The organism is Paraburkholderia sp. UCT70 (assembly GCF_050434085.1).
Classification (GTDB): domain Bacteria; phylum Pseudomonadota; class Gammaproteobacteria; order Burkholderiales; family Burkholderiaceae; genus Paraburkholderia; species Paraburkholderia tuberum.
This window is the reverse complement of the sequence record NZ_JBNPVZ010000003.1, coordinates 1205706-1263376: the sequence shown is the minus strand read 5'-3', so window position 1 is coordinate 1263376 and position 57671 is coordinate 1205706. Positions and strand designations below refer to the sequence as shown.

Genomic DNA, 57671 nt, shown 5'->3' with positions numbered 1-57671 from the left:
CGGAGGGTTCGAGCCGCGTGGGATCGCGCCCATCATCCCGGGCGGCTGGCCGACGTTCTCAATCTGGCAGAACGCGGTCCAGCCGGGAGTGGCGGGCATCCAGACGCTCGTCGATAGGGACGTGGTCCTGCTTCCCAGCGGAGTGGATCTCGCCACCTTCCTCACGCGTCCGCGGGATGATCCAGCGTCTCCGTGATTTTGATGCCGCTTTAGCCGCATTGCCCAAGCCGTGAGTGATTGCAGCAAGCAGTTGATCACTTCAGCAGTGCGTTGGGCTAGCCTTGTGTTCCAGTGCCCACGGTTGCCTGTTCCTCCAGCCACCCACGCCACACTGCCATCAGGACCGCCAGGATGACGGGACCTACAAACAGTCCTACCAGGCCGAAGGCCGCAAGCCCGCCCAGCACACCGAACACGACCAGAAGAAACGGTGTCCGGGTAGCGCTGCTGATCACGAGCGGACGAATCAGGTTGTCCACCCAGCTAACGACCAGTGCGCCCCAGAGTAAAAGACCCACCCCGGCTATCGTTTTTCCTGTGACGAGGAGCCATACACCGATCGATCCCCATACGAACGGCGTGCCAAAGGGTATCAACGCGATCAGCACCGTAAGCGCAGCCAGCAACACCGGCGCCTGCATCCCGGCCACCCAGTAACCCAAGCCGGCAAGCGCGCCCTGCGCCAGTGCCGTCAGCACGAGCCCGTAGACGACCGCCTTGGTCGTTCCGCCGATAGAAGCGAGATAGGCGTCCAGGCGATCGCCCAGAAAACGCCGTAGTATGCGGCGCACTTGATCCAACGCGCTTTCGCCGTCCCGGTACATAAAAAACAGCGTCAGCAAGGCAAAGCCCAATTTCGTCGCATTGCGACCGACGCCGCCGACTAACTGGCCGACCTCCCCGGTCCACTGCCGGCCCCACTCAGCGATTTGCGCGCGCAAGGCCATCGGATCGGCCGATACTTGATTCAGTAGATCCTGCAGCCACAGCCCGAGCCACGGGACGCGCGCAATCAATTCCGGCAGTTTGTCCGGCCCATTGGCGAGGTAGCTGGCGACGGTCTGGTAGGCCGCGGTCAGTTCGTCACGCAGCAGCACGATCAGCCAGATTGACGGCAGAATGAACGCCACCGAGAGAATGATCGTCATCAGCATCGCGCTGCCGGTGGCGTTCCCGCGCATAAGCGAGCGCAAGCGGCGATAAGCGGGCCAGGTCACGTAGGCAAAGATGGTGCCCCAGGCCACTGGCACCAGGAACAGGTGCAGCACTACGTAGCTCAGCACTACGAGCCCGCCAAGAAGAAATGCAAGGATGATGCGCTTGACCAGGGACATCTGATAGCTCTCGTCCATGAACGCCTTCCCTTTAGATACGCTGAGAATTTGCGGGCGCGCCGGTGCTTTCGCGCGCCGTGGCACGTGGTCGTTACAGGAAGCCCCATACCGGCCCGCGCCTGAGCACTCCTTGTCTAAACGTCGACGTCGCATGTTGGAATGCCGCGCGCAGCCCTGCTTTACTGACTACCCGCTGCTTTGCAGCACAGCAATACGCCTGCCGATCGGTGGGTGCGTGGAGAAGAGCCCGAGCCACCCCGGCTTGTCGGTGATGCCGGATGCCTTGAAGGATTGCGGAAGTTCGCCGGGTGCAAGTCCACCCAGGCGGGCCAGCGCATTGATCATCGGTCGCGGAGAAGCCAGCAGTTGCGCAGAGCCCGCATCAGCGCGGAACTCGCGCCGGCGCGAGAAGTACGCGACGATCACCGAAGCGAGAATGCCGAAAATAATCTCGCAAACAATAACGGTAATGTAGAACCCGGGACCGACACCGCATTCGGGACGAAACAAGGTCTTGTCCACGATGTAGCCGACCACACGGGCCAAGAAAATCACGAAGGTATTCACCACGCCCTGAATGAGCGTCAAGGTGACCATGTCGCCGTTGCTCACGTGCGAAATCTCATGGGCAAGGACAGCCTCCACTTCCTCCGTGTTCATCGATTGCAGCAATCCGGTGGAGACACCCACTAGGGCTGAATTCTTGAAAGCCCCTGTGGCGAACGCGTTCGGCGCGCCTTCAAAAATTGCGACTTCCGGCATACGAATGCGAGCACGCTGCGCGAGCTCCCGTACAGTGTCGATCAGCCATTGCTCAGTCGAATCGCGCGGCGAATCGATGACACGCGCCCCGGTTGCCCTTTTCGCCATCGGTTTGGAGATAAGCAGCGAAATGATGGAACCGGCGAAGCCGATCACCAGCGAGGACACGAACAGCGCATTGAAGTCGAGCCCGCTCCCGGTCAAGAAGCGGCCGACGCCCAACACATTCATTACTATCGAAAGCACCAACACCACCGCGAGGTTGGTGGCGAGGAACAGCAAAATTCTTTTCATTCACAAGTCTCCTATGGAAACTGGCTGAATGACTGCGGTGACATAGGACCCTCCCTCTCCTTTGACACCGAATAGCCGAAAGGTTTATGTAATATTACTATTTCAGCACAAGACGTTTGCTATCTGTCTTCATAGGAATTCGCGCGTACCTTGTTCATCGCCCGTAAACGGCATCAAAATCACGGGGACCCCGAGTCGCAATGCGCGCCTGCTGCCTGCGGATGATCGAACGCGCCGCGCGGGCCAGCGCGAGATCGAGTGCGCCGCGCCAGTCTCTGGCGATCGACGTCACGACGACAGGCGTCGCATCGGGCGTCTGCACCTGCACCTGGCAGCGTTTGTCGAGTCCGCCGCGCGGGCCGTTGATGTCCGACATGCTGACAGTCGCCTTCGAAATCAGCCAGTCCATGCGGCGAAACACGAACCGGATGCGTTGGCGCGCGAAGCCGCGCAGACGGACGGCTTCACGGTCGCGGGACTTGAACAGGACTTGCATGAGACACCTCCTTCGTGGGTACGGCTCAAGAGTACGGTGAGGCGGCGTCGAGGAAAAAGCAGAAATAACGGAAATCCAGCTTCGGAAAAACCGAACCTTCTTTTTCGTGATCACGAACGCGGTCACGCATGCGCCGCACTCAGCACCTTTTGCGTCAAAGGATGATGCCGCCCGCGCCGCGACACGATTGCGTGTATTTCCTCCTTCACTTCCGGCGAGCGGCCGAGCCAGCGCAAGCCGCGATGCATGGGATCGTTGCGCTCGGCGCCGAACGCCGCGAGCGGAAACACGCCCATGCCGCGCGACGCGAACAGCGCCATCAACGCGCTGTCCTCGAACTCGCCCGCGACGCGTGGCCGGATGCCTTCCGCTTCGAACCAGCGGTCGAGGCGCGAACGCAGCGACGAGTGCCCCGTCGGCAGCAGCACCGGCAGCGACGCGAGGCATTGCGGAAAATGATTGACATGCGTTTTTCGCACCACGGCGGCCGGCCCATACCAGTCGATCGGCGAAGCGATCAGGCGCTCGCTGGATAGACGCAGATTCGAGTTGTGCGGCGCGGGCTGGCTGGACAGCACGAGATCCAGATGGTGATGCGCCAGTTCCGCCAGCAGGTCTTCCGCTTCGCCTTCGTGGCAGAGCAGCCTTAGCGAAGGCGTGTCCAGCACGCCCGCAAGAATGGCATGGACGGCCAGCTTCGAAATGCCATCCGTCAAGCCGACCGCGAAGCGCGCGACGGTCCCGCTGGCCGCTTCGCGCACTTCGTCGCGCAACGCGCGCCCGATCTGGAAGATTTCCTCCGCTCGCGAATACGCCGCCTGTCCCGCGTCCGTCATCGCGACGTCGCGTCCGGCGGGCTTCAGCAGTTGATGTCCGAGCGATTTTTCCAGTTCGCGCACCTGCGCGCTGATGGTTTGCACCGCCATGTCGAGCCGTTCGGCGGCGCGCGCAAACCCGCCTTCCTTCACGACGACCCAGAAATAGTGCAAGTGCCGGTAGTTGAGCATGTGTGGCCTCACTTCGAAAAAACCGAACCAACCGTCAGCTTATCACTGGTTTTTTCGAATACGGCGCCAGGCGATCATGCTTTCCACACGCTGTGACCCAGTAATCAGCCGTTTTCTTCTCAACCGGAGAACGACGCTCGCAAATGGAATCCTTACTGACCCTGGCCGCCGATCCCGCTGCATGGGCTGCACTCGCGACGCTCGTCGTGATGGAGATTGTGCTTGGCATCGACAACCTGATCTTCATTTCGATTCTGAGCAACAAGCTCCCCGAAGCGCAACGCGCGCGCACGCAGCGTATCGGCATCATGCTGGCGCTGCTGATGCGGCTCGGCCTGCTGGGCACCGTCGCGTGGATCGCGCGTCTCACCGAGCCTGTGTTTTCCGTGTTCGATCACGCGTTTTCGTGGCGCGACCTGATCCTGCTCGCGGGCGGTCTGTTCCTTGTGTGGAAGGCCACGCGTGAAATGCACCATCACGTGAGCCGTGACGCCGAGGCGCACACGAATCCTGCGATGGGCGTCGGCGGCCTGACGGTGACGGCTGCCATCGGCCAGATCCTGCTGCTCGACCTCGTGTTTTCCGTCGACAGCATCATCACCGCGGTCGGCATGACGGATCACCTGCCCATCATGTTCATTGCAGTGATCGCTGCTGTCACGGCGATGTTGTTCGCGGCTCGCCCGCTGTCGAAGTTCATCGAGCGCAATCCGACCATCGTCACGCTTGCGCTGAGCTTCCTGCTGGTGATCGCGATGACGCTGATTGCCGAAGGTTTTGGTTCGCACGTGCCGAAGGGCTACATCTACACGGCCATGGCGTTCGCAGGCTTCGTCGAAGGCATGAACATGATGGCGCGGCGCAGAAAGGACAAGCGCGAGCACAAGGCGGCAGTTTTGGAAGCGGAGCGTGAAGCCGGCTCCGAAGCAAGGTCTGAAAAGACGCAGACCAGCGGTTCGGCTTTCTCGAACTGAACGAAGCGGACTGAAGCGGACTGACAGAAGTATCGGGGCGGTTGAACGCCGCCCCAACCGGCAGCACAAAGGTTGAACGTTACGAAAGGAGCAACGCAATGAAGTGCCCCGTTTGCAAGACCCCCGATCTGCTGATGACCGAGCGTCAGAACATCGAGATCGACTATTGCCCGACATGCCGTGGCGTATGGCTCGATCGCGGCGAGCTGGACAAGCTGCTGACCCAGATGCAGGACACGCCCGAACCGGACAACAGAAGCAATCAGGTCGAGCGCGACGCGCGCTACGGCGACCGCGACGGCCACCATGACCAGCAGTGGGGACGGCGCAACGATTCTTACCACGGCGATCAGCGCAAGCACTACGATCCGCGCCGCAAGAAGAAGTCACTGTTCGATATGTTCGACTTTGACTGACCTGCATGCATCCTACGCTCGAACTGTTCTGGCGGGCATTCCACAACCGGCGTGAAGTCGGTGCGTGCGTTGGCCTCGTACCACAGCCATACGACAGTGGCGGGAGCCGCACAGATCAGGGCATCAGCAAGCAGGGCAATCGACGGGTGCGTGCCCTGCTCATCGAGATGGTGTGGTCCTGGCTGCGGTACCAGCCCGACAGTGTGCTGACACGGTGGTTCTTCCAGCGAACGCAGGGCGTCCCACTGAATCGCCGCGCCCGACGTATCGCCATCGTCGCGGTGGCGCGGCGTCTCGCAATTGCGTTGTGGCGCTATCTGAAGGACGGGGCGATACCCGAGGGGGCGCAGCTGAAGTCAGTGATCCGCAAAGGCGTTCCGACAACATCACCACGGAAAGCGCGGGACCCGATGTATGGGCGGTTTGAAGTGAACATGCCCGTGGGGTGCCCGGGTTACTCACGTAACCTATTCTTGAGATGGGGCGTGCTCCCGAAAAGAAATTCCGGCGCAACGCGCAACAGATGAGGCTGGCTAGCCGCCAGCGGATAGAAGGTGGTGACTGCGACACGAAGTTGCTTGCGGGAGCGGTTCCCGCTTCAACATGAGGGAACCGCCCGTGTCACCGGGCGCGTCTAGGAATCTGAATAAAGAGCGACCCTGACAACGTAACGAAGCATCGCAAGATGCAGGGTATCAATCGCGAGATGGCGTACCCTTCACATCGGAACGGCCATAGCCTTCATCTGCCCGGCCGTTTGATCAGGCGAGCCGTCGGCCGCAAACTTTGGATAGATCGCGTATAGACGTCGACTCGATATAAAACGCATGCGTGCTTCTCGCGGACATTAGCAATCTGTTCATCGCTCTAATGGGATAGCGATAGTAGCTATTTTCATCATCGAATTGAACACGCGTGCGTTCGCATCGAGACCTTCGAGGTGATCGCCGCGTTCCTGCTACGTAAGGGGCCGCAAGCGCGCTCAAAACAGGGGGTTGCCGGCATCGCGAGGTCATCCTACACAGAAATGGCCCCGCCTAAACGCTGAACAGTTCGCTACGCGCCGCGTCCATGATCATCGCGACAGCCGGGTGGCTGATGTGGCGCTCGATAGAGATTGCAAAAAATTCCTCGACGATCGAATTGATCTGCCCGACTATCGTCAGGTTGTGCTCTGTCTGCAACTGGCTTTCGAGCACGGTTGGCGCGAACAGCAGGCCGCGGCCTTCGCGGCCGAATGCCATGGTCATCGCTCCGTCGTCGAACTCGCCGACGATGCGCGGCGAAATGGCGTGCGAGGCGAGCCAGTGATCCAGCTTGCGCCGCACGGCGGATTCCGTGCCGGGCAGTAGCACAGGCAGCTTGTCGAGCGACATCGGGAAGCGTTTTTTGCTGCTTTGAATCAGCGCCTGGGTTCCGAAGCAGCTTAGCGTCGAACGTCCGAGGCGGTGATTGAACGCCTTGATGTTGACGTCGACGGGAATGGGGGCGTCCGCGATGATCAGATCAAGGCGGTGCACGGCCAGCTGCGCGAGCAGCGCGTGCAGTTTGCCTTCGTGACAGATCATGCGCAGCGACGCCGACGCGCTCAGCGCGGGTTCCAGCAGCCGGTACGCAATCGTCTTGGGGACCGAATCCGCGATCCCGACGCGAAACCGCGTTTGCGCACCGGATTCGCTTTCGCGCCGCACAGTGCTTTCGAGTTCCGAACCTAACGAAAATATCTCGTCGGCGTAATCGAGCGCGAGGCGCCCCGCATCGGTCAGTTCGAGCGTGCGGCCGGTTTTCCTGAACAGCTTCTTATGCAGCGCCTCTTCGAGAAGCTTGATCTGGCCACTGAGCGTTTGCGGCGTGATGTGCAACAGCTCGCCCGCGCGCACGATGCCGCCCGCGCGAGCCGCGACCCAAAAGTAATAGAGATGCTTGAAATTCACGAACCCTCCACCGATTACGGAAAGATACGTTTTTCTCGAAGTATCAACAATAAAAATACGAATTTTATGTCGGCATGGGTTCAGTTAGATTGAAACCTCGCCCCGAAGCGTCGGCGGGCGTTTCATGACAGCTGACAGAGGTGACATATGGCATCGGTTGCAGAATTGCTGCGTGCGAAAGCTTTCCGGACAGTGTGGTCGATCGAGGCATCCGCTTCGGTTTGCAACGCGATATCGATCATGGCTCACAGGGAGGTTGGAGCGCTCATCGCCACGCACGACCGGCGCATAGCCGGCATCGTGACGGAGCGCGATTACGCCCGGAAGATCGTTCTGATGGAACGCTCGTCAACGAATACGCCTGTGCGCGACATCATGTCGACGGCGGTGCGTTATGTCAGTCCGGAGCAGACGACGGACGAGTGCATGGCGATCATGACAGAACATCGGATTCGCCATCTGCCTGTGATCAGCGCAGGGCAGGTGACAGGAATGGTGTCGATCGGCGACCTGATCAAGAACCTGATTTCCGAGCAGGAACACACCATCCGGCAACTGGAGCACTACATCCACGGCAACGGTTTTCACGCCGCTTTTGATGGATCGAAGGCACGACCGGCGGCGAGCTTGCGTAGCTAAAAATATTACTGTTCGTAATGTATTTGCGCGCGCAAATGGAGCGCGTTGCGGGCAGTTTTGCGACTCATCGAAAGAGGTTTTTATGTACACGCAAATCATCAACAAATTACGACGTGCTGCCGGTGCAGTCACGCGCGGGACGGCCGCGCTCGGTCTGGCGGGACTGCTGGCGCTGGGCGCCGTGGCGTCGAACGACGCCGAGGCGAAGCGCGTAGGCGGGAGTCAAAGCATCGGGCGGCAGTCGCAGACGGCGTCGCCGTCTGGACAAGCGCAGCGAAGCCAACAGGCACAGCCGGCACAACAGGCCGCGCAGGCGCCTGCTGCGGCAGCGGGTAACCGCTGGATGGGCCCGCTGGCTGGTCTCGCTGCGGGCCTTGGGATTGCAGCATTACTGTCGTCGTTTGGCCTGGACGAAGGGCTGGCGCAGATGCTGTCGAATGCGTTGCTGATCGGGGCGGTGATTTTCGCCGGCGTGATGCTATTCCGCTTTATCGCCAACCGGCGTCGTCCGGATCTTGCCTATGGACACGGTCCCGTGAACCGCCAGCAAACGAACGGCTCACGGTTTCTGAATCAGACCCCGCAAGCGCGGCCTGAAGCGAACTTGCGGGGCTGGCCCGAACGCGGCGATGGGTTCGACGGGAGCAGCGGACACGGAGAGGACAACAGGACTACCACTCGAGCAAGATCAGGCGGCGTTTCTTGTATCGGCAAAGACCTTGTTCATGCGCCTTCAAGGCGCATGGGACCGGAACGAGCAGGGTGACCTGTTCGAATTGACGACGCCGGAGATGTTCGCGCAAATCAAGCGGGATCTCGAAGCTCGGGGTCGCCAGGTGAGTCATACGGAAGTCACGCAACTTGACGCGGAAGTGCTTGGCACAGAACGCAATGCGGATGAAACGCTGGTTAGCGTTCGCTTTTACGGTCAAATGCGGGAAGACGATGCGCCGACTGCCCAGCCGTTCCAGGAAGTCTGGAACATGGTCAGCGACGCACGTGGCAACCAGGCGTGGCGACTGGCCGGCATTCAGCAAATTGACGGATGAGAGCGCCGGTTACTCGTGAGGGTGGCGCGCGCCGCTGAACTACCTGAGACCAACCTTTCGCCAGCGACCGTGCGTGAGAAAGTCGAGCGCCACCTGCGGAGTGGCAAACGCTGGGCGCATCAGGCGATAGTCGGCTACTCCATCACGACTTGCGTGATGGGCGTCCGCCCGCGTGCCGAACAAACTCGAGATCCGTTGCGCTGCCTGTGCGCAGGTCTTTAGCCGCGCGACCGAACAGCGGCGGAATCGGATCGTCTTCGAAGGATCGAGAAGCCATGAGAACGCAAACAAAACGTCTGAATGAGACGCCGACGGTCAGGCAGGAACGCTCCGTCACAATCAGTGGCCAGAATTTGGCCTCGCAGTGGAACGTTTCGCAAAGCAGGCGCATCGGCTCTGTGAGCTATCAGGCTGAACATCAGGGCTACCGTTTGACGGCCCGAGCAGAACCCGTGGAGAGCGCGTTGCACGCGGCCCATCTTGTGATCGAAGGGCCGGGCTGCCCGACACAGCGCTGCTTCCACGCGCTGGATTATTTCTACGACCCAGCGCAGGCCTTGCAGTACGCGATCCGATGGGGACGGATATGGGTCGACCACCGGCTTACGAAAGTCGCCCCACAGCGCGGCGTATCGGCAAGCCCGGCAAGCAGCGCCGAACTGCTTTTGAAAGAGGAACGTACTAACCGGGCAGGTGATCATGAATGAATCGTCAGGCGAAAAGACACTCCGTTTTATTGCTCGGAAGGCAGGAAGTCCAACGGCGGCGCTTGTCTACTGGCTTGACGTGACGGAACCGTCTAGTGAGGCGAGCTTCACCGAGATAACCCGGCGCTTCGCTCCCCTGATGCAGGTCGTCTTTCCTGACGATCGACCCGGTGCGTTCGTCAACCGGAGCGCGTTGCTCGATATACAACATTTGGGAACCATCGATCGGCTCATTTTCTTGGACGGTTTGTGGCTCGACGTATGGAATGACCGCGATTGCGCGGATATCTGTAACCTGTATTTCAGCCGGAGGCACACATGTTGTCCGCCAAAAACATTTCTATCACGGTCATAACCGGCCGCATGAAAGGCCAGCCGGTCGTGTCCGAATCCGACATGGAACGACTCCGGGAATGTGCGCCCACCTCTCACCGACGCAGCGCGCCCTCCTGGACGCCATAGAAGCGACAGCCTTGTTTGTCGATTCCGCCGAGATACCACCGGACGTCGTCACGATGAATACAACGGTCGAATGTACGACCACCGACGGCACTGATACGCATGAATGGACGCTGGTTTACCCGCGCGAGGCCGACTATCAGCGTGGGCGACTGTCCGTTCTCTCGCCGACGGGCATCGCACTGTTGGGTGCGCGTTGCGGACAAGTCATCATGTGCCTTCCGCCGAGCGGCGTGCCGGTTCATTACGTCATCAGGAAGATCCTCCTGCAACCGGAGAGTCGTCGCTTATCAGGCTGATGATATCGGGAGGAGGCACCGAAGAAACTGCATAGCGTCGCTAGCGAGCGCCCCTCAGTTGGCCCCGTGTCGCCCGTTCAATTCCGTTTGATTCGGTTGGTCAAGGGTCAAGGGGGCGCTAGCATGACTGTCCTCAAGCTGCTGTCATTTTTCTCGCTGACGTTAGCGGTGATGTGGATGCTGGGTGGTGGCATCACCGTCTTTACGGCGGTCAATCAAAAGATTGTCTACTCAAAACGCCGAGATGCACCGAAGAATGAGTGTCCGGCATCACTCCTGTTGCCATCACGGCCCTGTGGCCGAAAGGATTCACTTATCCGCAGTTCCGCGTCGCTTTCATACGCCAAGGCGAACCGCCGCAGGAGGCCACGGGGAAGGCCGAGATGCTCGCGTTGAGCATCGGGCGGGTTTCGGCCATCAACGGTCGGTCGCACAAACTTTCACAAGGACATTCGAGCGGCGGCTTCGCCCCAGACAACGGACCGTCGCGCTGCCGCGGCGGTTGTCGCCTCGTCGGCAAATCAGGTTGCTCACCGGTAGCGGAAGGACACGCCGACCACGCAGTATTTTAGTAGACGGCTGGAACGCCGGGTGGGCGGTGTTTGAAGCGTCGATGCACCCAGTAATACTGTTCCGGAAATCGCAAAATCTGAGCCTCAAGAAACGCGTTCATTCTCCGCGCATCGTTGGTGTCGCTTCCGGATGGGAAATCGTTGAGCGGCTCGAAGATGGTCAACTTATACCCTCTGAAATCCGGCAGCACCTCCGTCACGAACGGCACCACTCGCGCATGGCCCAGTCTTGCAAGTCGCGAGACGGATGTCAGCGTGCAGGCGGGAACGCCGAAGAATGGGACAAAAACAGAGTTGTTGATACCGTGATCCATGTCCGCCGCGAGCATGACTGGTTTGCCAGAACGAAGTATTCCCAAGATCTTTCTCGCGCTCGTCGAACGTTCGATCATATCCGCGCCAAACCTGCCGCGCTGTCGCCTTGCAAGGTCGCAGAGGCGCGTGTTCGACATGCGTGTGTACAGTGCTGCGACAGGCAGCTGCATCGAGTACAGCATGCATCCGATCTCGATGCCCACGAAGTGGAACCCCAGAAAGATGGTAGGTGGCGCATCCTTGTCTTCGAGATCAATCCTGCTTTCGATCTGGACAATATTCTTTATCGTCTTTGCGCTACCGAACCATTGAATGCCTCGTTCGAGATAGCTGCGGATAACCTGCCGGAAATGTTCTTTGGCAAGATCGTGGTGCTCGCGTTCGGTCTTTTCTGGAAAGCAAAGGCGCAGATTGACAAGTACAACATGTTTGCGGCGACCTGGAAGCGCATACGCCGCTGCCCCGAGCGCGCTGCCAAGCCTCGCGACCAAAGGGTACGGAAGCACTGAGAATGCTCGCAACAGCATTGCGACGAGGAGGTAACCGAGTTGTGCCACGATCTTTCCTGCGTGTAGTGAATGGTTGCGCCAGGTGGGAATGTTGTCATGCACTCACAACGGACACTTGAGAGCGGCCTTTGCCACAATCTCGCGCCGAGCGGCGGAAGTCGGTCGGTCACGGAAGCTCAAGCCTAACGCGTTGGAGCTGACCGGTCGAACGATTTCGAATTTCCGGGCTCGGCCTGAGCCATTCGCTTCTCCATTCAATATGGACGGTGCGCATGGCACAATCGGCTTGGGCTGCTGCTCCTCGCCAGACTTCAGGTTCCGACGTGATGCGTACCAACCAACTATCAGGCTGTGTCGCTACCTTGGCTGTCGTCTTGTCGCCGGCTGTAATGCTGTCGATCAGAGGGGGCACCGGCTACTGCTTTTTCGTTATATTCGCGCTCGCGCTGGCCTACCTTGGCAAAGCCGAGCATCGGCGTCGTGCGGCGGCGCTGTTTCGCGACCACCGGCTCTTCGTGCTGGGTCTGATCGGCCTGCCGGCCGTCGTGCTGTTCCAGATAGCGGTTCTTCGAAGCAGCACGTTCCCAGCGCTCGATCCATTCCTGCGGCTGGCTCTCGTCGTCCCGAGCTTTTTCTATCTGGGGTCGCTGGCGTACCGGCAACTCCGCCTCGTGCAGTGGGGATTTGTGGCGGGCGCACTGGGCGTCGGTACGTGGGCCATCTACGCACACTTTCATCCAGCCGTCTGGCTCGCCCCCGGTCGCCTCGGCAATTCATTTACCAACCCGATCCCATTCGGCGACACGGCATTGCTGCTCGGTTTCCTGTCGATTGTGTCGATTGCGCGAGGCAGGCGCGCGCGCGTAGCCGAGGTGGCGATCAAGATCGCGGCGTTTCTGCTCGGCGGATATGCGTCGTATCTGTCGGGCTCGCGCGGGGGCTGGATTGCGGTGGCGTTGCTCGTATGGACAACCGTCGGCGGCCGGCACTGGCTCGCCAGCAGGCGGGCACGCATGACATTGGGCTGTGCGATCGTGGCGTTTGTCGTGGCAGTCGGATCCACCAGCATTGTTCGCCAGCGGGTCGACGCGACCGTGTCCGACTTCAAGGAACTGCAGCAAGGCAACATCGATACGTCGCTTGGCCTGCGGCTTCACTTGTGGCGCGCGTCCGCGCTCCTGTACTCGCGCCATCCGGCGTTTGGCGTGGGGCGCGGCCGTCTGGAGGAGGCGCTGAACGAGCTTGCCCAACGCGCCGAGGCGCCGCGGGCGATCGTCAACGCGGGCGCACATAGCGAGTTCTTTTCGACGCTATCCCAAATGGGAACGGTGGGCGTGGCCGCACTGCTGCTTCTGTACGTCGGGACCTTCACACCGTTCTGGCGGAACCGGCTCAGCGCGGACGGCGAAATCGCTACCGCATCGTATCTGGGACTCGCCGTGGTTGGCAGTACGATCATCTTCGGGTTGACGATCGACGCGTTGACGCTCGTGATGAGCGCAGCCTTTTTCGCGCTGAATGTAGCAACACTGCTTGCGTGGATCCAGGCGCGAAGGCGGGAAATCGGCGAAGTGGGCAACTCACGTGCGCTGAAGCGGGAACGATCTGCGCGAACGAAAGTGGACAACTCGCGTGCGCTGAAGCTGGCGCGGCCTCCGCGAACGATTCTCGTGGCCTGCCCGCGTCGCATAGGCGATGTGTTGCTGGTGACACCGCTGGTCCGGTCAATGAAGACGCAATGGCCCGAGTCAATGATCGACATGATCGTGTTGCGGGGCACAGAGGGGGTACTGGAGCACAACCCGGACCTGCGCCGCGTCATTGCTGACGCTCAGCGCGCCCCGCTGCGTGAGCGAATTGCCGGCGCGGCGCGGATCTGGCGGCGTTACGATCTTGCCTGCGCAGCCACCGACTCCGATCGCGCACTGATTTATACATGGCTTGCCGGCCGCAAGCGGATCGGGCTCGTCAATGCCGATCGTGTGAAGTGGTTCGCCCGCGTCATGCTTCACCGTATCGCGCTCGACCGGCAAGCGCAGGCACACGTGGTGCCGAACACCCTCGAACTGGCGCGGCTGGTGGGCGTGACGCCGCGCGGGGAGGTGGTCGCACCGGGCATCGGTCCCGATCCCGAGCGCAGGGCCCGGTTCGAGGCGCGGTTCAACGCGCCGCCCGGCGCGATGCCGGGGCAGCCCATGGTCGTGCTGCACCCGTGCGCCATGTACGGGTATAAGCAATGGACCGTCGAGGGCTGGGCCGCGACAATCCGCTGGCTGCGCGCGCAGGGCTTTGCTGTCGCGCTGGGCGGAGGACCAGCGCAGGCCGAGCGCGCGTATGCCGCGCAGGTGGTCGCGGCGGCTGGCGAGCCAGTCCTGAATCTGGTGGGTGAGCTGACGCTCGGCGAAACGGCGGAAATGATCCGGCGTGCGAAGATCTTCATTGGTCCCGATACGGGTACCACGCACGTTGCGGCCGCATGCGGCACGTTGACGATCGCGCTGTTCGGCCCAGGCGACCCGGTTCGCTGGGGGCCGTGGCCATGCAACTGGCCGGTGGGTGAGGCGCCATGGGCTCGACGCGGCTCAGGCCTGCGCGGCAACGTGTACCTGTTGCAGGGGGAGAGCAAGTGCGTTCCGTGCCGGCAGGAAGGGTGTGGCCGGCATAAGGAAAGCACAAGCGATTGTCTGACCGGCCTGCGGGCAAGCCGCGTGATTGCTGTCGCTGCGCTACTGCTTGGTATTCAGGCGCCGACACAGGCTAAGATCGTCGACATCAGCCGATAGAGGCGCCCTGTGGGCGTTGCCTGAATCGCCGGACCTACGATGAGATGCCAGACAAGATAAATGCGCTTCGACGGCATAGCAGTTCAAGCGAAGACCATTCAACGGCATGCTTGTAGCCAGCGCGCTTTGCGACAACGCTATGCGCCTGTGTACTAATAGTACGGGCTTTGAATAATCCGTAGAAGCAACGGAAGTTGCGACAGCGGACGTTGCTGCTCCGGTTCTGCGACGATTCGCGAGTGTCCGCCCAGGCCGTGAAGTTGCCGGCCGACATGACCGCACCAATGACCGTTGCACCTTGATACTGTTGAAAAAGTCGCGGCGTGGTTTTCTCAGTTCTCCTGCGCGAAAATCGACCTCTCAGATCGGCCTACAAACCGCTCGCGCGTGCCCGCTAAGGGTAAGAAGACCCCTGAAAACCTCGCGACAGAGACGGTCAGCGACTTTTTCAACAGTATCCCTTGGGAACAGCCATTGATGGAGAGCCGACCCGAAGGGCCGCAGTGGATCGATTTTCGCCGCTCGACAGGACGTATGAGATCAGGTGTTATGTAAATCGTACGGCAGCTTTCAGGTGCAACGGCCATTCACGGACGGCGTCCGCAGTAAGTCGCAAGGCTGGGTGGGCGATACGCAGCGCATAAACGCATACCTTCATCCCCTGATCGCGTCAGAACGTTAAAGGTTGGCGAGCAACGCAAGTTGATGTCTGGTTTCGCTGCCTTCCACCAACGAGTAAGAGCACAAACACTTCCGTTCGTCGGACGAGAACCCGTGCTCCCGGGAAAAGCTGTCCCAGCGCGCGTCTTCGATCGCCATCGGTTTGCCGTGCGCGCGCGCGAACGCGGTCATCATGTGACTTGCCTGGCCGCGAATCAGCACGCGTTCCCGGTCCAGAACGTACGATTCGTGTTCGGCGCGAAGAATAAAGTAGTGAGGAATTTCGTGCATTTTGCCACTCTGTGGGCCGTCAACTTACCCTTGATGGCCGTACCCGGTCCGCTCACACAGCGTACGGAGTGGAGGAAACGGGGGTGGGGTCAGTCAACTGGGCCAAGCAACACGTCGATTGCCGCTTGTCCGGCAATTTCGGCAACCAGGTAGGCCCATCGTTCAGTGAAAGGGCCGTTGCGCAACGGTATGCGGCCTCCCCGGGCGCCGAGCACCTCGAGGTTGGTGCCGCCTTTTATCTGAAAAGTCACGTCAAACATGTCCTTGGCAGCCGGAGTCAATTCGACATGAATCTCGAAACTGCGATACGCGATCATCCGGTGCATGAAAGACTCCGATCGGTCATTGGAGGCTAGCATGAAAGACAGCCTTGAACGGGTTGGGCCAACTGCCGGCTATGAGTTCAGCATGCGCCTGCCTCACGGCCCTCAAAAGGCTGTTCTCCGCAGGCGCCCTTAGGAACCAATAACGGATTTGGTCAAGCGCGCCCCGATTGTTGATGAACCAACGGAGGTGCCGAACGTCCAGAACTGCTGCCTGTTGTCCGTTCGTACCGCTGGAGCCACGTGACGAGCGACGCTTTCGAAGATGACAGTCCCGCGTTGCGAATGTCAAAGTTTCGAAGACTTTGAGCCTCTGAACGTAAATCGATCTTGCCCTGATGCCGTCGCAGAGTAGAACTCCGTTTGTGAGTGGCGGCAAAACGAAGTATTTGACGTCTGCGCCGGCCCAAGCGAAGGCTACTCGTTGGAGAAACAGCTGTGGAATTTCATGAAATCGAATATCGATTCTGGGGGCCACGGACATACTGCCTTTTCGCTATTTCAAGTAACTTCCCGCGAAATTCGTCAAATGCCACAAGAACGGACCGTTCGTCTGATCCGAGCGCCGGTTGCAGGCCTTTTAGCGTTGCACTGTCGACCTGAAACGTGATTTCCCGGGAATCGTCATATCCCCAGAAAAGTACGCAATGCCGCGTGGCATCGTAGCTACGGCTCGGATTCGGAAAACGGAGCGCCACGATCAGTTTTTTGCAATCTCCGCTGGATATCGCCACTTGCCCACGGTGGAATCGATGAGTGAATAGCTGATGCGTCTCTGTTCTGCCCGGTTAGCGTCCGTCGCTTCAAGCAGATGAGCCTGCGCCCGGCGATCCCGGTTGTAAGCGGTCTCGGTTGCCGCAAAAGGAACGGGTTTCTTGATATCTAATCGCATGGACTATCTCCGAAAGGCCGGTCTAGAAGTGCCACCAGTCTGCTCACTGTATACCCTTCCCGCCGTCGGAACTCCTTTTATTACGTTGGCCTTAGGTCCAGTGCTGTTGCGGCAACGAATCTACTGTCAATTCAACCGCACCCCAAGCTCAATTTTTTGCGTCTGCGAAAAAGTTCGTGACGGATTTACCTCGACTTAAGCAGCGTTAGACCCAACTGTGAGCCGTCGCCGCGCTGCTGAAACACGCCCTCCGGGTGTCCAGCACCGAAACCGCGAATCTCTTCATACCGCTTTCTCCGACGGTGATGTGCTCGAGTCGAGCGCCAGTTGCCTGGTTTCTTCGATAGCAGCCTGCAAACGCTCTTTCCGCGCGCGCAACTCGGTTGTTCCCGGGCTGCGTGCGGCTTCGCCTAGCGACAGTTGTTCCTCGATAAGCCGCAGGCTCTCCTCCAGCCGCCGGACAGCCGACCAGAGCGCGTTTTCAGCTCAGCTCCGCTGCGCTGCTCCGACTCAAGCGACAGCGCCGAAAATGGTTTCGTCGCAATAGCAGCGGCTGGTATGCTGGGGGACCTTACAGAATGATGTGAACGACAATGAAAGCGCTCAGTCCGGCGGTAGCCAAGGTGCTGAAGCGGTTGCACTATCCGCTTGAGATCATGTTGGTGTGCGTGCGTTGGAAATGTACGTGGCCTACCCGCTGAGCTTGGGCAATCTCGAAGAAATGATGGCCGAACGCGGGATCGCGGTCGATCATTCGACCGTTCACCGGTGGGCCATCAAGCTTCTGCCGGTGCTTGAAAAGGCGTTCCGCCGCTGCAAGCGCCCGGTCGGCAAGAGCTGGCGTGTCGACGAGACCTACATCAAAGTCAAGGGGAATGGACCTATCTGTACCGCGCCGTCGACAAGGCCGGCAACACGGTTGACTTTCTGCTGCGAGCCAGGCGGGACAAGGGAGCGGCCCGACGGTACTTCGAGAAGGCCATCGATCAGAATGGCGTGCCCGAAACCGTAACCATCGATAAAAGCGGTGCCAATCTGGCCGGGCTGCACGCCGTGAACGCCGAGCGTGAGACGCCCATCACGATCCGCCAGGTCAAGTATCTCAACAACATCGTGGAACAAGACCATCGGGCGATAAAGCGCCGTACCCGACCCATGTTGGGATTCAAGATATTTCGTTGTGCGCGCATCTTGTTAAGCGGCATTGAACTTATGCATATGATCGCCAAAGGGCAGATGAAAGACTGCGGCATCGGACAGACTCCCGCGGAGCAGTTCTACTCGTTAGCGGTATAAGTGATCCTAATCATGCGGGCCATTGTTCAACGCACTTTTTCTTATTGCGACAGAACCCCCGAAGTTCATGCCGGTCCACGCACATCATTCGCCGGACTAGGAGGACGGGTCGGAACCGGCGCTTCTCCAGGCCTGCTCTGCGCCTTCAAACAATTCCAGCGAGATTTGCCAGCACGATAAGTCTTCGCCATCCTTTGGCATTGACGCAGGTGAAGCGACGGGATGCATGAAGCAGTTTTGACCGCTTTCCACAGACGCGGTCCCTTGTACACGCGTGACCGACCGGAATCGCCGAGACGAGTGAAAGGCTGGGTCGACCTTCATGTCCGTCTCCTCCAGGGCGTCAATCGGCCAGCCACTAGCCTTCCGCGAACGGCGGTTCATGGCCGACTAGCGTCTGAAGACTACGCACAAAAATCATCCGGGGCGCATCGAATTCAAAAGGCATAAGCCGACGCGACGTGATCTCTTGTGGAACTGGAAACGCGCGGCTATCTCTTACTGCCTAGCCTTCCACCCAAATGGGTTCATCAGGATGATGCTCTCGAACGACATCGATTGCGTGTGCCAACGTTTCAGTATTCTCGGGCCGAACCTTCTGTGTGAATTCTGTCACGTGCACCCCGGTTGAGCGAAGCGTTGTGAGTTGCTCGTGGGTGGGTTAGGATGCCTCCACTCACCCACCGTCGGCAATCGGGATTATCGCGGCTCAGTTTTTCAAATGCAGCGACTCCAGCTGTGGACCGCGCGAAGAAAATCATATTTCCTCTCAAGGCGCAAAAGCAGTGAATCACGGCGCGAAACGCCGATAGTTCCTGTTAGTTACGTGCGCAGTTTATGTCTATGCTGCTCTGGCCACGCCTTCAAACAAATTTCCGGGCCTAGTGGCATGCCGATCCTGCATAGGAGAGGAAAGTATGTCGCTCAATACGCTCTCACTGCGCCCGCCTCATGGTGCGCGCAGGCTACCTGCTGTCTCCATCATCGTTTCGCTCCTAAGTCTTTCGTGCGCCGCACCGGTGCTCGCGGCGGGCGTCCTGCCTCAAGGCGGCGCGTATGTGAGCGGTAGCGGCTCCATTGCTACTTGCGGCGATACGCTGACCGTCACGCAGCCGGGCTCCACACACGGCGTGATCGACTGGAACCGCTTCTCGATCGGCCGGAACAACACGGTCAACATCAACAACGGCGACGGCGCGACGCTCAATCGCGTGACAGGCGGCGCGCCGTCGATAATACTCGGCAAGCTCAACGCTACGGGCAGCGTCTACCTGATCAATCCGCAGGGCGTGGTAGTCGGTCCACAAGGCGTAGTGACGACGGGCGGGCGCTTCGTTGCATCCACCCTCGATACCGACAACGCGTCGTTCATGGCCGGCGGTCCGCTCACGTTTTCCGGCCAGTCGACGGAGCGTGTGGTCAATCTCGGCAACATCGGCTCGACCAACGGCGACGTGCTGCTGATCGCCGCGAGCGAAGTCGACAACTACGGCAACATCAGCGCGCCGAACGGCACGGCCGAGATCGCGGTCGGCAACAAGGTGCTGTTGCAGGACTCGTCGGGCTCGCCGCAGATGTTCGTGCAGACGGCGAGCGGCGGCGCGATCGTCAATACGGGTGCCGTCGAAGCGGCGCAGGTGAACCTGCAGGCCGTCGACGGCAACATCTATGCGCTCGCCGGCAACGCGGATGTTTTGCGCGCGACTGGTACGGCGGTGCGCGACGGTCACGTGTGGCTCGTCGCAGGTCCGAAAGGACAGGTGATTCTCGCGGGCAATATCGCCGCGAAAAACGCGGACGGCAAAGGCGGCACGGTCGATATGGATACGGGACTCTTCACATTCTGGGGCGACTTCGCGAAAGTCGTCGCGGGTCAGTGGAACGTCACGCTGCCCGCCTACACGTTTGACAACGGCGCGTCGCGTTCCTTCACGCGCAGCCTCAACGACGGCACATCGATTTCGATGACGACCACCGGCGCGAACGGACAAAGCGGCGACATCAACGCCGACCAGAGCATTCAATGGACGGGCGGCGCATCGCTCGTGCTGAACGCGGCACATAGCCTGACGGTCAGCCCGGGCTTCACGTTGAGCAACCAGGGCAGCGGCGCGCTGACGCTGCGCGCGGACGCGGCGGCGGTCAACAACGGCGGCAGCATCACGAACAACGGCACGATCGACTGGTCGCAAAGCACCGGCACGGTCAGCGCGCTGTATGACATGACCGGCAGCTATACGCCGGGCACCATGCTCGCGAACAGTGCGTGGGTCGCGCCGGAATACAGCGGCCTGCTCACGCAGATCACCGGCTACAAACTCGTCAACTCGGTCGATGACCTGCAAAACATCGCGAACGATATGAGCGGCAACTACGCGCTGGGCCGTGATATCGACGCGACGGGTTACGCGTTCAAGACGCTGGGCTTCGCCAGCAAAGTGCCGTTCAGCGGGCAGTTCGACGGCATGTGGCACAGCGTGTCGCACATTAGACCCGACACTGACGCGGTCTTCAGCGACATCGCCGCAAACGGCGTGGTGCGGGACATGAATGTCCTCGATGCGGTGTCCGGCACTTACGCGCCGTCGTACAAACCAGACGGCATTCTGGCCATGAGCAACTACGGCCTGATCGTCAATACTTTCACATCGGGCTACGTGTCGGGGTACAGCAACGCGTCGGGCGCGAGCATCGGCGGACTTGTCGGCACGAATTACGGAACAATCGCGCGTTCCGGCAGCAACGCCACCGTCTCCGCCGACTCCGGCGGTGGCGGCCTGGTCTACGATAACGAGGGGACGATCACCCAGTCATACGCTACCGGCATCGTCGCGGCGAATGAATCGCGCGGCTCGTCGGGCGGCCTCATCCACCAGGGTAACGGCACGGTCACGGAGTCGTTCGCGACCGGCCAGGTCTCTGCGTTCAATCGCGTAACGGTCGGCGGGATCTGCGACTACTGCACCGGGCTCGGCAGCGACGTCTACTGGAATACCGAAACGACGGGCCAAGCGAAGAGCGGCGGCAATCTTCCCGCGTCGAACGGTCTGACCACCGCGCAGATGAGTGACCCGACGAGCTTTGTCGGCTGGAACTTCGGCAGCGATGGCGCCTGGGTGATGCCGGCGCGCGCGACGCATCCGGTGCTGCGCTGGCAGGTCGAGCATTGAGCGAAAGATGCCTCGGCTGCTGCGTTCGCACAGTGCGCGAGATTGTCGCCAATCTAGGGGCGTTGGTTCAATGACCGCATCTGGCCGATCACTGCCTCATGCGGTCGGCCCCCTGCGCAGATTTTGCAGCCCGGCCAATGAGGGTTTTTCCTCCTCCTGCCTTGATTTTCATTGCCTAACATTCAGCGCGGGGTTTCCGACCGCCCCAAGGGGCCCAAGCGCTCGTCTGTGGGACTGGCAGCAGGAATCGTTCCAACGGCCGCAGAACAGCGGCACCCTAGCTCAGGTTCGGCACTGGAATCTAGGAGATGATATGACATCGAAATCGTTGAAGCGGTTGTCTGGCGCGGCCTTGGCGCTGCTGGCGTTCACTGGGTCGGCTTACGCCGAGGGAGAGTGTTCGGTCGCCAAGTTGAAGGGGACGTTCGCGTTCAGTGCGCACGGAAATCTTCTCGGCATCCTCGAGCCGGTTACCGGCACACTCCATCCTCTTGCTACGCCTGCCATCATCGACGGTGTGGCTATCCAGACTTTCGATGGAGCCGGAAGCATTTCGAGAAGAACTGATTTCCTCAATACGAACGGTGCGCCGAGAGGTGGACAGACCGACTTCAATCCCAACCAGTCAGGCACCTACACGGTCAAGTCGGACTGCACGGGTACGATGCACATCAAGTATGACAGCGGGGCGGTGCTTGACGCCGAAATTGTCATCGCGGACGACAGCAGCACCATCAAAGGCATTCTGAGCAAGGAGACAGTGCCGTCTTTCAATACCACCCCGGACGGCACAACATGTACGTTCGGCTGTGCCTTGGGTGTGCAGGTGAGCCTCGACGGCAAGCGAACGGAAGGGTCGAGCGAGCGGCAACGAGACAGATAGCACTTCAGCGCCGCCTCGACGCTATCCGTTTGCGGCCGAACAAGGTGTGGAATCGGTCGCAAGCTGCCGCCGCTCTCCGCGCCGCCGCCCCAACACTTGGGGCGGATTCGCTCTGCTCCCACGCGGCGCTCAGCTAAGAGTCAGCGATTCTACTTGAAGTAGTGGACGTCTCAACTTTCAGCCCTCGACCTGATTGAAACGAACCAACGATTGACGACGAAGGTCCGTTAACCGAATGAACGTGACGTTTGAGTGTCCCTGGGATCGCCCACGCGACAGGCTGAAACTGGCCGGAAGTACGCATTGACCCAACCTGCAGGAAAACTGCCGATGACGACTCCAATGCCCCCTCTGGAGAGAGTTCGCTGAACTGGCGCAATCGGCCATCAACGGCCGTTCGACTTCGTCCACAGACAGACACTCGAACGTCAGCTCCGCAACCAGACACCGGGCATTCGCTGCGTCAGTAACAGCGTCGCATCACAGGCAACGCGATCTGCATCGACAGACCAGCCTGGGCTGATCGTTTTCGGAACGGTTCGCCGGCACCAGCGCTTCTCCCCTTCCGCCGACAAGGCCATTACCGCTCGGAATTAACCGTCCCCTGACCATGTCTGGAAGAATCAGACAATGCGACAGCCAGTCCGACGCCGGCAGCGGAGGCGCGGCGAGCCGGGCGATCAGGGAGTCCAACGATAAACAATGATGCTGGAGCCGTTGTAGTTATCCTTCGTAATCACGTACTCCCCGGTCAACCGACGATACGATCGAAGCCCGTACATCGAATCCACGTCATTGCCGACGTACACGGTATCGGGGCTGCTGTTGATCAACGTGGTGTCCAGGCTACCTGAGTTGAGATTGAAGGCGTCGATGTTGGGTACGGTGTGCACGTATCCAACGAAGAGGTAGTTGCCCACTGCCGTGATCGACTTGGGATTGGCGCTGTTGATGTTGATCACCGGATCAGGAGCGGAGGTGTTGCCTGCGAGCCAGCCGTGATACACCTCGACCCTCGTTCCGATCGCCGTCCAGTCCGTACTTCCAACAATGCCTTGCGCGAGAATCATGGTGTCGCTTTCCGGCAGGTAGATGATTCGCGTCAGTGGTGCAATAGTACTCGGAATGGGAATTGGAGTTCCTGCTCCCCATGTTGGCTTGGCGTCGGCATCAAAGCCGGTCAACCGGTAGTGCCAGATGGCGTCCGTCTTGTCCAAGCCGGCCCAGACGTCGCCCTTGCTGTCAAGGCAGAACCCATTCCTGATCCTTGCTGTCGTATTGAACGCAAGACCAGGAATCGTGGCGTCCGGTATGGCGATGTAGCCATTCGCAGCGTTGAAGTGGAAGAAGTAGAAGAAGTCCGGATTCTGACCGGCTGCGACAAGGATCCGGTTTGCACCGACCGCAGCGAGTTGACTGAAGTGCTCACCGCGGCCCGGATCGCTCATGTTGATACGTGGATCGGACGGGTAGGTAAGAGGGTCGACGGTGTTCGCTACGAAGGTTCCCCCAGCGGTGCCAGTGTAGATGTTGGTTCCGCCGAAGAAGTACGTGCCGTCAGTCAGCGGGTCGGGCGCAGCGATCCCCTCGAAGTTGAGTGACTGCAGCGCGTAGCGGAAATTACCTGCGTAGTCGTAGACGTGCAGGTCCGTGCCACCATTCCGGCCGAGATCCCACGTCCCGCCCCACGGGTTATTCAGTACATAGAGGTTGCCAGCGGCGTCCCTGCCGAGGCCCGTTACGCGCGTGAACCGCTTCGGTCCCACCTGGCCCTTCGTTCCCGTCGTAGCGTCAAGATATCCGCCCGTGACCCCGAACGTTCCTGTCAGGACAGGCGCAGCCGACACGTCGTAGGACTTGACGTTCATGTCCGGCCCTTCGTCCCCGATCATGAGGTGCTGGTTCGTCGGGTCGAAGTAGAGCGCTGACGGACGCGCCGCAGTGCCAAGGTCGATGGTGCCCAGCACCGTACCCGTGGGGCTTAGGTGGAGCAACGTACCAGCAGCCTCTTGAGCGATCCACAAGTTGCCATGCCTATCGATAGCGAGTGCACCAGGACCCGTGACGGCGAGGTCTCGCACCCAGGTCCCCGCGGTGGTATAGATCCGGACCCGGTTTCCGGGGAAGTCACTCGCATAAAGAAATTGACCCCACGTCGCGAGCCCGGTGATCACGTCCGCCCGCCGTTCGGTCGTGTCCGCGCTGACCGCGATCATCAGGTCACGGGCATGGGTTGCGCGGTTGTAGCGGCCGACGACCCCACTGCCGTAGGCCTTATTGAACTGTAGCGCTGCGAAAATGTAGGTGCTATTCCCAGTAAGAGCGCCACCCTGGAACTCACCGTGAGCCCCTATGGACCCCACGCTTTGACGGTTCTGGTAGATCGCGATGCCACCTTCGTTTTCGTCCCACATGGAAGCCGTATAGATGACGCCCTCGGGCGCTACCCACATGGAACGCGCGACGTTACCCACGCGCATGGCGTTGGTTCCAAAAGTGTTCGCCACCCAGTCGGTGGTGTACTGTCCATGACACTCCGATGCAACCGTGGCGATCAGGACTGCGGCAAGGAATGCGGCACGGATTCCCTTCATGACTTAGCTCCATTTGCACCACGTGCAACGGCTGCCATCACGTGACCGGATGGTTTTTCGTCGTAGCGGCTGGATGCGGTCCGACGCAGTGGAATCAGCGGGCCGTTCAGGCCTGCGTGTTCCGCACCGGTTTTGTCAGTCAATCGACGTGCGTTAAAAGTAGTGCTCCGGGCGCAAAGCTCGAAGACGAAACCGGGCGTTAGTGTGCGATTGGGCACATTGATGGCTTCGAACGGCCCGCCATGGTGGAGGCGGATTGGTTGCGTCGCCCGGATTTCGTGCAGGGAAAAGAGTGAACTGGACCAAGTCGCGTTTTGTTGGGCTGGATTGACCACAATTCAGTGGTCAACGCTTATAGCACTACCCGCACCGTGCGGTTCGTTAGTGAGCGGTTTGCCAATTCCCGCAAGCGTTCAGCCTTGGTCAAACAGTCCGGGCCGAACAGCGTACTCACGGCAACCGATGCCTTGACGGTGTTCCGCCAATTGGAGGTGGGCCGCTGCTGCCGCAAAGGGAGATGGAAATTCAATAGTGGAAGTTTTCATAGCACTGTCACATTGGCGGGAGGTACCGCCGGCGTGATCGACCGAATGACCAATCCAGTTTTCAAAGCTGCCGTCGGGGCGGCGTCACGTTGAATGTCAGAAGCGGGTCGGCTACGGCCGCGCGTCGGGCAGCAGGCGGCCATCTTGAGACACTCATAGGCGCGCCGCGGCGGACATTGCAACGTCGGCTTCGAGCCAGACAGCGGACGCTGGCCGATCGACTCTAGCTGCCGCATCGCCGGCTCAGCCGACTCGCGGACCGCAACCGCCAGAAAATTGCTCGTGCTGCGTGCAATCACGATGAAAGTTCTGGATAAACCGGCACCGTGAACTGAAAGACAGCGCCGCGCGGCACGTTGGCGCTCGCCCACAATCGGCCGCCGTGTGCTTCGATGATCGAGCGGCAGATCGACAGTCCCATCCCCAAACCGGTCGGCTTCGTTGTATAGAACGGGGCGAAAACGTGTTCGGCGCTGTCCGCGGTAAAGCCCGGCCCCGAATCGCGCACCGCCACGAGCACGCAGCCGGCGTCGGCCGTCCCGGTGCTGATGCGCAATTCGCGCACGCCATCGCTGACGCCGCTCATGGCCTCGATCGCGTTGATGACCAGGTTGAGCAGGACCTGTTGCAGTTCGACCCGGTCTCCCTCGATCAACGGCAAGCCGTCTGCGAGTTGCGTCTGTACCGAGGCGTCGCTCTTGTTTGCTGCGCCACGGGTTAGCTCGAGCACCTCGCGAATCGCCTCGTTGATGTCCACCCTGTCCTTCCGGGGTGGTGCCTTCTTGATCAGTGCACGGATCCGGCCGATCACGTCCCCCGCCCGATTGGCGTCCTTCATAATACGGTCGAGCGCCTGCCGGACCTCTTCCACGTGAGGGGGCTGGCTGCTCAGCCACTGCAGGCCAGCCTGGGCGTTGGTGACCGTCGCGGCGATCGGCTGGTTGACCTCATGGGCGATCGAGGCCGCGAGCTGGCCCATGGTGGCCACGCGGTTCGCGTGTGCCAACTCCGTCTGCACCTCGCGGTAGCGCCGCTCGCTCTCGCGGGCTTCTTCCTCCGCCCGCTTGCGTTGCGTTATATCACGCGAAACCGACAGCAGTTGCTCGGGCTGGCCGTGCGCATTGCAGATAGGCGTGGTAATTACGTCCCACCAGCGCGGCTCCCCCTTTGCTGACGGACAGAACCCCTGAAATCGCCCAATCCCTCCAGCCCTTGCGGCAGCGACGGCTTCGCTTATCCTTGGGCGGTCTTCCGGCTGCCAGAAGTCGATCCAGGATATATTCAGGTAAGGCTCAAGATCGTCTATTTCGAGCAATTGTTGACCGCCGCTGCTCATGAATAGCAGCTTTCCGCTTAAGTCCAGCACCTTGATGCAGTCCGTGCTGCTCTCGATGATTCTCCGCTTGAGTTCCTCGCTATCCCGCAGCGCGCGCTCCGCCGCTTTGGCTTCCGTGAGGTCCTGAAATTCAATGACGGTACCCACGGCTCTGTCCTCGCGAAAGATCGGACTGGCCGTGTACCGGACCGGGAAGAAAGTCCCGTCCTTGCGCACGAACAGATCCTCTCCGCACACCGTCTTGCGGTGCCGCGACGCTCCCGTCAACGGGCATTCGCGCACGGGATAAGGCGACCCGTCCGGCTTGGTGTGGTGGATCTTGTCGTGGACAACATGCCCCATCAGTTCGTCGGCCCGATATCCAGTGATCCGTTCAAGAGCCGGATTGACAAACGTTCCCAGCCCAGTCGGGTCAACCATATAAAGCGCCGACGACGCGTTGTCGGTGATCGTGTTCAGAAATTGAACTTGGTATCTTTGATCTTCGTTAGCCTTCTGGAGTAGCGCAGTGCGTTCGGCCACGCGCTGCTCCAACCCTACATTCAGCTGGCGGAAATTTTCTTCACTTTGCCGCAGTGCCTCCTGCGAGAAGCGCAGTTTGGCAACGACCCAGATGATTCCGACCGTATAAACCAGATTCAGAAGCATCCGGAGCACAATTGCCGGGCCTATGTTCTGTTGGGCAAAATATATCGTGGCGATGCTACCGCCGATCAGTGCCACTACTCCAGCCCGCCAACCTGCTACCCATGTAGCGAGCGCTACCCCCGCTTCGAAGAAAAGAAGAACAGGCTGTTGGCGGTGATACGGAAGAATCAGCACGATTATCAGCGCGGTGACGGAGATGAGAACAGCAGACCCGTAACAGAAAACGTACGGGTGCTGGTCTGCAAATCGCCGAACAAACATTGGTGAACCGTCGTGACCCATGCAACCCTCTCAAAGGGGACAGGTGACCAAGCAGGAACCGGCGGAGCTTCGCTGAACCGTCGGCTCTGGGCAAGAGCAGATCACCTAGTTCAACAAACAATGCCGCTGAATTTGTCGCCTGGCAAGGTAGATGAGCATTGTTGTCGATTCCGCTTGAATGGACCGGGACGTCTCATGGATGAGCGCCCCTCGGATGCAACCCGCAGGGTTGACATGAACGGCCGGTTGCCCTTGTAAGCCGACCATCGAACGGGGCGCGGCTGATGGGCCGCTGTGGGTCGTCAAGCGTCTATCGCCGAGCTTTGCCTTTAGGGGCCGCACGTGGCCTAAGACGTAACCGCTATGACGGGGATGTTGAAGGATGGCGGCACATCAATTTGACTGATGGCTTGCGAAGAGAATTATGGAATGACGCGCAAAAAATCGGAGGGCGGAACGCCTCCCACGAGGACGTTACGGAAACGACTCGGCGATACATGTGCACCCCCATCCGGCCTGCTAGACTGGAAGTTCCCCATGCAAGCCATGGAGGGAGACATGACGACCGTCTACGTCGTGAAGACTGGCGAGAAGTTCCTCTGCACCGCAGAGGACGGCGATATCGGCATGGCACCGGAGATTAAGGAAGCCACGTCCTTTCTCTCATATGAGGATGCGAACAAAGTCGCGAACGAGAACGCCGACCCCGGATACGAAATCGTGGCCGTCAACATCACGAGACGCTGATGAGGAGTCCGCTCCCAGGCGCTCAGTGAACGAGGGCTAGCAATTCAGGAGGCGCCATGCGATATGGCACATTGAACGTTAGCATGGACCGCAATCCCGTTTTCCACGAACGCTCAAGAATTCGGAGTGTCGCCGCGCACCATGACGCCGGCAAACGGATTGATGATCACGTAGTGCTGGCCGACGAGCCACGCAAAGAGCGCGCGCAGCACGGCGAGCGCATACGCGGCGAGCGGACCGTCTGGCCGCGTGCGAACGCCCTCTATTCGGCGGAATCGCGCCGGCTGTGGCCGGCCCGGCCGGCGCGGCCGTCGCAGCAACGCCCGGTACGCGATCGCATCGTCGGTCGTGAGCGAGAGAGCGGGACGATTGTAGAAACGGCGTCGCGAGTGCGAAGCAGTGATTGCACGCGGCCGGCGCTGCTGTACAGCCCCGAACGCTAGACGCCGAAGTGCCAGCAAACTATCTTGAAGGCGTTCTGGGCTGACTTACCGCACCGGGAACATTGGTTTTTTCCAGAAGGATGAACTGCATCAAGCTGTTTCTGTGCGGGGACGTGATGTTGGGACGCGGTATCGATCAGATACTGCCGCATCCGAACCTGCCCCATCTCTTCGAACCCCATATGCGTTCGGCGAGAGGCTATGTGCGCCTCGCTGAAGCGAAAACCGGCCCGTTACCGGAGTGTGTCCCGTTCAGCTACGTGTGGGGCGATGCGCTGCTCGAACTGGAGCGCATGAGTCCTGCCACGCGCATCATCAATCTCGAGACGGCCGTCACATCCAGCGAGGACGCATGGCCCAGAAAGGGCATCCACTACCGCATGCATCCCGCCAACGCGCCCGTCTTGAGCGCCGCGAAAATCGACTGCTGCGCGCTCGCGAATAATCATGTGCTGGACTGGGGCTATCGCGGGTTGAAGGAAACTCTGAATGCCTTGCGTTCAGCCGGCATTCATTCGGCTGGCGCGGGGCAGGACGACGTCGAGGCGGCCGCGCCTGCCTTGATCGAACTGGCGGGCGGCGGCAGAGTGATGATCTTCGCCTTCGCCACGGAATGCAGCGGCGTGGGCGCGGACTGGGCCGCCGATTGGGGCCGACCCGGCGTGAACCGGCTCCCTGATCTTTCGGCTGACAACGTATGCACGATCGCGGCGCAGGTGCGAGCGGTCAGGCAGGCAGCCGACATTGTCATCGTCTCGATCCATTGGGGCGAGAACTTCGATTTCGACATACCTGCTTCGCAGCGATACTTCGCGCACGAACTCGTCGATTCGGCGGGCGTGGATCTCGTACACGGCCATTCGTCGCATCACGTGAAGGGCATCGAGCTGTATCGAGGCAAACTCGTCCTGTACGGCGCCGGGGACTTCATCAACGACTATGAAGGTATCGGCGGTCAGGAAGCGTTTCGCAGCGACCTTGCGCTGATGTATTTTCCAACGCTCGACCTTGAAACGGGCACGCTGACCGAACTGTCGATGACGCCGACGCAGACACGCCACTTCCAGATCAACCGGGCGCCTGAAGAAGGCATTCGATGGCTACACGAAACGCTGAATCGGGAGAGTCATCCATTGGGCGCCACTGTGGAGCGCCGCGCTAACGACACGCTCGTGCTGCGTTCGGGCGCTTAGGCGTCGAGATAACGCTTGAACCACTGCACCGCGTACCGTGAAACGGCTTCCAGTGTGCCGGGTTCTTCGAACAGGTGGGTCGCGCCGGGGACGATCACAAGATCCTTCGGACATTCGAGCAGAGCGAAGGCCTCCCGGTTGACTTCGATGACATTGACGTCGAGCCCGAGACGCTGGATTTGGGTGATCCACGGCGAGACCAGCGCGCGAAGGAGCTGGTCAAGCGGTTCGCCAGCCGGCCCACGGCCAGCATTCCGGGCGCGTGCGAAGGCTGGGCCGAGACGATGGCGGCATATCGCTTTCTGGGCAATGAGCGAATCGACTGGCGCGACATGATGCAGCCGCATTGGGACCGTACCACGACGCACATGAAGCAGTTGCCGGTGGTGCTCTGCATTGCCGATACGACAGAGCTGAACTTTAACGGTCAGGACATCGATGGGGCCGGCCCGCTCAGTTATGAAGCACAGGTGGGCATGTATCTTCACGCGACCTATGCGGTGACACCGGATCGGGAGCAGCTGGATGTGATGAACGCATGGATGTGGGCGCGCGAGCCACGCGATGCAAACGGCAGGCGTGGCGGTGTCAGGGAAAGTGTGCGGTGGATCGAGAGCTATGAGATCGTGGCCGAGCAGGCACGGGCCCTGCCTGATACGCGACTGGTGTATGTGGCCGATCGTGAAGGTGACATCGCCGCGCTCATGCAGCGTGCGCAGGAACTGGGTGAACCGGCGGACTGGCTGATCCGGTCCCAGCACAATCGTGCCCTGAGGGACGAAGAAAGGCTGTGGGAAAAGGTACATGCGAGTAACGTGCTCGGCCATATCAGCTTCGTACTGCCCCGGGGCGCAGTGGCCAGAAGGCGCGTGAAGTGAGGCAGGAACTGCGTAGCCAGCGCGTCACGCTGGCCGGGCGCGCCGGTGTCACGCTCACCTGCGTCGAGGCGTATGAAGTGGATGCGCCAGCGGGTGTGAAGCCCGTCATCTGGCGTCTTGTGACCAACCGCGAAGCGGGCGATGCGCATGCGCTCATCGAACTCGTTGACTGGTACCGCGCGAGATGGGAAATAGAAATGTTCTTCAATGTCCTGAAGAACGCCTGCCGGGTAGAGGCGCTGCAACTCTCACAGATTGAGCGCGTGGAGAAGGCGCTCGCGCTGTACATGGTGGTATCGTGGCGTATCGCGCGGCTCATGCGTGTCTTGTCCGGAGCTGGACGCGTCGTTGTTCTTCGCGGCTGACGAGATACACGGCGCTCACGTGCTCTGTAAGAAGGCGCGTCCGAAAAAACCACCGACGCTCAACCAGGTGATACGGATGGTCGCGTCACTGGGGCGGATTCCTCGGGCGCAAGAGCGACGGCGAACCGCGCGCGAAGACGCTGTGGATTGGCATGCAGCGAGTCATGGATACTGTGATCACCATTCAGATCTTGCGCGACGGCTACGACACTTCTGTATAACGAAATGCCTCAAACCGGGTGCGGCATTTCCGACGCGATACGCGACGCGCTGGCCGTCGGCGGGCGCGCTGATGCTGAGCAAGACACTAGATTGCCCGGCAGGCTTCCGCGCATCTCCGGGACGCATCGCTGCATGTTCCGCAGTGCTCGGGTGCGTGCCGCGCACATTCATCGGCGCACTCGTCACAGATCCGTGCGCAGAGTTCGCAAAACTCGGGTGCGAAATGGCTTTGTCGAGCCAAGGCCGCAGATGTGAGGCGGCATAGCGAAGCGCAATCGGCGTTGAGGCGAATACATTTGGCCATGTTAACCCGGCCCGGTTCATCGAGGCAGGCGGATGCGCAGCGATCGCAGGCAGCGGCACAAGCATCGCAGGCTTCAATAGACGGCTGATAGATTTCGGGGTTCATCGACGAAGCTCCAGCTTGAATAGAGTTGTTCGGCGTCCGCCGCGTGCTCTCCTCGAAGGCAAGGCGCAACGTGTTGCGATAACTTCAGGGCGGACCAGCGCGGCTCTCATAGCAGCGTAGTCGCTCGTGTCGGTGCCGTAAAGCGAAGCTACGAGCCGGATTCCTCGCGAATAGCTTCGTTAAACGTTTCGAGTTTGATTCACTGTACCGGTTCGCCGCGGTTCCGGAAGAGAATCTTCGAGACAAGGTGAAAACTGAGGCACTAATCTCCCAGGTCGACGCTTTCCGCGATGGCCGCTCGGTGATCGACATTCGTCTCAACCGAAGCGTCCCAGTGCGGCCAACTTTCCTTGGACCAACGGCGATAGCAAATGAGTGCAACGACCGCAACGGTTGCCGCCTGCTCCAGTGGAGCGGTGGCCGTTCTATCCTTGAAAGCTGCCGCTCAGTCTGCGCCTGCTCGAGGGGCGGCTCAGGGTCGTGAAGAGCCGGTCGCCTTCCCAGAATGATCGCTTTGCGGCGACTGGGTTGCGTAGCTGCCGCCGCTTCCCGACAGCCGAAGCAATTCAGTGCTTTCGAGTGAAGCTAACCGTGCTCCAGCTAATTTCGTTTCCCTGCATCTGTAGCAAGGTGTAGAAATTTGTTAGACCTTGCTCCCTTATAAAGAAGAGATTAGCTAAGCCCAAGCAATTCCGTCTTGCATTAACGACCAGCTGGACCGAATTAGTTGGATTCGATGGGATCTGTGCCACAAATTCGTTAGTCCGACACGCTCGCCTAGGACCCGTGGCTTAACGAAGTCCCGGAAGTGGTCCCATCGCAAATGCTGTGCTTGATCGTCCTCCGTCGCCGCGGTTTTTGGCTTTCTCGGCGGCAGGGGAAACGACTCCGCGTGCATCGCCTCGACTGGGCAGAGTTGAAGGAAGGAGCGCGCCTCGTCGGTACATTTGCACGACGGTCCGCGAATTCGGTCTGCGGCACAATCGCAACTGAGCGTTTTTCGTCGCCAGGTTTATGAAAACGCTTCATGAGCACGGGTGCTCGTCGGAGTTGACCGTGAGCGTCGTGAACGCAAGCGACAAAGATCCGTCGGGCTCTTTCCACTGACGTCAAAGCGCCGCGATCTCGGGCTTGTAGTGGGAACAGGCTAAAGGTATCCCGGCGGGCGTCGTTCGGGTGTGGCTTAAGACGGCTTAAGACATCGTTGTATTGACGGTTCATGACAGATCGTATGCGTTGAATGTGATTGAGGAGTCGCCTATAAATCGAACCGGAAAGCCAAAAATGCAACTCGAAACCCTGAAAAAGCCCATGCGTGCTTGCTTATGGTGCAGAGCGTTACAGACGGATCTAATTCAAGGTCGAGCGGCTATATAGCGCAGACGTTTCGTCATCTCATCGACATTAATTACTTCGCTCTTCACTTGCCCGCGCTGGCGGCGTAGCACGATGTCGTTTGCATCGGTCAGTCACACGCGCAGAAAAAAGCAAGACGCTGGAGTCAACAGTGACAGCCGACTGCATCCAGATCGGGACTTTTCGCGTACAACCCAATGCGGACGGGAGAAGGTCGATGTCGGGTTGGCCATTCGTCACGGTGGTAGCCGCGCTTGTCTTGCTCTCAGGCGAGAGCGGGGCGAAGCCATACGTACCCGAAAGCGATGGAGTGGTGCTCGAACACCTCCCAGAAAAAAACGATCCGGCGCTCGCGCAACTGAAACGCATGCGCGCGACGCTGATGATGGACCCGCGCAATCTCAACCTGGCAATTCCCGTCGTGCGTCGCGCTCTCGAAGCGGGGCGGAGGCTGGGCGATCCTCGCTTCTTCGGCCAGGCGCAGGCGGCGCTGGCGCCGTGGTGGAGCGGAGAGGATGTGCCGCCGACTGCGTTATTGCTTCGCGCGACGCTCAAGCAAAGCCAGCATGATTTCGAAGGCTCGCTTGCCGATCTGGATCGGTTGCTGGCCGCGCATCCAGCGCTCACGCAGGCGCGACTGACGCGCGCCACAGTGCTCAGCGTGCGCGGGCGCTACGCGGACGCGCGGCACGATTGCGAGCAACTGAAGGGACTCGTTGCACCCATCGTCGTTATCGGGTGCGATGCGACACCGGCGAGCCTGACCGGCAACGCAGCCGGCGCATACCCGGCGCTCGTGCAGGTGCTTGCGCAAGGCGTCGGCAATCTGGACGTGCGCGAGTGGGCGTTGACGCTCGCCGCGGAAATTGCCGCTCGCCGCGGCGACTTCGATGCAGCCGAGCGACATTTCCGCGACGCACTTGCGCTCGACCCGCGTGACGCTTATCTGCAGGGGGCGTATGCCGATTTTCTGCTGGATCGGGGTCGTCCGCGAGAGCTGCTGCCACTTTTGCGTGACGCTACAAAAAACGACGCGCTGCTGCTTCGTTTAGTGCTGGCCGAGCAACAGCTGCCGGAATTGCGCGAGTCATTCGCTGCGCACCGCGAGGATCTCTCGGCGCGCTTTGACGCTGCGCGTCGCCGCGGGGATAGCGTGCATCGCAGGGAGGAGGCGCGCTTTCGTCTCACTGTGGAACATGACGCCAAAGCGGCACTCATTCTCGCGCGCGAAAACTGGTTGGTCCAGCGCGAGCCGCCAGACCTGCGGATTCTGATCGAAGCCGCGCGTGCGGCCGGCGATGCTGACGCCCTAAAGATTGCATCCGATTGGGTCGCCGCAACGCGTCTCGAAGATGCATCGATTGTCACGCTGCTGCAGGTGCGGCAATGAGGCGCGTCGTCCTCGCCTTTATGCTCGCGTTGCTGATAGCGCCCGCGTTTGCGCATAAGGCAAGCGACGCCTACCTCACACTGGAGCGCAGCGGGCAAGCGCTGCGCGGTCAGTGGGATATCGCGCTACGCGATCTCGACAACGCGCTTGGGCTCGATGAGAACGGCGACGGGGACATCACGTGGGGTGAAGTACGCTCGCGAAAGCGTGATATCGCGGCATATGCGCTTGCACACCTCAAGGTGTCCTCCGCCGGCAAGCTTTGTGCGCTCGAACCGACTGGGCAACTGATCGACTCGCACACCGATGGCACCTACGCGGTGCTGACGTTCACAGGACAATGTCCGCGGGCGAGCCCAACACTTTCTATCGATTACCGGCTGTTCGAACGCCTTGATCCCCAGCATCGCGGACTTCTGAACTTCGTCGAGAACGGCGAGAGCCGAAGCGTCGTATTTAGCGCTGACGCGCCGCACCGCATCGTCGGCACCGATACCGGCGGGCCTTTGACACAGTTCGCGATGTATCTGAACGAAGGCGTCTGGCACATCTGGACCGGATACGATCACATCCTGTTTCTGCTCTCGCTGCTGCTGCCTGCGGTGCTGATTCGTGAGGGGCGTGCATGGCAGCCCGGCACATCATTTCGCCGGGCATTCATCGATGTCACCAAGGTTGTGACCGCATTTACGGTGGCGCACTCGATCACACTCACGCTCGCGGCGCTATCGATCGTCGTGCTGCCTTCGCGGCTCGTTGAATCGGGCATCGCCTTGTCGGTAGTGCTGGCGGCGCTGAATAACCTGTTTCCGCACGTGACGAACGGACGCTGGATGGCGGCGTTCGGCTTCGGGCTGCTGCACGGATTGGGCTTTGCAGGCGCGTTGCACGACCTCGGCTTGCCGGCCGGTTCGCTTGCGTTGTCGCTCGCCGGATTCAATCTTGGCGTCGAAGCAGGACAACTCGCCATCGTATTCGTTTATTTGCCACTGGCGTTCTCGTTGCGAGCAACCTGGACATACCGGCGCGTGGTACTTGCCGGCGGCTCAGCGGTGACCGCGACCGTCGCCATGATCTGGCTGCTCGAGCGCGCACTCAACGTCGCGATATTTAGCGCGTTTGCCGCCCCGTTATAACTTGAAGGAGAACACCATGAGATCTGTTGTGCGCATCATGGCGGCCGTCGCGCTTTGCGCCGCGGCGCTTTGGAGCAGTGGAACGCTGCCTGCCAGTCACCGCGAGGCACCCCTGATTGCGAACGACCCGACCGCCGACAACACTGACTTTTACATGTTCCGGAGTTGGACGAACCCTAACAACGTCGTTTTCATTTTGAACGTGATTCCCATGCAGGACCCTGGCGCTGGGCCGAACTATTTCAATTTCGGCGATGACGTGATTTATCGCATCAACATCGCCACCAATGGCAACGGCAAGGCCAACGACCTGGTCTACGAAATCCGCTTCAAGACCGAATTGCGCGGGGCCGTGGCGAGCCAACAGCTGCCGCTGTCATACGCCGCGTTGCCGCCGATCACTGCGCTCGACGGCCCTGGCTCGGACGGCCTGATCCTGCGCCAGAGCTACACCGTGACGCAAGTTCGTCACGGCCAGCGCACCGACCTGGGTACCCAGAGGATGTTCGCGGTGCCGTCCAACGTGGGACCGCTAACGATGCCCAATTACGAGGCGCTAGCCGCACAGGGTATCTACTTGCTGGCGAACGGCGGCAAGGTCTTCGCCGGACAGCGTGGTGAGACGTTCTACATCGATTTGGGCGCCGTGTTCGACACGGTGAATCTGCGCCGCGCGCCGCCTGTGTTGACACCGGCGGAGGATGCCAACGATCACGTGAATCCTTTTGGCAACGACACGTTCTCCGGCTTCAACATCAGCACCATTGCGATCGAAGTGCCGATCACCACGGTGACGTCCAAACCCAATGGCGTAATCGGCGCGTACGTGTCCACAATGCGTCACGAAGGCCACGGGATAGGCGACGATGAGGACAACGACGGACGTTGGGTGCAGGTGTCCCGCATGGGCAATCCACTCGTCAATGAACTGATCATTGGGACCGATACGAAAGACAAATGGAACACGACCGATCCGGCCGACGAAGCGCAATTCCTGGGTTTCTATCTGAACTCCAGGCTGGCGACCGCACTCAACCTCCGGTTCGGCTTGACGATTCCGACGACCAACCGAACTGATTTGGTAAACGTGCTGCTCAAGTATCCTTCCCAACCGCAGACTGGGACGTGCGGCGCACACGATTGCTCGGAACTTCTGCGGCTCAATCTGGGTGTTTCTCCGACACCGCCGGCACAGCAGCGTCGCCTCGCCGTTCTTGCCGGGGACAGCGCCGGCTGGCCCAATGGGCGGCGCCCGAACGACGACGTGACCGACATCGCGCTGCGGGTCATTGCGGGCCGTCTGACAGGTGCGCCAACGGGCAACCTGTTGCTGGGTGATGGCGTGAACTTCAACATCGGTGCCGAAGGCAGCAACTTGACCGTGAACGGAATCTACACCGTATTCCCCTACCTGCCGACACCGCACGACGGGAGAAATCGCCGCCACATCGACTGCGGTGAAGCGGGTGCCAATCCCTGCTGAATGGTAATTGAGGTCCGCCGCGATACGGCATAAGGTGTTCGCGGCGGTCGACAGTTGCACTTCCGGGGCAGGCGTCGGACGCTCTGTTCCCGACTGGATCGTTGAACAGCGTCTCACGCCCCGAAAGATAGGTAGTGAGATCCGACGAAGCAAAAAAGGGGCTTGCGTCCAGTGCTGCGATCGCGCCGGTGCACGGAACTGTTATCCAGCCACGTTGCCTAATTTTCGCGATTCTCGCTGAATTGCCCCTCTGGCACCGGGCAGGTGGCGCTGCGGCTTATAGAACCCGGTGTCGGAAGAAACATGAGTGGATCACCATGCGAAAACTCACCCCCGCCGGCCAGCAATTGATCGAAGAGATAGCCCAGCGACATGGGTTCAGCACCGACGCCGTGATGAGCATGCTGGAGTCTGTGATTCGCGGTAACGGCAGCATGGCCCAGTTCAATTACCCCGAATTTGGTGGCTCCGGCCAGTGGATGCAGGGGGGAATGACCATGGTCTCCGACATGTTCAACAACTACTTGAAAGGCAGGGTCGATGGGCTCTGTTCCGAGCTTTCCCGCCTGATAGCAAACCAGCCCGACCTTATTCGCAGCGGCAGCTTCCAGTCGCAGAGCCAGGGTACCCAGCAGCAGGGCAACGACGGCGGCGGCCAGCTACAACAGCAGAGCGCTGGTCACGGTGGCAGCAACCAGCAGCAGACTGCAGCCGGACCAGTCGGACCGGTAAGTCTGTTCGTTCCGCCTGCGCCCGGCACCTCTGGCGACTGGTGGCCCGCTGATCTGGGACGGCCCAACAGCACCGGCGCGCAGAACGACGTCCGTTATGCCTACTTCGCACAGCCCCGGCGCCTGGCGATCGAAGTGAACGGTAAGGTGACGGTTTACAATACGCTCGATCACCAGATCAGCGGCTTCTCACAGCAGCAGTCCCGCGGCGCATCCCTCACATTCGCGAGCCAGCACGGCCTGGTTGCTGTCGCCAGCCTGCCGGTTGTCTCGGTCGGTGGCGTTCCGCAGGCGGCGCCGCCGCCGGTGCGGGAGGAGCCCGTCAGCACTCAGTCGGTTGCCCGAGAGGCTGACGTGTTCACCACCATAGAGAAGCTCGCCGCACTGCACGCGAAGAGGATTCTCAGCGATGAGGAGTTCGCCGCCAAGAAGGCGGAACTGCTCAGCCGTTTGTGAACGTCCCGTCATCGCGCAGCGCAATCGGGGCAAGATTTCTACTTGGCTGAAACGCCCACACCTCTCCCCCCGTCCCCTCTCCACTTGGGCCCTCTAAGGCGATGATGCGCATTGCCTAATCCTAATCGTAGGTTAGGTACAGCCGACCGCATCGGGCAGAAGTCGGCCATCTACCGCCGTTCGACGAATATTCGTGACTGTCTGCTTCCCTGTGAGTTTGAGCCGGTAGCGTCTGGTAGCCCTTGCACGTCGCGATCGCCGAGCAGATCGCTTCCGTGCGCCGCTGCTACTGGACCAAAGTCCCATAGCACTTCAACCCATCCCCAGTTAGGCTGAAGCTACATCAGATCAGCTCATCGGACGCCTCAAGCTCGGGAAGCACGCGCAGGACTCTTGGTGACGCGACTACGTGGCGAATTGCGCGAAATTGAGGAAAACTGGGTTTATGCCCCCCATCCCTGATGACCTCCGCAAAAGGGGATTCGCCTGACAGGCAGCGCGAGCCGCGACGGCTGCTGCGCGCGCAGATGGCCTCGAAGGACATGTCCGTTGTCCGTTTGGGGCTCGGAATTATCTGATGTGTATGCTGGCGAGCCGTCCGTGACGGCGAACAATTTGGTGAAGCGTTGGTGCCAAACGCCTCCGCGACGCGACCAGCGCGTTATGAACGCCCATGTCTTGGCACAACTGGAATTCTGTTCAGGGGCGCCTACAATTAGTAGCGCCCCTTCCTTTCATCGATGCCCTTCGATGCCGAAGCATCAACCGAAAGATTTTCCCGCCCGTTAGATTCCCCGTTTGATAAGCGTTCGACCCGGTCGGGGCAGTTTCGCTCGTCGAGTTTCGCCGATTGACGGCGCCTGAACTGAGAGGCGCATGACCGGTCGCCCCCCGGGAAACCCTGCCTGCGCCCGTGGGCAAAGAAGGTAGGGCGGAAGCTCGCGACTAATCAGATCAATGAGACACGTTATGAAGAACGTCCAGCACACGTTGGTCGCAGTATGCGTCCTCACGTTGTTTGCACTTTCCGGGTGCCATAGCCCTCCCGTCTACCCGCCCGATAAAGTTGCGACCGTCAACGGAACGCAACTTGCTTACACCGAGGCCGGCCAAGGCACGCCGGTCGTGTTTGTCCACGGGGCGTGGGCAGACACCCGTGTCTGGGCCGCCCAGCGCGACGCGGTCTCCGAACATTACCGATTCATCGCGTACAGCATGCGCTACCACATGCCTAACCAGTGGCAGGATGATGGCAGCCTCTACAGCATGCAGACTCAGTCCGCCGACCTGGCAGCGTTTATCAAGTCGCTTAACGCAGGACCGGTTCATGTCGTCGGTCACTCGTTTGGCGGTCAGGTAGCTGCACAGGTAGCGATGGAGCACCCGGAACTGGTGAAATCTTTGGTCTTGGAGGAAGCTTCAATTTTCACGGTATTGAATACGCCTGAGGGAAAAGCGGCCGCTGGTGATTTCTTTAAGCCCGCGCCTGCCGCACAGGCCGCGCTAAAAGCCGGCGACTCGCTCAAGGCAACTCAAATTATGATGAACTCCGTCCTCGGTGATTCGGATGGTTGGAGCAAACTCCCTGCGCCGGTCATCGACATGCTGAGCGACAACGCGAAGACTATGGGACCGTTTATGGCCGCGACACCTCCGCCGGTAGACTGTGCGAAGGTTGGAACGATCAAGGCTCCCACACTCGTCATTGAAGGCGACCACAGCATCGCTTTCTTCCGGGAAATAGACAACGTACTCGTTCGATGTATCTCCGACAGCGAACGCGTCGTTGTATCTGGCGCAGATCACATGATCCAGATACGTAACCCCAGCGCAATGAACGACGCGGTGCTATCGTTTCTGGCCAGGCATCCCTGAGAAGGAAGAGTGGCTGCTCAATCCACACTTTTCAAACCTCGCGGAGTTATTCGCGCTCGCGCCTTCACGAAATGAGCCCTTTCCTGATGTCCCAGCCCACCACAATGTAACCGTCAAGCCGTTAAATGAAGGCTGAATTTGCCTCTCGTACCAATGCGCTTCGAATGGTTCGGTTCGGGCGATGAGGTCGCCCAGTCTCGATAACTAGCACAAATAATGAGGCCGGGGTCGTAAGTGCAAGGCCCAAAAGCCACTGCGCGGCAGGCAGTGTCTCATCGCGTTAGCTTTTTCTACGCATGATGGCTTATTCGCAACGGCAGATAAAAGCCGAACAACGGACGGCTGGTTGAAACTTCCGAACGTCAGTTGAGGGTCGCCTGCTGCCTGTCGGCCTCAGGCACATGTCGGCCAAAAGCAGCCTGTCGAAATGGCCACGCAGATCGTCGACAATATTCGGGTTAGCCGCAGAGCCCAACGCAATTTTCCCAAGGGTCGCGCAGCATGCACATCCGCTTTCCATCTTCCACTTGGCCTGGACCACGATAAAGCGTGGCACCTATGTTCAGAAAAAGCTTTAGCGATTCATCGAAGTCATCGACGGTCCAGTAGACGACTGTGCCCGCCGATCCCGCCGATAATTTTGCATCGGCGGGAACAATTTCGAGTCTGATGCCATTGAATTCGAGGTATGTCAGATTGAAGTCGTCAAGAAAGCGCCTTTCAGCGCCTCGAAAAGCTGATTGGTACCAGTCCAATGCGGCCGGCACGTCTGGCACATACACAAGCACTGCACATATTTGCGAGTTCATGCGGGTTCTCTTTTGTGTCGTCGCTGAACGAGGTGAGGAAGATCGCGATTCGCGATATTGGTCGAAAGATCTGCTTTAGCAAAGTGGGCGACCTAATTGTTGAACCGAGAGAGCGCTTTGTCGGTACCCATTTGTCCGCTACGGTCGAGGCATGCAACTCGCATAGGGCTGTGGCCGGTCCAGAAGGCGACATTCACCGGTACACTAGGAATTCGATACTTCCCTATATTCAATCCGGCCGTCGGCAAGGATGTCCTCGATGAAGCTTTTGAGCATTCGCGATTACGTGTTTTTGCTTTCAGCGCAATCGGCGTCCACGTTGGTCGGTGCAGGTATGAACGTGGTCTTTCCGCTGTTGATCCTGAAATTCACCGGATCGATGGCTGCCGCAGGGGTGGTGGGTGTCTTGAGGTCCGCGCCTTACTTATTCTTGAGCCTGCCATTAGGGGCGCTAGTCGATCGATGGAACCGCAAACACATCATGATGGCCTGTCAGACCGGGCGGTACATCTGCTTTTTCGCCCTTGGCCTGATGGCACATTACGGCGTCGTCAATCAGTGGCACATTTACCTCGTCTGCATAGTAGACGGCATCTTGTTTGTATTTTTCAATATCGCTGAAGCGGCAGTCCTGTCGAGCGTAGTACCCCGCGAACTTCTGTCTCAGGCATCCAGCACGAACGAGGCTGGCTTCGGTACCGCGATGATTCTCGGGCCGGCTGCTGCTACGTTGGTCTATCAAATTTTTGGGATTAGCGGGGCGCTTTTCGCCGGCGCTTTTTGCTACCTTTGTTCCTTGATCCTCCTCAAGATACTTAAGACCGAACTAAATGTTTCGCGTGTGGACGCGCGCCGTTCCTTGACCGAGGAAATAGCGGAGGGAATTCGATGGCTTTCGGGTGCCCGCCTGGTTCTTTTGCTTGCACGCATTATGGGAGGGTTGAATTTAAATAACGCCGCAATGCCGCTATTGGCAATCACTGTGGGACAACGGTTGGGCGTCAGCGATACTTCGATTGGTACGATGGTCGCATGCGGAGGTATCGGAAGTGCTCTCGGATCCATTTGCGGCACGCGTTGGTTGCGTCTGCATGGTTTTGGACGTGGAGTGGTGCTGGCTGCCTGGCTCCATGCGATTGCATTTGGTGCGTTGTTCATAGCGACAAATTTGCCGATGCTTGGCTTAGTCTATGGGCTAGTCGAAGCGTTCTACTCCCTCTACGCCGTTATGCAATTCGCTTACCGTGTTAGGTCCGTGCCAGAGAAGCTTCAGGGAAGGGTCAATAGTGCATGCCGATTAATAGCCTTTTCTTTGTATCCCATAGGTTCGGCGCTCGCTGGGATAATCTCCGAATACTGGGGCGTACAAGTTTTATTGACTCTTTTTACGGCGGTTGCGGTCCTGCTGGCTTGTACTCTATCGCTCAGTCGGTCGATCGCGCCTACATGGCATGAAGGTTCTGTTCGGGAAGGCTTACGAGAATGATTGTGTGCTCCTGCGGGAACACTGGCAGGGCGATACCTATCGCGCGGTGTTCGCTGAAGGATATTTCGGTTCGGCAAAATCGGTGATGTAGCGTCTATGCACGTCCCGGCAATGGCAACCGTCGCTGCTTTCTTGCTGTGAATGGCCGTTTTGGAGGAAACCCAGAGGCAGTTGTGGGTCGCCTTATGCCCTTTGTATGGGAGGCCGTGCCTGCGGCGATCACCGCGCTTGGTCGTCGGGCGCTAGCCGGCCAAGCCTGGTCGTGCGAGGAAATCACTCACGTAGTGCCTGGTTGCCCGGCCTAGGATGGCGAAACCGCGAGCGGGGAATTTCGGCGATCGCCGCGATCTCGATTAGCAGTTCAGGCCGGTATAGACGTTGGACCTGGACGGTCGTCGTGACAGGATACGGCGCACCAAAAAACTCTTGGCGAATGTCGCCGGTGGCCATAAAGGCCTCAATGTCCGTTGCATAGTGAACCATCGAAACCACATCCGCCATCTGTCCACCAATCGACGCTAGGACGCTGCGAATATTCTCCAGAACCTGCCTTACCTGCGCGCGGATGTCCCCTTGCCCGACGATTTGTCCATGTCGATCGAGCGACACTTGGCCCTTCAGGTGAGCGATACGGCCATCGCCTTGAATGACCGCCATAGAGAAGGTGCCGAACGGCGCCCAAACTTCCATCGGGTTCACTGCATCTACCATTGCCAAACTCCTACGATGGGGTGTTGCAAGGCATCATACATGGCCATCGAATGGCCGTTATCAGGCCGGGCGAAGGTCCGTTGCGGGTCGGGAGTACGCACTGCCGACTGGCCGCTTCTGGGCCGCTGAATTCCAGTGACCGATTTCGACCGATGAGTTCGAAGACCGGACTGACGCAGCGCGGCCAAATTCGGCCGTTCGCCTCAGCCGCTTACAACGTTGACAATGCGTTAGCTGTTGGTTCTCCACTTGCTCACGGGCGGCGACGCTTATCTAGCTCCGCACGCTGACTTTAGGCGCCGGCTGCGTATTCCACGCAAAGAGAACAGCCATTCCACTGCAAAGTGAATCGTGATTCCACGGCAAAGAGAACAAGGATTCCACACCATCGCGAACAAGCTGAGCGCAGCGACGCGGGACCTTTGCCTTTTTACTCGGACTGCTGCTTCGCGGTCAATCGGCTACGCGTCTTGCGCAGTGATTCGCCCGCGAGCGTGATGCGATGTGCGTTGTGCACGAGCCGGTCGAGGATCGCGTCGGCGACGGTCGGTTCGCCGATCGCTTCATGCCAGTGATCCACTGGAATCTGGCTGGTGGCGAGCGTGGATCGATGTCCGTGCCGGTCATCGAGCACCTCCAGCAGGTCGCGCCGCGCGGAATCGGTCAGCGGCGCCATGGCCAGATCGTCGAGAATCACGAGATCCGTCTTGGCCAGTTGCGCAAGCCACCGCGCGTAGCGCCCGCTGCCGTGTGCGATCGCCAGTTCCTCGTTCAGTTTCGGCACGCGCAGATAGCAGGCGGAGAACCCCTGACGGCACGCCTGGATAGCGAAGGCGCAACCCAACCAGCTCTTGCCGAGCCCGGTCGGGCCAACCACGATCAGGTTCTGCCTCTCCCGAAGCCACTCACCGGTCAGCAGTCGGGCGGTGAGTGCCCGGTCCAGGCCGCGGGCGGTGCGATAGTCGATGTCCTCGGGCGAAGCGTCGGGGACCTTAAGTCTGGCCCGGCGCAGCCGGGCCGCCGTTTGTCGCGAGTCACGTTCACTGGATTCACGCTCGACCAGCAGCCCCAGACGTTCTTCAAAGCCCAGCCGGTCAATGCCGTCCTGGGACTGTTGCTCGGCAAGCGCCGCCGCCATGCCGGGCAGGCGCAGCGCGTGCAGTTTGTCGACAGTGGGATGTTGCAGCATAACGACTCCCTTTCAATGATAGTAAGACGGCCCGCGCACGTTGGCGTGCATGAGCGGCAGGTCAGCCTGGGCGGGAGCCGCTTCGGGCTCCCGGTCCAGGCCGTTCTTCAGCGTCGAGGCAATGAACCTGTAGTTCGGCGCTTTCAGATCGATGGCGCGGCGGCAGGCGGCTTCGAGCCGGTCGCGCCCGTAGTCCTTGCCCATGCGCAGCACGCCCAGGCAGGTTCGATAGGATTGTTGCGGGTGCTTGCGGGCGCCCAGCAGGTGCTGGATGACGGCCGCCGTATGCGGACCGACGTCGGCGGCCCAGTTGCGCAGCCGCTGCGGATCCCAGCCTTTCGCGACCGCCAGGTGCTCGGGTGGCATGTGTGCGTCGATCGTGGTGTGGTGGCGAGCTCGGGCGCTTTTGCCGTGGGCGGCAATGCGCTGGCCACGATGGAAGATTTCGACGGTGTTGGCCGTGTGACGCATGTCGACCTGCTCGCGCGCGTAGCGGTACGGCACCGAGTAGTAGTGCTGATCGAGCTCAACGTGGTAGTCCGGGCCGACGCGTGCAACCTTCCATTCCGCGTACTGATACGGCCGCTCGGGCAACGGCCTGAGCGCCGGGCGATCGATCTCGTCGAAGACGCTACGGCGGGATCCGGGCAATTTCTTGAAGGGCCGGTTGTTCAGATCGGTCAACAATGCGGCGACCGCCCGGTTTGCCCCGTCCAGACTGAAGAAGCGCTGATTCCGCAGGCGGGCGAGGACCCATCTCTGCACCAGGAGAACCGATAACTCTGCTTTCGGCTTGTCTCGCGGTTTTTTACTGCGAGCCGGAATCACAGCCACGGAGTAATGCCTGGCCATTTCCTGGTAGGTTGGATTGATGTCCGGATCGTAGAACCCGGGCTTGTGGACGCCCGATTTCAGGTTGTCAGGGACCAGGATTTCGACCAAGCCGTCATAGAACGCGAAGGCGCGCACGTGCGAGCCGATCCAGTCTGGCAACTGCTGGGTCCAGGTGAGTTCCGCGAAGGTGAAGCCGGACACGCCGAGCGCAGCGACGAACAACTCGGCCTCGCGGATTTCACCGGTGTCCGGGTTGATGATGCCCAGCTTCTTGCCCGAGTAGTCGACGAACAGCTTCTGGCCCGGCACGTGCGTTTGCCGCATCGTGACCGGCAGCCGCTGCGCCCATTCCTGGTAAGCCTTGCAAAACCAGCTGTAGCCGCAGCCGTCCGGATGCTGCGCCTTGTATTCCTGCCACAGCAGATCAAGCGTGACGCCTTTCCTGCCGATCTCGCGATGCACCGTCGGCCAGTCCGGCATGCCGCGCGTTGGCTCGCGCCGCGCCGGCGGCGGATACAGCCTCGCCTCGAGCGCCGCGTCGTCCGTCAGCAGTTCCGCTGGCAGCGGCCAGCCCAGCCCTGCCAGCCGCGTGCGGCGCAGGTAATGCCACACCGTTGTTGTCGAGGCGCCGACCGCGTCGGCGATCTCCCTCTGGTTGCGGTCGCACTCGAAATGCAGCCGCAGCACTTCCCTGATTTTGCGCATGGTCAACCTGACATTTGCCATTCGGCACTCCCGACAAAACCGTCGATCGTGCCACCGTTGACCCACGTCGCCGCCACCCCGAAATCCTGTTCGCGATGGCGTGGAAACCCTGTTCTTTCTGCCGTGGAATCGGCATTAACTTTGCCGTGGAATTCGTGTTCTTTTTGCCGTGGAATCCCTGTTCACTTTGGCGTGGAATATTCAGCCGGCTTGTCGGCGGCCTCGATCTTCATAGAATCTGCAGGGGATTTTCCCCCTGGTCGACACGTTCTTTTACGATGTTGTCGCCTACAATCGTCTTGCATATAGCTGGTGAGGTACGCGTCCAGCCGAACGACCTTATTTGGCCACTTGCATGATCAGCTTCGGAGCGATGCAGCTTTTGCAACGGGTGGTGCTGGCGCCCGCGCGCCGATTGGCCGCGTGGTCGTTCGCTGTGCTCGATCGGCTCCCAATCCGCTGGGAACTGGTGCAGGAGGCCGGCCTCCTCCTGGGGGTACTCGCCTTCTTCTGCCTATTCGCTCTTTATCGAGCGACGATTGAGCGCGTCTTAAACTTCAACTCCTTCGAATACTTCAGCGATACAGTTGGTCTGGTCGGCTGGGTCTGGCTGTCCGCCGCGATCATCGTGCCCCTACTGCCGCGCACCGGTTGGCTAGGGGCGATCCGCCCGGCGGTGCTCGGCATCGCCATCGGGCTAACCCCGCAAATCGCTTTTCTGATTGCCTACAACAGGCTGCTGCCGCGCTGGACAACAAAACAGGAGATTTTGCCCGCCATCATTCTGGGCTTCGAGCGTGCGCTCCTGCGGCTGCATCTCTGGCTGAAGCCGCTGGAGGAGAACGGGCTGCTCTGGATCGCGCTGGTGGTCTGCCTCGGCGGAATGGTGGCTCTGCTGCGCCGGCGCCCGGCGATCCTGACGCATTCGCTGGAAACGTTAGGGCAGTTGAAATACGTAAGCTACGTCGTCGTCGCCGCGGGCTGCTTCACCGTGGGTTCCAGCGTCGCAGTCGGTGAATACCAGCCAGATGTGAGGCTGCGTCTGATGGCCGAGGAGGCGAGCGAGATGCGCGCGGCAGTCGGGCTGTTCCTAGCCGAGCATATCCGAGACGAATTTCGCAGCGGCGATAGCAGCGCGCTGCTGCCCTACGCCGAGCTGATGCGGGCCGTGGCGGGTGAGCGAAACGGTTCTGGTGCAAACAGTGAATGTGATCGGTTAGAGTGCTGCTTCCCCGATCTCATGATTCGATAATGAGCAAGCTTAAAAACATGGGCGATCTGTTCTCAGGCCGTCACTTCAACCGCGATGTGATCATTCAGTGCGTGCGCTGGTATCTACGCTACAAGCTCAGTCTGAGTGATCTCGTCGAGATGATGGCCGAGCGCGGCCTGTCGCTCGCCCACACAACGATCCTTCGTTGGGTGAAGCGTTACACGCCGGAGTTTGTCAAGCGCTGGAACCGTTTCGGCACGCCTGCGGGAACGTCGTGGCGTGTCGACGAAACGTACCTGAGAGTCCGCGGTAAATGGGTCTATCTTTATCGGGCAGTAGATCGGGCGGGTCAGACGGTTGACTTCCTGCTCAGGGCGAAACGCGACGTGAACGCGGCCAAAGCCTTTTTCAACAAGGCAATCAAACATCAGGGGCGGCCGCCGCAAACCACTACACTCGATGGCTATGCCGCCTCACACCGTGCTGTGCGCGAGATGAAGGCCGACGGCCTGATGCCCGAGGGCACGAAGGTTCGATCTTCGAAATATCTCAACAATCTGATCGAACAGGACCATCGCCATATCAAGTCCCGGACCAATGCCATGCTCGGCTTCAAGCGTTTCAGGAACGCCGCGAGCACTCTGGCCGGCATTGAGTTGATGCATCGCATTAGCAAAGGCCAATTCAATCTCGCAAAGCTCGGCCTCAAAGATGCCACTGTACCCACCGTATGGAATGCGGTCCTGTCTTATCGATAAGGTATCCTTTTTATCGAGACCTTTTCGTCCAGACAGCCTATTTGCACCAGAACCGTCTTCTGGAGGTTCGTCATGACACTGCTCCGACAACGCATGCTGCACGACATGCAGATCCGCAACCTTGCTGTCAACACGCAGAAGACCTATCTCCTGCAGGTTTCCAGTTTCGCCCGACACTTCCGGCGCTCACCCGAGGTGCTCGGTCCCGAAGAGATCCGTGCCTGGATTATCCACCTGACCAGCGAACGCAAGCTCGCGCCAGCCAGTGTCCAACTCGCCGTAGGCTCGCTGCGCTTCCTGTACCGCATCACGCTCAGGCGGGACTGGAGTGACGAGGATTTCCCGTTACCCAAACGGCCCGTGAAGCTGCCCGTCATCCTGAGCTTCGAGGAAGTCACGCGTTTCTTCGAGTCGATTCCCAGCCTCAAGCAGCGCGCCATCCTGATGACGGCCTATGCGGCCGGCCTGCGTGTCTCCGAAGTCCTGCATCTGAAGGTCACCGATATCGACAGCCAGCGGATGATGATCCGTGTCCACCAGGGTAAGGGCCGTAAGGACCGCTACGTAATGCTCTCGCCGCGTCTGCTCGAGGTCCTGCGACTGTACTGGCAGGACGCCCACCCGAGGGAATGGCTCTTTCCAGGCAGCATTCCGGGGCGGCTCATCAGCCGCCATGCCGTGGGCGACGCATGCCAGCTTGCACGTGAGCGCAGCGGCATCACGAAACCCGTTACACCACATTCCTTGAGGCACGCGTTCGCCACTCATCTGCTGGAAACCGGTGCCGATGTACGCCGGATCCAGCTGCTCATGGGACATCGCAGCATGGCGACCACGGCACGGTACCTCAAGCTGGCGACGAGCACCGTGTGCGCCACCACCAGTCCCTTTGACCTGCTGCCGCATCCCGCACCCACTCCCTCCCAGCCGCCTGCGCCCGAGTACTTCTGAAGCTGGCGATGCGACCGGCGCTCGAGGTGGCGGACATCTTCCGCCGCTGCGGCCCACAGTACCGGCAGACCCATGCCGACGCCCTCAGTCATGCCCAGCGGCGCGCGATGAGCGCCATCGAGCTGTGCCGCACCGCCGCGCTCGGCGGCCATGTCGAGCAGTGCGATGCCTGCGGCCATCAGCGCATTGCCTACGACTCATGCCGGCATCGCTGCTGTCCGAAATGCCAGTCGCTCGCCCGTGCGCAGTGGCTCGAACGCCGGCAGGCCGAACTGCTGCCCGACGTCGAATATTTCCATGTCGTCTTCACGCTGCCCGAGCCGGTCGCCGCGCTCGCGTACCAGAACAAGAAGACGCTCTACGATCTGCTGTTTCGCACCAGCGCCGAGACGCTGCGCACGATCGCCGCCGATCCGAAACACCTGGGCGCGGAGATCGGCTTCATCACGGTCATGCACACGTGGGGGCAGAACCTGCTGCACCATCCGCACGTGCATTGCGTCGTACCCGGCGGCGGCATTGCCCTGGACGGCGAGCGCTGGATCGCCTGCCGGCCTGGCTTCTTCCTGCCCGTGCGGGTGCTCTCGCGGCTCTTCCGGCGGCTCTTTCTCGACCAGCTGCGCCGCGCGTTCGACGCCGGCGCGCTGCGCTTCCATGGCCAGCTCGAGCCGTTGCGTGACCCGCGAGCGTTCGCCGCCTGGCTCGCGCCCGCTGCTCACGCGGAGTGGGTCGTCTACGCGAAACCACCGTTTGGCGGCGCTGCACAGGTGCTCGATTACCTGGGCCGCTACACGCATCGCGTCGCCATCTCGAATAACCGGTTGCTGCGCTTTGATGGCGATTCGGTGTTGTTCCGGTGGAAGGACTACCGTCACGAAGCCCGCCACAGGACCATGACCCTGACGGCCGACGAGTTCATCCGCCGCTTCCTGCTGCACGTGCTACCCGACGGCTTCAAGCGCATCCGCAGCTACGGGTGGCTCGCCAACTGCCACCGGGCGGCGCGCCTGGCCACCTGCCGGCGGCTGCTCGGTGTCGAGCCGCCCGCCGCCGCGTCACCCGCCACCGCAGAAGACTACCGTGACCGTTACCAGCGGCTCACCGGCAGGTCACTACGCGATTGCCCCGTGTGCGGCAAGGGCCACATGGTCCGCATCGAAGGCGGTGTGCCTGGCATCCTGCCGCGGGCTCCACCTGACCCGAGCCATGTGCACTGACCGGCATCAGCACTACCCCCGAGCACGTTGGTCTTCCCCCACGCGGCCAGCGCGAACCCACTCGTACTTTGGCGTCATCGCACCATCACAATGCCGCGAAACTCCGCATTCCTTACCCATTGACGTCCGCATTCCCGCTGTCTTCGCGCAACCGGCTCCGTCAGCCCGCCCGTTTCCGGCGTGCGATGGCCACGCGCCGGGTATTGCAAATCACCGCGACGTTCATTCAATGCCCATAAACGCCAGCGCCTGCGGAGCGGTTTAGCACAAACATTTTTTTGATTGCCGATCGCGGACTGGCCCCGACTCGGCTGTTCACCGGTCAGTAGCCACGATCGCCAACCAAAAAAATCTCTGCTTTATTGCCGATCGCGGACTGGCCCCGACTCGGCTGTTCACCGGTCAGTAGCCGCGATCGCCAACCAAAAAAATCTCTGCTTTATGGAAAGCTTCGCATAAGGCCGAGGACTTGCCAACCGGCTCGGAGGCATGAATGACCGTTGCACCCCTTGGGTTCAACCGGTGGCGTGCACATCCCGAAGTCAAATTTTCTTCAAAACCGCGCCGCGTCAAAATGAAAAGCCAGTGGCGTCAAAGACGGATTGGCTTCCTCGAGACCATGCATTGGGCGTACTGCGCCTGTGCAAGTACTATGACCGCGACGCACCGGAAGGCGTGGACCCGCACCACGGTGATGATGACGTGGAGTCGCCCCGCGACTAACCGCATGGCCGTTGCCCGCTTAGCGCGCACCCTCGTCAGGCCGTTCGTCGGCATTGCTTGGATACCTGGACTGTCCATAACGAATCAGCAGCACACCTAGCGCTATCAGCAAGATGGCGCCAGCCGAGGCGACAAGATGCAGCTCGGTATTTGCGCCAGCGCGCAGGATGACATCGCGGGCGATCGAGACCATGGCTATGTAGAGCGGAAAGCGCACCGGCAACTGCCCCGCCTTCAGGTATTGCCCGACCATCGCAAACACTTCGAGGTATAGAAACATGAGGAGCAAATCAGTCAGCGTAACGCCGCCGGAGTCTGTCATTTTCCAGATCAGATGCCCCATCGCCAGCGCGGTCCCGATGCCGATGGCCAGCAAGCCCACCAGTTCGGCCATCTCTATCACTTGTTCGAGCCGCCTTTTGATGCTCCGGTGCAGAGCGCCTTCATACTTCATCCACACTGCTCCTTTGAAAGGTTGAAATGATATTTCGATATAGCTGCTCATCGGCGCAAGTATGGCTGCACCGATTGCATGCCACGCCCGCAGCGGAGGCAGCAGGACCGGGCAGGCCGTGCCGTTGAGAAGATGATTGGTGGCCAGTGGCGATGAACGCGGCACGGGTCGCGAGCTTAACCCCGGATCGCACGGGCACGCCCATTGATTACTGCCTCCCGTTCATTTTGAGGAACGGCACGCCAGACGCTAGCAAATTGGCAATGGCGCATCGATGCGTCACAGCGTCGCCACCGGGTTTAGCACCGCGACATTACGAACGCTGCCTCATCTCCGCGGACCCGTGCGAATCCGACCATTACGTGCTTCATAGCGGCCGCTCACTGGCATCTCTGGCTTGCTATCCGGCGGCACCGGCCTCCGGCGGTCCTCGCGACCTGCGGGAATTGGACAGATACCCGTTCACTGGGCTCGCGCTGTTCGCCGACAAGCGGGCAACTGCTGACTAAGTCTGACTGCTGCCGCGGTACTTCCAGACCTGAACGGTTCTGCGTGTTGCGCGACTTGCGCTCGGCGACGACGTTGGCCGCAAGCGTTGACGCTCGTACAATCTTGCGGCGCCGTGCCTGCGGGACAAACGCTGTGGCAACTGCTCTTAGCGGTTCATCAATCGCTTAGGCAGCGTGAGCGCGAGCGCGCCCACTGCAAGCACCTTGCGATGAATTTTCACAACTCGGCCCGGCATCGCGTGCGGTGCCATACGTACAGGCCTGCCCCACGAGACATGCTCAGCTTTGATGGTAGGCTACTGGCATCATGGATGGGTGGCCCGATACCGTGCGGTTAACGGGATCGATATGCGTCATCACATTGAGGACCGGGTGCTTGTCGATGACATTTCTGCGTGCCGCTGCGGCGATGTCATGACCGTCGACGATGGATAGCCGGTCGTCGACCTCAAGATGCACATCAACGACGATCAGGTCACCCATCTTTCGGGTCCGCAGATCGTGGAAGCCGACCACGCCTGGTGTCTCGCGCAGCGTTTGGCGGATCGCGAAGACTTCTTCCTCGTTGGCCGCGCGGTCCATCAGATCGTTCATTGCATCCCAGGCAAACCTGCAGCCCATCTTCGCCACCATAACGCCTACGATCAGCGCAGCGATCGGATCGAGGATCGGGTAGCCCATCAGATTGCCAATAATGCCGGCCGCCACCACCAGTGAGGACGCCGCGTCCGAGCGCGCGTGCCAGGCGTTGGCAATCAGCATGCTCGAGCGTACGCGTTGGGCAACACTAAGCATGTAACGGAACAGCAATTCCTTCGATACCAGCGCAATGCCGGCCACCCACAATGCAGCGGTGTGCACCGCCGGAATGGCAGCCGGATTGCGGAACTTCACAACGGCTGTCCACAGCATGCCGATACCGACAGCCAGCAGCAAGACGCCCAGAACCAGCGACGCGGCGTTCTCGAATCGCTGATGCCCATAGGGGTGGTCGTCATCGGGTCCCTTCTTGCTGTGCTGACCGGCAAACAGGACAACACAGTCAGACACAAGGTCCGACAGGGAATGAATGCCGTCGGACAGCAATGCCTGCGATCTGGCGAATACGCCGATCACAATCTGGATTATCGCCAGTAGCACGTTGACGCAGACACTCACGAAGGTGCTGCGTCGGGCGGCCACGTGGCTGCTCGTTTCTTCCATTTCTTTGTTACCCATGTTCAGCTCCGGCTTCGGTGTGTCGCGCGCATAACGGTAAACACGAATTGCAAAGCGGAATTATTGCACATTAAGTCCGAAAAGGTTGTCCTAAGTCCTTGTTTTATATGGACAAATATAAACGAAAACGATTTGCAATCGTCTTTCGCTTCCCGGTGTTATCAACTGGCAAGGCCTGCGTGCTGATCGGGTGAATATCGAGGTGGTGGCTTGCCCAATGCCGTTATTGGAGCGGCGCACTGAGTTCGCGTTAAGCAAATCCGGTGGCTCGGCAGGCTTTGCGCGCTTGCTGCGCGCTCACCGCCGCTTGTTTACTTGAACGGATGGACATTCAAGCGACCGATTCACTTCGATACTGTTGAAAAAGTCGCCGCGTGGTTTTCTCAGTTCTCCTGCGCGAAAATCGACCTCTTAGATCGGCCTACAAACCGCTCGCGCGTGCCGGCCAAGGGTAAGAAGACCCCTGAAGTGCGACGCGTGTCGCCGTCCGCCGGACGTAAATCGGCAACGTAGTGGATGGCAAAGCTCTTCTCTGCCTTGTCACATTCAACGACCTGAACATCGGAGATTGAAGCCGTGACCTGCTGTACGACTAGCAGTTGCCTACCTGGACGTGCGCGACCAGTAACGGTCGGGTTCGAAGCTCCGGGGACAACGTACCCACCCTATGGGCGATTCACCCGGGCGACCGGGCAGGGATCGACGCTGCCAGCAGCCGTGCGGTGTGGGGGCCAGGCAAGTTCCGCATGCACACCGTACGTGAATTGTCGATGGAATCCTCGTTATCTTCGAAGAGCCAAAGCTGCTGAGAGGCTCTGACCAAAATGGTAAATGGCCGGTTGCATCTTTTTCAAGTGGGTGCACGTCGTCACGAGGCCATCGGAGAATAGACAGGTGCTAAACGGACAAGCCCGGAAGTGCTCGGGTCGGCAGGGATGGGAACGCGGGAACCCCGATTTCTCGCCCTCGCTCCGGTTCAATGGAGCGGTGGCAGGTGGACCGTGAGGAACACTGTTGGGGAAGCGGAAGTGAGAACGCGCAAGAAGCGAAGGGTTGCCCGTAACGGGTGACATAGGGGTTCGAGATTTGCCCCGACCTGAAAGGGTGCTGACGTGCGCGTGGTGCGGCTGTCGTTGGCCCACGTCAGAGATTCACCAAAGGGAAGCTTGTGAGAGACCGGTCGGGCTACGGTTCAGCGCCCTTGTCCCGGCGACGGGATGAATCGACGATGTGACGTTTTCGAAGGTTGTGTGTGCACAAACCGCAACCGGCATCGACATGATGCTTAATGCCGTGCGCGAGCCGTATGCGGGGAAACTCGCACGTACGGTTGTGTGTCCAGCTAAGGCTGGCGTGTTCAGCAGGAGATAGACCTGCCGGAGTAGAAGTCAGAAGCTCCGTAGCTTGGATAGCAGGGTGGCGGGAAACCAAGACTCTGAAGCCTATCGACGACCGTCTCCTTGGGGGACGTGCGAGTCATCGGGCCGTAATGAAGATGAACGTGGATGTGGCCTCGAAAGTGAAGAGACCCGAAGGCCGAGCCTGCAACCGTGAGGGCGAAGGCAGCATGGGTAGCCGAAATCTGACCGATACGGCTATTCCACTTCGGCGGGGTGGAAGCGACGGCACGATGACAAGGACATGCTGAGCAACTGGAGAAACCCTCCTCGCCCCGGCGCGAAATCGCCGGAGCAAGGTAGGTCCTATAACCGGCGAACCCGGGAAGTGGACCGAAGGCGAGAGGGTGGCGGATGGGTCCGTAGTAGCTGTGAAGCCGGGTAACGCTGGTGGAGCGAAGGGGCCCTGCTGTTTGTAACTTCCTCGACAACATGGGAGGCAAGGACGAGATGACAAAGGCGTCCAGCAGTTTGCAGGACCTGAGGCGGGGAATATACGTCAAGGCGAAGGCTGAACCGTCCTGGCGTTTCTGGGGTTTGTACGTCCATGTCTGCAAGATGGAAACGCTGCGCGAAGCGTATGCGCTGGCTAGAAAGAACAACGGCGCACCGGGTATCGACGGGGTGACGTTTGAGGTCATCGAGGCGCAAGGCGTGGAGGCGTTCCTCGAGCGGATACGGGACGAACTGATCGGGCGTGCCTACGTACCGCTACGATCGCGGCGGCAGGAAATACCGAAGGACGGGGGCAAGGTCCGTGTCCTTTCGATTCCGGCAATCCGTGACCGGGTGGTCCAGGGTGCGCTCAAGCTCATATTGGAGCCGATCTTCGAGGCAGACTTCCAACCGGGGTCGTACGGATATCGTCCCAAGCGTACCGCGCATGAAGCTGTGCATCGGGTGGCGACGGCGATTGTTCAGTGCAAGACCCGCGTCATAGACCTCGATTTGCGCGCCTACTTCGACACAGTTCGGCATCACCTACTGCTCGAAAAAGTGGCGCGTCGGATCAGGGACGACGACGTCATGCATCTGCTGAAGCTGATGCTAACGGCGTCGGGCAAACAAGGCGTTCCGCAAGGCGGCGTGATCTCGCCCCTGCTCAGTAACATCTACCTCACGGAGGTAGACCGGATGCTGGAGCGGGTGAAAGGGTCAACCCGTAGCGGGAAGTACACCTACGTCGAGTATGCCCGTTTCGCTGACGATCTGGTCGTGCTGATCGATGCTCATCCGCGCAATGCGTGGTTGCGGAGGATGGTAAGCCGGCGTCTTCGGGAAGAGTTTGCCAAACTACAGGTCGAGGTTAATGAAGAGAAGAGTCGCACCGTGGATCTGGACCGCGCGGAGAGCTTCGGCTTCCTGGGGTTTGACTTCCGACGCCTGCGCAGTATCGGGCGACAGGTGTGGCGGGCGCACTATACGCCGAAGTTGAAGAAACGCACGGCGCTATTGCGCAAGCTCAAGGAGGTGTTCCGGCGATACCAGTCGCAACCGGTGGATCGGGTAGTGCAACCGATCAACCCGGTGCTGCGAGGCTGGGTGAATTACTTCGCTGTTGGACATTCCAGCGAGTGCTTCAGCTTCATCAAGGACTGGGTGGAGAAGAAGATTCGACGCCACATGGGTCGATCCCGGAATCGTCGGGGCTTCGGCTGGAAGAGGTGGAGTAGGCGCTGGCTATATGACGAACTGAAGCTGTTCAACGGCTACTGGATAGCGTCAAGCAGGAAGTCCGGTTTACCGACAAACATCTTGGCCGGCGCATTGACTCATCGGAATTGCAACTCGCGCTGACCTGTTGCCTCACGTAGTTTGCTACCCGTCGGATTGTCCGGCGGGAGCGGCACGAGGTGACGAGGCAAATCAGCATGACGACACGCAAGGAGTTGGTGGCAGCATTGCAATTGCGGTATGGCAGCGCGACGTTCGGTGACCGGATCAGGATTCTCGATGAGTTCGTGGCTCTGACCGGGTATCACCGCAAGCACGCCATTCGGCTGCTACGGGAAGAACCCGGCGCGGCAAAGGGGACACGCGAGCGCAACCGGCTATACGACGAAGCGGTACGCCAGGCGCTGACGGTGCTCTGGGAAGCAGCCGACAGGGTTTGCGGCAAGCGACTGAAGGCGTTGATCCCGAAGCTGGTTGATGCCATGGAGCGGCATGGTCATCTCGACCTGGATCCGGTCGTCAAGGCCAAACTCCTTCAGGTCAGCGCGGCGACCATCGATCGCATGCTGGCCAATGCGCGTGCGCACATTGATGGGCAGCGCAAACGGCGCACGGGGGTGGGCTCGGCCATCCGGCGCAGCATTCCAGTGCGTACCTTCGCCGACTGGCGCGATCCACCACCGGGCTTCTTCGAGATCGACATGGTCGAACACTGCGGCGGTTCGAAGATAGACGGTGAGTTCGTCCACACCCTCACGCTGACTGATATCGCCAGCGGCTGGACAGAATGTGTGGCCATGCGGGTACGCAACCAGATGTTGGTGATTGAAGGATTTGAGAAAGCGGCTGCCGATCTGCCATTCGCGATGCTTGGAGTGGACTCGGATAATGACAGTGCGTTCATGAACCAAAGCGTCCTCGACTACTGCAAGGGCCGCGGTCTTGTGCAGACGCGCTCGAGGGCCTACAAGAAGAACGATCAGGCCTGGGTGGAGCAGAAGAACGGCGCCGTCGTGCGGCGGCTGGTCGGTTATGGCCGGCTGAGCGGTGTCGATGCCAGGAACGCGCTGGCGCAGCTGTACGCGTCATCACGGCTATACATTAACTTCTTCCAGCCTTCGTTCAAGCTGAAGTCCAAGACGCGTGACGGTGCGCGCGTACACAAGGTCTATCTAGCGCCGGCGACGCCGTGCGATCGGCTTCTGGCACACGACAGCGTTGAACCCGCTATCAAGGAAAAGCTGAAGGCACAGTTCAAAGGCCTTGATCCTGTGCGGCTGCTGCAGGAGATGCGAACGGCACAGCAAACATTGAGCGAGTTCGCGGCCCACGGCGTGCGTGCTGAAGCCGCGCCGGCGGGCGACTCAGACGTCGCCGTCTTCCTCGCAGGCCTTTCTTCCGCATGGAAGGAAGGTGAGGCACGTCCAACGCACCGAAAACAACCCAAGGCAAAGCACTGGTGGAGAAGTCGGGTGGATCCGTTCGCCGACGCGTGGCCGCTAATCGAAGGATGGCTGATTGCAGAGCCCTCGGTGCCGGCCAACGTATTGATGGATCGGTTGGCCGCGATGTTTCCAGAAGCGTACGCAAGTCAGGCACAACTAAGAACGCTACAGCGTCGGGTCAAGGCGTGGCGCGCAGAGCGCGTAAAAGAACTCATTCTGGGCGGCCTGCGAAAGTCCGCTGATGCG

The 57671-nt window shown here is 60.0% G+C and carries 41 protein-coding genes and 8 pseudogenes (2 of these 49 cut by a window edge); 28 read left to right on the top strand and 21 right to left on the bottom strand.

All coding sequences use genetic code 11. The features are described 5' to 3' along the window. A pseudogene (locus OKW41_RS23745) lies at window positions 1–196 on the top strand (GH25 family lysozyme); its annotated part reaches 140 nt to the left of the window's first position; the annotation flags it as partial. A 79-nt stretch (window positions 197–275) separates the two neighbouring features. Here the strand turns inward: OKW41_RS23745 and OKW41_RS23740 are convergent. The 4 genes from OKW41_RS23740 to OKW41_RS23725 all read right to left on the bottom strand — a co-directional run bounded on the left by OKW41_RS23740 (window position 276) and on the right by OKW41_RS23725 (window position 3893). Then, window positions 276–1352: an AI-2E family transporter gene (locus tag OKW41_RS23740; protein WP_429574142.1), complete on the bottom strand. Its 1077-nt coding sequence runs from the start codon at window positions 1350–1352 to the stop codon at window positions 276–278. Window positions 1353–1520: 168 nt separating this feature from the next. Then, complete coding sequence (gene htpX, locus OKW41_RS23735) at window positions 1521–2390, bottom strand: protease HtpX (RefSeq protein WP_429574141.1); 870 nt, start codon at window positions 2388–2390, stop codon at window positions 1521–1523. Window positions 2391–2544: 154 nt separating this feature from the next. Next, window positions 2545–2886, bottom strand: a complete 342-nt coding sequence (locus tag OKW41_RS23730; protein WP_429574374.1) for an HPF/RaiA family ribosome-associated protein — start codon at window positions 2884–2886, stop codon at window positions 2545–2547. A 122-nt stretch (window positions 2887–3008) separates the two neighbouring features. Next, window positions 3009–3893: a LysR substrate-binding domain-containing protein gene (locus OKW41_RS23725; protein WP_429574140.1), complete on the bottom strand. Its 885-nt coding sequence runs from the start codon at window positions 3891–3893 to the stop codon at window positions 3009–3011. Between the two features lie 143 nt (window positions 3894–4036). Here OKW41_RS23725 and OKW41_RS23720 point away from each other — a divergent pair, with 143 nt between their 5' ends. The 3 genes and pseudogenes from OKW41_RS23720 to OKW41_RS23710 form a co-directional block, all read left to right on the top strand. Further along, entirely contained in the window at window positions 4037–4867 is an 831-nt protein-coding gene (locus OKW41_RS23720; RefSeq protein ID WP_429574139.1) for a TerC family protein, read from the top strand. A 98-nt stretch (window positions 4868–4965) separates the two neighbouring features. Next, the gene (locus tag OKW41_RS23715) at window positions 4966–5283 is read left to right on the top strand and encodes a zf-TFIIB domain-containing protein (protein WP_184009689.1); all 318 of its coding nucleotides are present in this window, start codon (window positions 4966–4968) and stop codon (window positions 5281–5283) included. Window positions 5284–5300: 17 nt separating this feature from the next. After that, window positions 5301–5639 (top strand): annotated as a pseudogene (locus OKW41_RS23710) (transposase); the annotation flags it as partial. A gap of 681 nt (window positions 5640–6320) precedes the next feature. On the opposite strand, the gene nhaR reads toward OKW41_RS23710, so the two are convergent. Continuing rightward, on the bottom strand, window positions 6321–7217 hold the full coding sequence (nhaR, locus tag OKW41_RS23705) for a transcriptional activator NhaR (protein WP_429574138.1): 897 nt from the start codon (window positions 7215–7217) through the stop codon (window positions 6321–6323). Between the two features lie 147 nt (window positions 7218–7364). Between nhaR and OKW41_RS23700 the strand changes: the two genes are divergently transcribed. From OKW41_RS23700 to OKW41_RS23685, 4 genes and pseudogenes are all read left to right on the top strand, one after another. After that, window positions 7365–7856 carry a CBS domain-containing protein gene (locus OKW41_RS23700; protein WP_429574137.1) on the top strand — a complete coding sequence of 164 codons (492 nt, stop codon included), beginning with the start codon at window positions 7365–7367 and terminating at the stop codon, window positions 7854–7856. Between the two features lie 82 nt (window positions 7857–7938). Beyond that, window positions 7939–8905: pseudogene (locus OKW41_RS23695) on the top strand (Tim44 domain-containing protein). A gap of 275 nt (window positions 8906–9180) precedes the next feature. Beyond that, on the top strand, window positions 9181–9612 hold the full coding sequence (locus OKW41_RS23690) for a hypothetical protein (RefSeq protein ID WP_429574136.1): 432 nt from the start codon (window positions 9181–9183) through the stop codon (window positions 9610–9612). Between the two features lie 413 nt (window positions 9613–10025). Further along, window positions 10026–10370, top strand: a complete 345-nt coding sequence (locus OKW41_RS23685; RefSeq protein WP_429574135.1) for a GreA/GreB family elongation factor — start codon at window positions 10026–10028, stop codon at window positions 10368–10370. Window positions 10371–10938: 568 nt separating this feature from the next. Here the strand turns inward: OKW41_RS23685 and OKW41_RS23680 are convergent. Continuing rightward, a complete protein-coding gene (locus tag OKW41_RS23680) occupies window positions 10939–11814 on the bottom strand; it encodes a lipid A biosynthesis lauroyl acyltransferase (RefSeq protein ID WP_187638710.1) in 876 nt (291 codons plus the stop codon). Window positions 11815–12038: 224 nt separating this feature from the next. On the opposite strand from OKW41_RS23680, the pseudogene OKW41_RS23675 reads away from it, so the two are divergent. Beyond that, window positions 12039–13100: pseudogene (locus OKW41_RS23675) on the top strand (O-antigen ligase family protein); the annotation flags it as partial. A 303-nt stretch (window positions 13101–13403) separates the two neighbouring features. Further along, window positions 13404–14549, top strand: a complete 1146-nt coding sequence (locus OKW41_RS23670; protein WP_429574373.1) for a glycosyltransferase family 9 protein — start codon at window positions 13404–13406, stop codon at window positions 14547–14549. 678 nt (window positions 14550–15227) lie between these two features. Here the strand turns inward: OKW41_RS23670 and OKW41_RS23665 are convergent. From OKW41_RS23665 to OKW41_RS23650, 4 genes are all read right to left on the bottom strand, one after another. Next, a complete protein-coding gene (locus OKW41_RS23665) occupies window positions 15228–15500 on the bottom strand; it encodes a hypothetical protein (protein WP_429574134.1) in 273 nt (90 codons plus the stop codon). Window positions 15501–15589: 89 nt separating this feature from the next. Next, window positions 15590–15826 (bottom strand): hypothetical protein, encoded by a 237-nt coding sequence (locus OKW41_RS23660; RefSeq protein WP_187638707.1) that lies wholly within the window; start codon window positions 15824–15826, stop codon window positions 15590–15592. Window positions 15827–16269: 443 nt separating this feature from the next. Next, a complete protein-coding gene (locus OKW41_RS23655) occupies window positions 16270–16521 on the bottom strand; it encodes a DUF1488 domain-containing protein (protein WP_429574372.1) in 252 nt (83 codons plus the stop codon). Between the two features lie 2 nt (window positions 16522–16523). Beyond that, the gene (locus OKW41_RS23650; RefSeq protein ID WP_429574133.1) at window positions 16524–16715 is read right to left on the bottom strand and encodes a hypothetical protein; all 192 of its coding nucleotides are present in this window, start codon (window positions 16713–16715) and stop codon (window positions 16524–16526) included. Window positions 16716–17308: 593 nt separating this feature from the next. On the opposite strand from OKW41_RS23650, the pseudogene OKW41_RS23645 reads away from it, so the two are divergent. The 3 genes and pseudogenes from OKW41_RS23645 to OKW41_RS23635 all read left to right on the top strand — a co-directional run bounded on the left by OKW41_RS23645 (window position 17309) and on the right by OKW41_RS23635 (window position 22064). Continuing rightward, window positions 17309–18011: pseudogene (locus tag OKW41_RS23645) on the top strand (IS6 family transposase). Between the two features lie 917 nt (window positions 18012–18928). Next, a complete protein-coding gene (locus OKW41_RS23640; RefSeq protein ID WP_429574132.1) occupies window positions 18929–21181 on the top strand; it encodes a filamentous hemagglutinin N-terminal domain-containing protein in 2253 nt (750 codons plus the stop codon). 313 nt (window positions 21182–21494) lie between these two features. Continuing rightward, a complete protein-coding gene (locus OKW41_RS23635; RefSeq protein WP_266262245.1) occupies window positions 21495–22064 on the top strand; it encodes a hypothetical protein in 570 nt (189 codons plus the stop codon). Between the two features lie 680 nt (window positions 22065–22744). Here the strand turns inward: OKW41_RS23635 and OKW41_RS23630 are convergent. Continuing rightward, on the bottom strand, window positions 22745–24658 hold the full coding sequence (locus tag OKW41_RS23630) for an SMP-30/gluconolaconase/LRE-like region family protein (protein WP_429574131.1): 1914 nt from the start codon (window positions 24656–24658) through the stop codon (window positions 22745–22747). An 840-nt stretch (window positions 24659–25498) separates the two neighbouring features. Further along, complete coding sequence (locus tag OKW41_RS23625) at window positions 25499–27262, bottom strand: PAS domain-containing sensor histidine kinase (protein ID WP_429574130.1); 1764 nt, start codon at window positions 27260–27262, stop codon at window positions 25499–25501. Window positions 27263–28006: 744 nt separating this feature from the next. On the opposite strand from OKW41_RS23625, the gene OKW41_RS23620 reads away from it, so the two are divergent. Then, complete coding sequence (locus OKW41_RS23620) at window positions 28007–28195, top strand: hypothetical protein (protein WP_429574129.1); 189 nt, start codon at window positions 28007–28009, stop codon at window positions 28193–28195. Between the two features lie 131 nt (window positions 28196–28326). Here the strand turns inward: OKW41_RS23620 and OKW41_RS23615 are convergent. Then, a pseudogene (locus tag OKW41_RS23615) lies at window positions 28327–28563 on the bottom strand (integrase); the annotation flags it as partial. A 155-nt stretch (window positions 28564–28718) separates the two neighbouring features. On the opposite strand from OKW41_RS23615, the gene OKW41_RS23610 reads away from it, so the two are divergent. Then, on the top strand, window positions 28719–29831 hold the full coding sequence (locus OKW41_RS23610; protein ID WP_429574128.1) for a CapA family protein: 1113 nt from the start codon (window positions 28719–28721) through the stop codon (window positions 29829–29831). Here OKW41_RS23610 and OKW41_RS23605 read toward each other — a convergent pair. Continuing rightward, a pseudogene (locus tag OKW41_RS23605) lies at window positions 29828–29998 on the bottom strand (alpha/beta hydrolase); the annotation flags it as partial. The gene OKW41_RS23610 and the pseudogene OKW41_RS23605 overlap by 4 nt on opposite strands. Between OKW41_RS23605 and OKW41_RS23600 the strand changes: the two are divergent. Beyond that, a pseudogene (locus tag OKW41_RS23600) lies at window positions 29984–31295 on the top strand (IS4 family transposase). The pseudogenes OKW41_RS23605 and OKW41_RS23600 overlap by 15 nt on opposite strands. Window positions 31296–31381: 86 nt before the next feature. On the opposite strand, the gene OKW41_RS23595 reads toward OKW41_RS23600, so the two are convergent. Next, entirely contained in the window at window positions 31382–31600 is a 219-nt protein-coding gene (locus OKW41_RS23595; RefSeq protein WP_429574371.1) for a four-helix bundle copper-binding protein, read from the bottom strand. A gap of 1678 nt (window positions 31601–33278) precedes the next feature. Here OKW41_RS23595 and OKW41_RS23590 point away from each other — a divergent pair. The 5 genes from OKW41_RS23590 to OKW41_RS23570 all read left to right on the top strand — a co-directional run bounded on the left by OKW41_RS23590 (window position 33279) and on the right by OKW41_RS23570 (window position 40132). Further along, on the top strand, window positions 33279–34451 hold the full coding sequence (locus tag OKW41_RS23590; protein ID WP_429574127.1) for a tetratricopeptide repeat protein: 1173 nt from the start codon (window positions 33279–33281) through the stop codon (window positions 34449–34451). Then, a complete protein-coding gene (locus tag OKW41_RS23585) occupies window positions 34448–35587 on the top strand; it encodes a HupE/UreJ family protein (RefSeq protein ID WP_429574126.1) in 1140 nt (379 codons plus the stop codon). The genes OKW41_RS23590 and OKW41_RS23585 overlap by 4 nt, the downstream gene beginning before the upstream one ends. Before the next feature lie 16 nt (window positions 35588–35603). Next, the gene (locus OKW41_RS23580; RefSeq protein WP_429574125.1) at window positions 35604–37070 is read left to right on the top strand and encodes a DUF4331 domain-containing protein; all 1467 of its coding nucleotides are present in this window, start codon (window positions 35604–35606) and stop codon (window positions 37068–37070) included. 317 nt (window positions 37071–37387) lie between these two features. Continuing rightward, window positions 37388–38257: an SHOCT domain-containing protein gene (locus OKW41_RS23575; protein ID WP_429574124.1), complete on the top strand. Its 870-nt coding sequence runs from the start codon at window positions 37388–37390 to the stop codon at window positions 38255–38257. Window positions 38258–39226: 969 nt separating this feature from the next. Further along, window positions 39227–40132 carry an alpha/beta fold hydrolase gene (locus OKW41_RS23570; protein WP_429574123.1) on the top strand — a complete coding sequence of 302 codons (906 nt, stop codon included), beginning with the start codon at window positions 39227–39229 and terminating at the stop codon, window positions 40130–40132. A 458-nt stretch (window positions 40133–40590) separates the two neighbouring features. Here OKW41_RS23570 and OKW41_RS23565 read toward each other — a convergent pair whose 3' ends face one another. Further along, window positions 40591–40941: a VOC family protein gene (locus tag OKW41_RS23565; RefSeq protein ID WP_429574122.1), complete on the bottom strand. Its 351-nt coding sequence runs from the start codon at window positions 40939–40941 to the stop codon at window positions 40591–40593. Window positions 40942–41200: 259 nt separating this feature from the next. Between OKW41_RS23565 and OKW41_RS23560 the strand changes: the two genes are divergently transcribed. Next, on the top strand, window positions 41201–42427 hold the full coding sequence (locus tag OKW41_RS23560; RefSeq protein WP_429574121.1) for an MFS transporter: 1227 nt from the start codon (window positions 41201–41203) through the stop codon (window positions 42425–42427). 273 nt (window positions 42428–42700) lie between these two features. On the opposite strand, the gene OKW41_RS23555 is transcribed toward OKW41_RS23560, so the two are convergent. The 3 genes from OKW41_RS23555 to istA form a co-directional block, all read right to left on the bottom strand. Next, window positions 42701–43138 (bottom strand): RidA family protein, encoded by a 438-nt coding sequence (locus OKW41_RS23555; RefSeq protein ID WP_429574120.1) that lies wholly within the window; start codon window positions 43136–43138, stop codon window positions 42701–42703. 430 nt (window positions 43139–43568) lie between these two features. Continuing rightward, window positions 43569–44327 carry an IS21-like element helper ATPase IstB gene (istB, locus tag OKW41_RS23550; RefSeq protein WP_342960893.1) on the bottom strand — a complete coding sequence of 253 codons (759 nt, stop codon included), beginning with the start codon at window positions 44325–44327 and terminating at the stop codon, window positions 43569–43571. Between the two features lie 12 nt (window positions 44328–44339). Further along, window positions 44340–45887: an IS21 family transposase gene (gene istA / locus OKW41_RS23545; RefSeq protein WP_429574051.1), complete on the bottom strand. Its 1548-nt coding sequence runs from the start codon at window positions 45885–45887 to the stop codon at window positions 44340–44342. A 334-nt stretch (window positions 45888–46221) separates the two neighbouring features. Here istA and OKW41_RS23540 point away from each other — a divergent pair, with 334 nt between their 5' ends. The 4 genes from OKW41_RS23540 to OKW41_RS23525 all read left to right on the top strand — a co-directional run bounded on the left by OKW41_RS23540 (window position 46222) and on the right by OKW41_RS23525 (window position 50005). Continuing rightward, entirely contained in the window at window positions 46222–47118 is an 897-nt protein-coding gene (locus OKW41_RS23540) for a hypothetical protein (protein WP_429574119.1), read from the top strand. Then, window positions 47118–47837, top strand: coding sequence for an IS6 family transposase (locus tag OKW41_RS23535; RefSeq protein ID WP_429574370.1), 720 nt, complete (start codon window positions 47118–47120; stop codon window positions 47835–47837). The genes OKW41_RS23540 and OKW41_RS23535 overlap by 1 nt, the downstream gene beginning before the upstream one ends. 72 nt (window positions 47838–47909) lie before the next feature. Next, on the top strand, window positions 47910–48788 hold the full coding sequence (locus tag OKW41_RS23530) for a tyrosine-type recombinase/integrase (protein ID WP_429574118.1): 879 nt from the start codon (window positions 47910–47912) through the stop codon (window positions 48786–48788). Between the two features lie 8 nt (window positions 48789–48796). Continuing rightward, a complete protein-coding gene (locus OKW41_RS23525) occupies window positions 48797–50005 on the top strand; it encodes an IS91 family transposase (RefSeq protein ID WP_429574117.1) in 1209 nt (402 codons plus the stop codon). Between the two features lie 742 nt (window positions 50006–50747). Here OKW41_RS23525 and OKW41_RS23520 read toward each other — a convergent pair. Together OKW41_RS23520 and OKW41_RS23515 are read right to left on the bottom strand one after the other, a co-directional pair. Beyond that, window positions 50748–51182 carry a phosphate-starvation-inducible protein PsiE gene (locus OKW41_RS23520; protein ID WP_187639207.1) on the bottom strand — a complete coding sequence of 145 codons (435 nt, stop codon included), beginning with the start codon at window positions 51180–51182 and terminating at the stop codon, window positions 50748–50750. A 788-nt stretch (window positions 51183–51970) separates the two neighbouring features. Beyond that, window positions 51971–52909, bottom strand: a complete 939-nt coding sequence (locus OKW41_RS23515; RefSeq protein ID WP_429574116.1) for a cation diffusion facilitator family transporter — start codon at window positions 52907–52909, stop codon at window positions 51971–51973. A gap of 1847 nt (window positions 52910–54756) precedes the next feature. On the opposite strand from OKW41_RS23515, the gene ltrA reads away from it, so the two are divergent. Then, on the top strand, window positions 54757–56103 hold the full coding sequence (gene ltrA, locus OKW41_RS23510; RefSeq protein ID WP_429574115.1) for a group II intron reverse transcriptase/maturase: 1347 nt from the start codon (window positions 54757–54759) through the stop codon (window positions 56101–56103). Between the two features lie 74 nt (window positions 56104–56177). Then, window positions 56178–57671: the 5' portion of an integrase catalytic domain-containing protein gene (locus tag OKW41_RS23505; protein ID WP_429447466.1), read on the top strand. 15 nt of this gene lie beyond the right edge of the window; 1494 of the gene's 1509 nt are visible here — the first part of the coding sequence; its start codon is at window positions 56178–56180; its stop codon lies off the right edge, out of view.

Excerpts from the sequence above, each read along its gene's own strand:
- OKW41_RS23740 (WP_429574142.1), bottom strand. The coding sequence starts at position 1,352 with ATGGACGAGAGCTATCAGATGTCCCTGGTCAAGCGCATCATCCTTGCA.
- htpX (WP_429574141.1), bottom strand. The coding sequence starts at position 2,390 with ATGAAAAGAATTTTGCTGTTCCTCGCCACCAACCTCGCGGTGGTGTTG.
- OKW41_RS23730 (WP_429574374.1), bottom strand. The coding sequence starts at position 2,886 with ATGCAAGTCCTGTTCAAGTCCCGCGACCGTGAAGCCGTCCGTCTGCGC.
- OKW41_RS23725 (WP_429574140.1), bottom strand. The coding sequence starts at position 3,893 with ATGCTCAACTACCGGCACTTGCACTATTTCTGGGTCGTCGTGAAGGAA.
- OKW41_RS23720 (WP_429574139.1), top strand. The coding sequence starts at position 4,037 with ATGGAATCCTTACTGACCCTGGCCGCCGATCCCGCTGCATGGGCTGCA.
- OKW41_RS23715 (WP_184009689.1), top strand. The coding sequence starts at position 4,966 with ATGAAGTGCCCCGTTTGCAAGACCCCCGATCTGCTGATGACCGAGCGT.
- OKW41_RS23700 (WP_429574137.1), top strand. The coding sequence starts at position 7,365 with ATGGCATCGGTTGCAGAATTGCTGCGTGCGAAAGCTTTCCGGACAGTG.
- OKW41_RS23690 (WP_429574136.1), top strand. The coding sequence starts at position 9,181 with ATGAGAACGCAAACAAAACGTCTGAATGAGACGCCGACGGTCAGGCAG.
- OKW41_RS23685 (WP_429574135.1), top strand. The coding sequence starts at position 10,026 with ATGTGCGCCCACCTCTCACCGACGCAGCGCGCCCTCCTGGACGCCATA.
- OKW41_RS23665 (WP_429574134.1), bottom strand. The coding sequence starts at position 15,500 with ATGCACGAAATTCCTCACTACTTTATTCTTCGCGCCGAACACGAATCG.
- OKW41_RS23660 (WP_187638707.1), bottom strand. The coding sequence starts at position 15,826 with ATGCACCGGATGATCGCGTATCGCAGTTTCGAGATTCATGTCGAATTG.
- OKW41_RS23650 (WP_429574133.1), bottom strand. The coding sequence starts at position 16,715 with ATGCGATTAGATATCAAGAAACCCGTTCCTTTTGCGGCAACCGAGACC.
- OKW41_RS23640 (WP_429574132.1), top strand. The coding sequence starts at position 18,929 with ATGTCGCTCAATACGCTCTCACTGCGCCCGCCTCATGGTGCGCGCAGG.
- OKW41_RS23635 (WP_266262245.1), top strand. The coding sequence starts at position 21,495 with ATGACATCGAAATCGTTGAAGCGGTTGTCTGGCGCGGCCTTGGCGCTG.
- OKW41_RS23630 (WP_429574131.1), bottom strand. The coding sequence starts at position 24,658 with ATGAAGGGAATCCGTGCCGCATTCCTTGCCGCAGTCCTGATCGCCACG.
- OKW41_RS23620 (WP_429574129.1), top strand. The coding sequence starts at position 28,007 with ATGACGACCGTCTACGTCGTGAAGACTGGCGAGAAGTTCCTCTGCACC.
- OKW41_RS23610 (WP_429574128.1), top strand. The coding sequence starts at position 28,719 with ATGAACTGCATCAAGCTGTTTCTGTGCGGGGACGTGATGTTGGGACGC.
- OKW41_RS23595 (WP_429574371.1), bottom strand. The coding sequence starts at position 31,600 with ATGGCCAAATGTATTCGCCTCAACGCCGATTGCGCTTCGCTATGCCGC.
- OKW41_RS23590 (WP_429574127.1), top strand. The coding sequence starts at position 33,279 with ATGTCGGGTTGGCCATTCGTCACGGTGGTAGCCGCGCTTGTCTTGCTC.
- OKW41_RS23585 (WP_429574126.1), top strand. The coding sequence starts at position 34,448 with ATGAGGCGCGTCGTCCTCGCCTTTATGCTCGCGTTGCTGATAGCGCCC.
- OKW41_RS23580 (WP_429574125.1), top strand. The coding sequence starts at position 35,604 with ATGAGATCTGTTGTGCGCATCATGGCGGCCGTCGCGCTTTGCGCCGCG.
- OKW41_RS23575 (WP_429574124.1), top strand. The coding sequence starts at position 37,388 with ATGCGAAAACTCACCCCCGCCGGCCAGCAATTGATCGAAGAGATAGCC.
- OKW41_RS23570 (WP_429574123.1), top strand. The coding sequence starts at position 39,227 with ATGAAGAACGTCCAGCACACGTTGGTCGCAGTATGCGTCCTCACGTTG.
- OKW41_RS23565 (WP_429574122.1), bottom strand. The coding sequence starts at position 40,941 with ATGAACTCGCAAATATGTGCAGTGCTTGTGTATGTGCCAGACGTGCCG.
- OKW41_RS23560 (WP_429574121.1), top strand. The coding sequence starts at position 41,201 with ATGAAGCTTTTGAGCATTCGCGATTACGTGTTTTTGCTTTCAGCGCAA.
- OKW41_RS23555 (WP_429574120.1), bottom strand. The coding sequence starts at position 43,138 with ATGGTAGATGCAGTGAACCCGATGGAAGTTTGGGCGCCGTTCGGCACC.
- istB (WP_342960893.1), bottom strand. The coding sequence starts at position 44,327 with ATGCTGCAACATCCCACTGTCGACAAACTGCACGCGCTGCGCCTGCCC.
- istA (WP_429574051.1), bottom strand. The coding sequence starts at position 45,887 with ATGGCAAATGTCAGGTTGACCATGCGCAAAATCAGGGAAGTGCTGCGG.
- OKW41_RS23540 (WP_429574119.1), top strand. The coding sequence starts at position 46,222 with ATGATCAGCTTCGGAGCGATGCAGCTTTTGCAACGGGTGGTGCTGGCG.
- OKW41_RS23535 (WP_429574370.1), top strand. The coding sequence starts at position 47,118 with ATGAGCAAGCTTAAAAACATGGGCGATCTGTTCTCAGGCCGTCACTTC.
- OKW41_RS23530 (WP_429574118.1), top strand. The coding sequence starts at position 47,910 with ATGACACTGCTCCGACAACGCATGCTGCACGACATGCAGATCCGCAAC.
- OKW41_RS23525 (WP_429574117.1), top strand. The coding sequence starts at position 48,797 with ATGCGACCGGCGCTCGAGGTGGCGGACATCTTCCGCCGCTGCGGCCCA.
- OKW41_RS23520 (WP_187639207.1), bottom strand. The coding sequence starts at position 51,182 with ATGAAGTATGAAGGCGCTCTGCACCGGAGCATCAAAAGGCGGCTCGAA.
- OKW41_RS23515 (WP_429574116.1), bottom strand. The coding sequence starts at position 52,909 with ATGGGTAACAAAGAAATGGAAGAAACGAGCAGCCACGTGGCCGCCCGA.
- ltrA (WP_429574115.1), top strand. The coding sequence starts at position 54,757 with ATGACAAAGGCGTCCAGCAGTTTGCAGGACCTGAGGCGGGGAATATAC.